The sequence below is a fragment of the Burkholderia sp. Ap-955 genome (assembly GCF_011753045.1).
Classification (GTDB): Bacteria; Pseudomonadota; Gammaproteobacteria; order Burkholderiales; family Burkholderiaceae; genus Burkholderia; species Burkholderia lata_D.
In genome coordinates, this window is the sequence record NZ_VWWH01000003.1 from 168,967 (window position 1) to 226,637 (window position 57,671).

At 66.9% G+C, this 57,671-nt stretch carries 42 protein-coding genes and 3 pseudogenes (2 of these 45 only partly in view); 12 read left to right on the forward strand and 33 right to left on the reverse strand.

Annotated features, from left to right (window positions below; translation table 11 throughout):
• The 6 genes from F3J15_RS03005 to F3J15_RS03030 form a co-directional block, all read right to left on the reverse strand.
• Nucleotides 1-2,727, reverse strand: the 5' portion of a protein-coding gene (locus F3J15_RS03005; RefSeq protein WP_166887573.1) for a molybdopterin-dependent oxidoreductase. It extends 252 nt beyond the left edge of the window; only the first 2,727 of its 2,979 coding nucleotides appear in the window; its start codon is at nt 2,725-2,727; its stop codon lies off the left edge, out of view.
• A 54-nt stretch (nt 2,728-2,781) separates the two neighbouring features.
• Nucleotides 2,782-3,519 carry an OmpW family outer membrane protein gene (locus F3J15_RS03010; RefSeq protein WP_166887576.1) on the reverse strand — a complete coding sequence of 246 codons (738 nt, stop codon included), beginning with the start codon at nt 3,517-3,519 and terminating at the stop codon, nt 2,782-2,784.
• A gap of 138 nt (nt 3,520-3,657) precedes the next feature.
• The gene (locus F3J15_RS03015; RefSeq protein ID WP_166887579.1) at nt 3,658-5,628 is read right to left on the reverse strand and encodes an acyl-CoA synthetase; all 1,971 of its coding nucleotides are present in this window, start codon (nt 5,626-5,628) and stop codon (nt 3,658-3,660) included.
• Nucleotides 5,625-6,581, reverse strand: a complete 957-nt coding sequence (locus F3J15_RS03020; protein WP_069251596.1) for a fumarylacetoacetate hydrolase family protein — start codon at nt 6,579-6,581, stop codon at nt 5,625-5,627. Before F3J15_RS03020 ends, F3J15_RS03015 begins: the two co-directional genes overlap by 4 nt.
• Before the next feature lie 37 nt (nt 6,582-6,618).
• A complete protein-coding gene (locus F3J15_RS03025) occupies nt 6,619-7,689 on the reverse strand; it encodes a VOC family protein (RefSeq protein WP_166887581.1) in 1,071 nt (356 codons plus the stop codon).
• A 12-nt stretch (nt 7,690-7,701) separates the two neighbouring features.
• Nucleotides 7,702-8,022 (reverse strand): hypothetical protein, encoded by a 321-nt coding sequence (locus tag F3J15_RS03030; RefSeq protein WP_345891474.1) that lies wholly within the window; start codon nt 8,020-8,022, stop codon nt 7,702-7,704.
• Nucleotides 8,023-8,159: 137 nt separating this feature from the next.
• Between F3J15_RS03030 and F3J15_RS03035 the strand changes: the two genes are divergently transcribed.
• On the forward strand, nt 8,160-8,918 hold the full coding sequence (locus tag F3J15_RS03035) for a TetR/AcrR family transcriptional regulator (protein ID WP_166887584.1): 759 nt from the start codon (nt 8,160-8,162) through the stop codon (nt 8,916-8,918).
• A 336-nt stretch (nt 8,919-9,254) separates the two neighbouring features.
• Here the strand turns inward: F3J15_RS03035 and F3J15_RS03040 are convergent, their stop codons facing one another.
• The 7 genes from F3J15_RS03040 to F3J15_RS03070 all read right to left on the reverse strand — a co-directional run bounded on the left by F3J15_RS03040 (nt 9,255) and on the right by F3J15_RS03070 (nt 19,233).
• The gene (locus tag F3J15_RS03040; protein WP_166887587.1) at nt 9,255-9,761 is read right to left on the reverse strand and encodes a TetR/AcrR family transcriptional regulator; all 507 of its coding nucleotides are present in this window, start codon (nt 9,759-9,761) and stop codon (nt 9,255-9,257) included.
• Nucleotides 9,758-10,417 (reverse strand): PqiC family protein, encoded by a 660-nt coding sequence (locus F3J15_RS03045; RefSeq protein ID WP_166887590.1) that lies wholly within the window; start codon nt 10,415-10,417, stop codon nt 9,758-9,760. The genes F3J15_RS03040 and F3J15_RS03045 overlap by 4 nt, the downstream gene beginning before the upstream one ends.
• Entirely contained in the window at nt 10,414-12,009 is a 1,596-nt protein-coding gene (locus tag F3J15_RS03050) for an MlaD family protein (protein WP_166887594.1), read from the reverse strand. Before F3J15_RS03050 ends, F3J15_RS03045 begins: the two co-directional genes overlap by 4 nt.
• A 41-nt stretch (nt 12,010-12,050) precedes the next feature.
• Complete coding sequence (locus F3J15_RS03055) at nt 12,051-13,379, reverse strand: paraquat-inducible protein A (RefSeq protein WP_166887597.1); 1,329 nt, start codon at nt 13,377-13,379, stop codon at nt 12,051-12,053.
• Between the two features lie 135 nt (nt 13,380-13,514).
• The gene (locus F3J15_RS03060; protein WP_166887600.1) at nt 13,515-14,981 is read right to left on the reverse strand and encodes an efflux transporter outer membrane subunit; all 1,467 of its coding nucleotides are present in this window, start codon (nt 14,979-14,981) and stop codon (nt 13,515-13,517) included.
• A complete protein-coding gene (locus tag F3J15_RS03065) occupies nt 14,981-18,151 on the reverse strand; it encodes an efflux RND transporter permease subunit (RefSeq protein ID WP_166887603.1) in 3,171 nt (1,056 codons plus the stop codon). The genes F3J15_RS03060 and F3J15_RS03065 overlap by 1 nt, the downstream gene beginning before the upstream one ends.
• A complete protein-coding gene (locus F3J15_RS03070) occupies nt 18,148-19,233 on the reverse strand; it encodes an efflux RND transporter periplasmic adaptor subunit (protein WP_345891476.1) in 1,086 nt (361 codons plus the stop codon). Before F3J15_RS03070 ends, F3J15_RS03065 begins: the two co-directional genes overlap by 4 nt.
• 523 nt (nt 19,234-19,756) lie before the next feature.
• Here F3J15_RS03070 and F3J15_RS03075 point away from each other — a divergent pair.
• Nucleotides 19,757-20,482, forward strand: a complete 726-nt coding sequence (locus F3J15_RS03075) for a TetR/AcrR family transcriptional regulator (RefSeq protein WP_166887733.1) — start codon at nt 19,757-19,759, stop codon at nt 20,480-20,482.
• A gap of 135 nt (nt 20,483-20,617) precedes the next feature.
• On the opposite strand, the gene F3J15_RS03080 is transcribed toward F3J15_RS03075, so the two are convergent.
• From F3J15_RS03080 to F3J15_RS03095, 4 genes are all read right to left on the reverse strand, one after another.
• Nucleotides 20,618-21,424, reverse strand: coding sequence for an oxidoreductase (locus F3J15_RS03080; protein ID WP_166887606.1), 807 nt, complete (start codon nt 21,422-21,424; stop codon nt 20,618-20,620).
• A 37-nt stretch (nt 21,425-21,461) separates the two neighbouring features.
• On the reverse strand, nt 21,462-24,602 hold the full coding sequence (locus F3J15_RS03085; RefSeq protein WP_166887609.1) for an efflux RND transporter permease subunit: 3,141 nt from the start codon (nt 24,600-24,602) through the stop codon (nt 21,462-21,464).
• On the reverse strand, nt 24,599-25,717 hold the full coding sequence (locus F3J15_RS03090; protein WP_166887612.1) for an efflux RND transporter periplasmic adaptor subunit: 1,119 nt from the start codon (nt 25,715-25,717) through the stop codon (nt 24,599-24,601). The genes F3J15_RS03085 and F3J15_RS03090 overlap by 4 nt, the downstream gene beginning before the upstream one ends.
• An 82-nt stretch (nt 25,718-25,799) precedes the next feature.
• Nucleotides 25,800-26,417 (reverse strand): TetR/AcrR family transcriptional regulator, encoded by a 618-nt coding sequence (locus F3J15_RS03095; protein ID WP_069251585.1) that lies wholly within the window; start codon nt 26,415-26,417, stop codon nt 25,800-25,802.
• Nucleotides 26,418-26,494: 77 nt separating this feature from the next.
• On the opposite strand from F3J15_RS03095, the gene F3J15_RS03100 reads away from it, so the two are divergent.
• Nucleotides 26,495-27,955: an efflux transporter outer membrane subunit gene (locus F3J15_RS03100; protein WP_166887615.1), complete on the forward strand. Its 1,461-nt coding sequence runs from the start codon at nt 26,495-26,497 to the stop codon at nt 27,953-27,955.
• A 469-nt stretch (nt 27,956-28,424) separates the two neighbouring features.
• On the opposite strand, the gene F3J15_RS03105 is transcribed toward F3J15_RS03100, so the two are convergent.
• From F3J15_RS03105 to F3J15_RS03120, 4 genes are all read right to left on the reverse strand, one after another.
• Nucleotides 28,425-29,177, reverse strand: coding sequence for a hypothetical protein (locus F3J15_RS03105; protein WP_089447654.1), 753 nt, complete (start codon nt 29,175-29,177; stop codon nt 28,425-28,427).
• A gap of 54 nt (nt 29,178-29,231) precedes the next feature.
• Nucleotides 29,232-30,113: a DUF2491 family protein gene (locus tag F3J15_RS03110; protein WP_345891960.1), complete on the reverse strand. Its 882-nt coding sequence runs from the start codon at nt 30,111-30,113 to the stop codon at nt 29,232-29,234.
• The gene (locus tag F3J15_RS03115; RefSeq protein ID WP_166887617.1) at nt 30,062-30,667 is read right to left on the reverse strand and encodes a hypothetical protein; all 606 of its coding nucleotides are present in this window, start codon (nt 30,665-30,667) and stop codon (nt 30,062-30,064) included. Before F3J15_RS03115 ends, F3J15_RS03110 begins: the two co-directional genes overlap by 52 nt.
• A gap of 598 nt (nt 30,668-31,265) precedes the next feature.
• The gene (locus F3J15_RS03120; protein ID WP_144020692.1) at nt 31,266-31,466 is read right to left on the reverse strand and encodes a hypothetical protein; all 201 of its coding nucleotides are present in this window, start codon (nt 31,464-31,466) and stop codon (nt 31,266-31,268) included.
• 29 nt (nt 31,467-31,495) lie between these two features.
• Between F3J15_RS03120 and F3J15_RS03125 the strand changes: the two are divergent.
• A pseudogene (locus tag F3J15_RS03125) lies at nt 31,496-31,804 on the forward strand (type VI secretion system-associated FHA domain protein); the annotation flags it as partial.
• A 54-nt stretch (nt 31,805-31,858) separates the two neighbouring features.
• Here F3J15_RS03125 and F3J15_RS03130 read toward each other — a convergent pair.
• From F3J15_RS03130 to F3J15_RS03165, 8 genes are all read right to left on the reverse strand, one after another.
• On the reverse strand, nt 31,859-33,337 hold the full coding sequence (locus tag F3J15_RS03130; protein WP_166887739.1) for a diguanylate cyclase: 1,479 nt from the start codon (nt 33,335-33,337) through the stop codon (nt 31,859-31,861).
• A gap of 373 nt (nt 33,338-33,710) precedes the next feature.
• The gene (locus tag F3J15_RS03135) at nt 33,711-35,156 is read right to left on the reverse strand and encodes an NAD-dependent succinate-semialdehyde dehydrogenase (RefSeq protein ID WP_089427485.1); all 1,446 of its coding nucleotides are present in this window, start codon (nt 35,154-35,156) and stop codon (nt 33,711-33,713) included.
• A gap of 152 nt (nt 35,157-35,308) precedes the next feature.
• Entirely contained in the window at nt 35,309-36,607 is a 1,299-nt protein-coding gene (locus F3J15_RS03140) for a cytochrome c (protein WP_205190659.1), read from the reverse strand.
• 15 nt (nt 36,608-36,622) lie between these two features.
• A complete protein-coding gene (locus F3J15_RS03145) occupies nt 36,623-38,845 on the reverse strand; it encodes a xanthine dehydrogenase family protein molybdopterin-binding subunit (RefSeq protein WP_166887623.1) in 2,223 nt (740 codons plus the stop codon).
• 1 nt (nt 38,846) lies between these two features.
• Nucleotides 38,847-39,302, reverse strand: coding sequence for a (2Fe-2S)-binding protein (locus F3J15_RS03150; protein ID WP_043183740.1), 456 nt, complete (start codon nt 39,300-39,302; stop codon nt 38,847-38,849).
• 135 nt (nt 39,303-39,437) lie between these two features.
• On the reverse strand, nt 39,438-39,737 hold the full coding sequence (locus F3J15_RS03155; protein ID WP_069251575.1) for a putative quinol monooxygenase: 300 nt from the start codon (nt 39,735-39,737) through the stop codon (nt 39,438-39,440).
• Nucleotides 39,738-39,836: 99 nt separating this feature from the next.
• Nucleotides 39,837-40,895, reverse strand: coding sequence for an NADP-dependent oxidoreductase (locus F3J15_RS03160; RefSeq protein WP_166887626.1), 1,059 nt, complete (start codon nt 40,893-40,895; stop codon nt 39,837-39,839).
• Nucleotides 40,896-41,129: 234 nt separating this feature from the next.
• Entirely contained in the window at nt 41,130-41,750 is a 621-nt protein-coding gene (locus F3J15_RS03165; protein ID WP_166887629.1) for a TetR/AcrR family transcriptional regulator, read from the reverse strand.
• A gap of 307 nt (nt 41,751-42,057) precedes the next feature.
• On the opposite strand from F3J15_RS03165, the gene F3J15_RS03170 reads away from it, so the two are divergent.
• Complete coding sequence (locus tag F3J15_RS03170) at nt 42,058-43,629, forward strand: hypothetical protein (protein ID WP_166887634.1); 1,572 nt, start codon at nt 42,058-42,060, stop codon at nt 43,627-43,629.
• Nucleotides 43,630-43,744: 115 nt separating this feature from the next.
• Here F3J15_RS03170 and F3J15_RS03175 read toward each other — a convergent pair whose 3' ends face one another.
• Nucleotides 43,745-44,767 (reverse strand): DNA-binding protein, encoded by a 1,023-nt coding sequence (locus F3J15_RS03175; RefSeq protein WP_166887636.1) that lies wholly within the window; start codon nt 44,765-44,767, stop codon nt 43,745-43,747.
• 523 nt (nt 44,768-45,290) lie between these two features.
• Between F3J15_RS03175 and F3J15_RS03180 the strand changes: the two genes are divergently transcribed.
• Entirely contained in the window at nt 45,291-46,475 is a 1,185-nt protein-coding gene (locus F3J15_RS03180) for a thiolase family protein (protein ID WP_166887639.1), read from the forward strand.
• Nucleotides 46,476-46,688: 213 nt separating this feature from the next.
• On the opposite strand, the gene F3J15_RS03185 is transcribed toward F3J15_RS03180, so the two are convergent.
• Nucleotides 46,689-47,879, reverse strand: a complete 1,191-nt coding sequence (locus F3J15_RS03185) for a LuxR family transcriptional regulator (RefSeq protein ID WP_069251570.1) — start codon at nt 47,877-47,879, stop codon at nt 46,689-46,691.
• 281 nt (nt 47,880-48,160) lie between these two features.
• Between F3J15_RS03185 and F3J15_RS03190 the strand changes: the two genes are divergently transcribed.
• The 3 genes and pseudogenes from F3J15_RS03190 to F3J15_RS37680 form a co-directional block, all read left to right on the forward strand.
• Complete coding sequence (locus tag F3J15_RS03190) at nt 48,161-49,099, forward strand: alpha/beta hydrolase (protein WP_166887642.1); 939 nt, start codon at nt 48,161-48,163, stop codon at nt 49,097-49,099.
• A complete protein-coding gene (gene ribBA / locus F3J15_RS03195) occupies nt 49,096-50,220 on the forward strand; it encodes a bifunctional 3,4-dihydroxy-2-butanone-4-phosphate synthase/GTP cyclohydrolase II (protein ID WP_166887644.1) in 1,125 nt (374 codons plus the stop codon). Before F3J15_RS03190 ends, ribBA begins: the two co-directional genes overlap by 4 nt.
• A gap of 198 nt (nt 50,221-50,418) precedes the next feature.
• Nucleotides 50,419-50,628 (forward strand): annotated as a pseudogene (locus F3J15_RS37680) (type II toxin-antitoxin system HipA family toxin); the annotation flags it as partial.
• 26 nt (nt 50,629-50,654) lie between these two features.
• Here the strand turns inward: F3J15_RS37680 and F3J15_RS03205 are convergent.
• Nucleotides 50,655-51,872: pseudogene (locus tag F3J15_RS03205) on the reverse strand (DUF2252 family protein).
• 218 nt (nt 51,873-52,090) lie between these two features.
• Here F3J15_RS03205 and F3J15_RS03210 point away from each other — a divergent pair.
• Complete coding sequence (locus tag F3J15_RS03210) at nt 52,091-53,326, forward strand: NADH:flavin oxidoreductase (protein WP_166887647.1); 1,236 nt, start codon at nt 52,091-52,093, stop codon at nt 53,324-53,326.
• Between the two features lie 61 nt (nt 53,327-53,387).
• Here the strand turns inward: F3J15_RS03210 and F3J15_RS03215 are convergent, their stop codons facing one another.
• Nucleotides 53,388-54,515 (reverse strand): VOC family protein, encoded by a 1,128-nt coding sequence (locus F3J15_RS03215; RefSeq protein ID WP_089485815.1) that lies wholly within the window; start codon nt 54,513-54,515, stop codon nt 53,388-53,390.
• A gap of 357 nt (nt 54,516-54,872) precedes the next feature.
• On the opposite strand from F3J15_RS03215, the gene shiA reads away from it, so the two are divergent.
• Both shiA and F3J15_RS03225 read left to right on the forward strand, forming a co-directional pair.
• Nucleotides 54,873-56,180 carry a shikimate transporter gene (shiA, locus tag F3J15_RS03220; RefSeq protein ID WP_089485816.1) on the forward strand — a complete coding sequence of 436 codons (1,308 nt, stop codon included), beginning with the start codon at nt 54,873-54,875 and terminating at the stop codon, nt 56,178-56,180.
• A gap of 212 nt (nt 56,181-56,392) precedes the next feature.
• Nucleotides 56,393-57,671, forward strand: partial view of a UDP-N-acetylglucosamine 1-carboxyvinyltransferase gene (locus tag F3J15_RS03225; protein ID WP_166887650.1) — the 5' portion only. The gene runs 23 nt beyond the window's last position; 1,279 of the gene's 1,302 nt are visible here — the first part of the coding sequence; its start codon is at nt 56,393-56,395; its stop codon lies off the right edge, out of view.

Sequence of the window (57,671 nt, forward strand, 5' to 3'; positions counted from 1 at the left end):
GCGGTCGTTGTGCACCTTGACGAGATCGCGATGGGCGATGCGTCGCATGGCGGCGTCAGCCGGATTGAGCCTCAGCAGCCAGAATCGATGCCCTCCGATCAGGGCGCGATGATCGTCGACGCTGTTCACCGCGGAATTCTTGCCGTCACAATGGGTATGAAAGCTGTAGCGGCTGTGGGTGGCGATCAATTGCAGCGGGTAGCGCCGAGCCAGGTCAGAGCGCAGCCCCTCCCAGGAGGGGAGATATCGATTGAGCGCTGGCCGCTCGGGATTGTCCGCAGTGTGCCGCTTCAACAACTCGGGCACGAACTCCAGCTTGCCGCTTGGCGTCTGCAGGCCCTTGCCGAACGTTTCCGAGAACTGTGACGGCAGTGGGTGTGGCTCCGGCAGGTCTTTCCGCCTGCCTTCCGCATACCAACGCATGTCCACGGGATGACGCAGCTCGGGCTTTTCGGGCGGCACGACGAAGTAGCCCTTGCGGCAGAATTCGCGCCACGAAATGTGATCGGGCAGATCCGACGAGTCGAAGACGCGCTTGACCCAGTCGAGATCGCCACAGCCTTCGGTGAATACGCCACCGAGACCCAGTCGAGTCAGGATGGCGGTGAAGATGTCGTAGTCGGAGCGGGACTCGCCCAAAGGCTCGATGCACTTGTGCTGCAGTGTCAGCATGCGATGGTTGACCGTGCCATACCCTTGGTGGGCGTAGCCGCCCGAATTTGCCCATTCTCCAATGTCCCAACGCTCCAGCGACGTGCACGCGGGCAGGATGATGTCGGCGAACTGGGCTTCGCCTTCCATCCAGATCGACTGATTGACGACGAACTCGATGCTCGAGTGCCGATAGGCTTCCGTCCACCGTCCGGAATTCGTCACGGTACTGAACGCGGATCCGCCATAGCGATAGATCATGTGGATCGGCGAATAGCCGGGCATCGGGTAGGTGAACGGTGCGAACTGGGCTTCCTGAGACATGCCGTCCCAGAGATAACCGGTGGCGTGGCCGTTGAGAATCGCATCGGGCATCTGCTGTCGCGGCACCATTTGCTTGACGGGATTCATGGTCAGGATGTGCGGCATGCGCTGATAGTTGTCCACCGCATTGGCCGTCCACGCCAGGTCGCCCGAGATGCCGCCGTCCGCGTAGCCCGGAAAATAGAACTGCAGATCGTGCGGGACGCCGATTTCGAGGCAGCCGAAATTCACGCCCGGCTTGCCCCAGCCCTGCATGGCCATCATCATGATCATGCAGCGCGCCCATTGAGCCCCGGTCGCCCCGCGGCCCGCGCCGCCGAATCCCGCGCCGGTCATCCCGACGGCGAGATGAACCTTTTTGTTTCCCCACAGGCGCGCCAGTGCGCGGGCGTCCTTGGCCGGCACGCCGGTCTCGCTCTCCTGCCACTCGGGCGTCTTGGGCGTACCGTCGGTTTCGCCCAGGAGGTAGGCTTTCCAATCGTCGAAACCGGTCGTGCGCGTCGCCACATAGTCCTTGTCGTACAGGCCTTCCACGGCCCAGACATACATGATGGCAGTCGCCAGCGCGGCATCGGTCTGCGGCCGGATCGGGATCCAGCGGCCACCCAGCAGCTGTGCGGTCGGATTGCAGTGCGGGTCGATGTGAACGAACTCGATGCCGAGCTCCTTGGCCCACAGACGGCGCGGCGTTCCCTCGAATCCTGCGTAGGCCCCGTTGGTACTTTCGGGGTCGCAGGACCAGAAGACGATCATTTCGGCTTCCTTGAGACCGTCCTCGAGGCCGCCATAGCCGGAGGGCACGCCGACGCGCATCGAGTTGCCGAAATGATGCATGGCGCCCCAGTACCATCCTTCCCAACTATCCGGATTCGCGGCGACCCGCGTGAAGCCGATCAGGTTGGCGAAGCGCGTCAGCGCGCTGAGGTAGTAGCCCACGTTGCCCCACTGGTGGTGGGACGACATCGGGAACGTGATGGAACCGGGACCGTGAACGCGCTTTTGCCGGTTGATCTCCTTGGCGACGATGTCCAGGGCTTCGTCCCAGCTGATACGTACGTAGCCGGACTTGCCCCGGTTCTGGGGATTGCGCTCGCCGTCGGGGTCGAAGTCGACCCGTTTCATCGGGTGAAGGATGCGCTTGTCGGAGTAGACCAGCGACTTGAGCGTCAACGCGTGGGGCGCGACCAGGCTGCGTCGTGGCGGGCTGAAGCGACGTCCGCGCGCCTCGATCACCCAGCTTGGCGCATCGGTGTCGTCCAGCTCGATCGGGGTCACGCGGACGATGCGACCATCCTTGACGTAAACGAACAGGGGCCCGCCATTGGTGCAGGTCGCATAGCGTCGGGTGCCGTCGTGCATGGGCGTGCCCATCGGCAGGCCGACGGTGCGCATCATGCTCAGGGTTTGCATGAGCCAGACCAACAGTTCGTCCTCGCCCTCGGTGACCACCTTGAAGTTCTTGGCGGCGTGGATGATTTCGCCCTGGTCCGGGCTGGGGGAAAGGAACTTCAGCGCGGTGGCGACATCCTTGAAGGCCATGCGCACGTCGGGGCGCGGATGCTTGCCGGCGCGCGACCGAATGCGGCCATTCCTGAACTCGATGGCGCGACCGATGCTTTGATCCATGAGCCCGATCCACGCGACGAGATTGCGCTCCTTGAGGCGATCACGATAGGCGGGGAAGCGGCGTGCCGTCAGGTCCAGAACCTTGGGCAATGCGAAAAGAATGGTCTTGAGAGCCTGTCGTTTCATCGTTCGATCCAATGGGTTGTCTTGATGCGGGGCGCCGGCATTCGGACGTACCCGTCAGAACGTATAGGCAACGTTCAAGAAAACGCTAAGGGGATTGAGCCGGAGCGTCGATTTGGAAACGATCTGCGTCCCCGTCGCGGTCTGTCCGTATAACGTGAGGTGGGTCTTCACCGGCATGTAGCCGACGGAGGTTCCGACAGACCAGTGTCTGGTCACCGCGTAATTCGCCCCGATCTCGAACACGGGGTTCCACGAAGCGCTGAGCGTCGCGCGCGCTGAGCCGCCCGGCCCGAAGCTGTCGGAGACGAACTGGCTGTTGGTGGCTCGAACCTGGGTGAACCACGTATAGTTCGCGCCGATGCCCAGGTATGGCCGGAATGTCGCTGCGGCTGAAAAGAAGTGGTATCGAAGTTCGATGGCGGGCGGCATCGGCCTTGTCGTGCCGAGCGTGCCATACTTCTGCAACGTCCCGTCGCCAATCAGATTGACTTTCAGCGGCATGCCCAAAAGCATGGCGACACCGAGATTGTCCGTGACGTAATACTCGGTGGTAATGCCCAGCGTATCCGTCGAACTGGCATGTGCGCCGGTGCCGGCCAGCTGCCGATTCACCGTCACGCCGCCGACGCTTTGCACGATGAGGGGTGTGGCGTCTCCCTGTGGCGCGATGTGTAGCCATCCTACCGATGTTGTAATGCTTCCTGCCGACTGCGCATCGGCATTGTCGGCAAGCGAAGCCGAGCAGATGCAAACCGCCACGCCCGAGAAACGCATCGTCCGCTTGAAATTCATCTCGTGTCTCCTCTGTCTCGATCCATTTCACGTATAAGAACTAATTTGGATGCCTTATTGATCAGGGCGATCTGCTTTCGGCGTTGATGCTTTCCGGCTAGCCGCGCACCTCCATCGCCGCAGATCCGTCGCTGTCCGTCAGGATGGCGGTATCGGCTGCGCGGCGACCGAGATCGAGAACGCAAACGGAAAACGTCCCAGCACGAAGCGCGCCGCAGCTTCGAACCCGGGGTCGCTCAACTCGACCGAGACCGACATTGCGCCCGAATCGTCGGTCGTGACGTCGATTGATGCACCGGGGGCGCCGCCCTGGGTCAATGCCGTATGGAGCGCGTCACGCGTCTCGCGGCGCTTGAGTTCCGGTTTGAAGATCTTGCCGACGCCGGTGAGCGGGATGGCTTCCACGATTCGGACGTGCTTGGGCAGCGCGGCGCGTTCGGCGATCTCCTGTTGCATGAACGCTGCCAGATCGTGCTCGGTCGCGCTCATACCCGGCTTGAGCTGAACATACGCGACCGGTAGCTCGCCGGCATGCGCATCCGGACGCCCGATTGCCGCGGCGATCTGGACCGCCGGATGGCGATGAAGGGGTTCCTCGATTGCCGCCGGGTCGATGTTGTGCCCGCCCCGAATGATCAATTCCTTCTTGCGACCGGTCAGCCAGAAGTAACCGTCGACGTCGCAGCGGCCGAGGTCGCCCGTGTTGAGCCAGCGCGTGCCGTCGCCGAGATCGAGCCACAGCGACCTGTTTTGATCGGGGCGCAGGTAGCCGGCGAATACGTTCGGCCCGGAGATGACAAGCAGTCCATCCTCGTTTACCGCGCAGTCACGCAGATAACGCCCCGCGTCGTCCACGACGACAGCTTTCATCGCCTGGAAGGGGATGCGAAGCCCGATTGATCCCAGCCGGCGCTCGCCCGTGGTCGGGTTGACGCTGCTCACGCAGGTTCCTTCAGTCAGCCCGTAACCTTCGAGAATCCGGACGCCCGTTTTTTCCTGGAAGGCCCTGAAGACGCCGACCGGCATCGGCGCGGCACCGCACAGGCCGTATTCGAGCGAGTCGATAACATGATCGTCGAGCGGAACGTCGAGCAGCGACGCATACAGTGTCGGGACGGCGCTGAAGAAATTGACGTGATGATGTTCGACGATTTCCCAGAAACGTTTGACGACGCCGTCGCCTCGGTAACCCTGCGGCGTGCCGAGCACGACATGGGCGCCGCGCGAGAAAGGCAGGAGGCCGGTCACCATCGCGGCATTGACGTGAAAGAGCGGCAAGCCGCAAAACGTCGTTTTTCCGGGGCCGATACTGTCGCCGAAGAACCGCGCGGCGCTCCATGCATTCGCCACTTCGTTGCCGTGGCGACGCATCGCGATTTTCGGCAACCCGGTGGTGCCACCGGTACAGAAGTAAGAGGACATGTCGCCAGGTCGAATGCGGCGCGCATTATCGAGCGCCGTGCCGGATTCCTGTGCGATTGCCGTACCGAAGTCGTGGATCCGGATGTGCGCAGGCACAGCGCTGCGCAAACCACCATCGCCGTACAGCTTCGCACACGCGTCGTGATGGAGTGCCCGGGCCGCAGACTGGGCCGTGCCGCGCACGCGATCGGCCGGATTGACCAGCACGAGATGCCGAAGCGACTCGGCCTGGGAGAGGATATTCGCGACTTTTTGCCAGAGATCGGCCCCGGGAAAGGGGGCGAGCGTCACGAGCACGCTGGCGCCGGCCGCATTGAGCAATTTGCCTATCGCGTCGCCTTCGAGCAGCGGATTGATCGCGCATACGATGCCAGCCGCCTGCCCACCCCAGATCACGAAATGCGTTTCGGGAAGATTGGGCAGCACATAAGCGATCACCGAATTCGGGCTCACACCGAGGCGCGTGAACATGTTGGCCGTACGCGTGATGTCGCGAACCAGCTCGCGATAGGTCCAGCGCTCGGCGTCGCGGTGCGCGTCGGCGGTCAAGAAGAAGGAGAGGGCGGGCGCGGACGGATCGATGGCCGCACCGGCGCAGATCATCTCGTACGTGCTGGCCGGAAGGTTCGGTGGAACGCCCTGCGCTTCAATCGCCAGCACGTCGTTCTGGGTCGCGATGCCGTTCATGCCGCCTCGTCCACGATCTCGTTACGTTGCACACCCAGATCGATCGTTCCATCGCGGCTCGCGATCCGGGCTTCGACGATATCTCCGGCCTTCAGATACTGCGCGCGTCCTGCCTGCACCTTCATGAACATCTTCCACTTGAAGGATTCGGGAAAAAGCGCGACGGCTCGCTGCTTGAGCGGCGACGGGATGCTGAGTGCGCAGCCGGCCGGCGTACCGGTCGCGAGCAGGTCGCCGGCGCGAAGGTCGTGCACACCCGACAACTCGGTCAACGTTTCCGCCGGACCATAGACGAGGTTCGATGTCGAGTCCTGCTGACGCACCGCGCCGTTGACGGTCAACGTCAGGTCGAGCGCATTCAGCTTCGGGAAGTCGCGCCGTTCGAGCAGGCACAGATACGGGCCGACCGGGCCGAACGTCCGGAAACTCTTGCCCTTGTAGAACTGCATCTGCGGGATCTGGACATCGCGCGCGGAATAATCGTTGACGATCACGGTACCGGCGACATAGTCGTGCAGGTTCGCGTCCGTGATCTGCTGGTGAGACGTGATGTCGCGTTTGAGAATGAGGCCGAGCTCGATTTCGTAGTCGAGAAACCGGACGTGCCGCGGTTTCACGACCGGTGAGTCGGCCGCGACGATGCAACTCGTCGCCTTCGTGAAGATCATGTTGAACTTCTTCGCGTCCGGATCCATGCCCGATTCGATCATGTGCTGACGATAATTCGCGCCCTGGCAAACGAATTGCTGGTTGGCCGTCACCGGGGAAAGCCACTCCACCTCTTTCTCCGGAATCTTCGATCCGTCGAGCGCGGCGAGTCGTTCAACCGGATTCGCCGCGAGAAAGCTCGCGGTCGTGTCGAAGTCGCCGGGAATCGGCGTGACGGCGCCGTGGGCGGCCACCCCCCATTGGGCGCGGCCGTTATGCCGGAAGTGCAGGACAAGCAGTGACATGGATGGATCTCTCGTGAGTCGAATGGGCGGTCAGGGGTCAGGCGAACAGCTTCGCCAACGTCAGCAGCTTGCTCAGCGTCAGATCGGGACTGCGGCGCAGGTTGCGAAACAGCGCCGCGAGGCTCGATGGCGTGAACCGGGGCTTCGTGAAGCTGCGCGGCATCGTCGGGCCCCACTGCGCCATCGCTTCGCGGCTGACCGCGTGCACCCCCGTCGGCTCGTCGGCCGTGAACAGGTCGCCGTCGCAATAGTGTTCGTGCTTGTCGCCCCACGGGTCCTGCCAGTAGTCGAAGATCTGGCTGCCGAGAATGTGTCGGCCGATGCCCCACGCATGCGTCCATCCGCTGTCCCGGAGCAGGCGCTGGCCCATGCCGACGGCATCGGCGTCGACCAGTTCGTACGCGCTGTGGCTATAAGCCGGCACGAACCCTTGGGCGAGTGCGAGCGTATGGTGATCGGCCGGCCTGTCACCCAGATCGAGCCGCATGAATGCAACCGCAGGGGAGCCGTCCGGCAGCACCTGGACATCGCTGGGGATGAACCCGAAATGCTGCGTGTACCACGCGCAGGTTTCCTGGTAGTCGGCGAGCTCGAGCACGACGTGCCCGAGCCGAATGACTTCGGGGGTGCTCGCCGGCGGCCGCTGCGTCTCGTTGATTCGCACGGGCGTGTCGACCGAGTTGAACGGGAGCGGAGCGCGATGCGGCAGCGTATCGGCCCGTGTCTGGCCCGCAATCGCGTCGACCCGAAAGCCTGACGGATCGGTGAGCCGCACCCGGTGGCCGCCACCGGGCCAATCCGACGCCTCGACCTTCGATGCGCCGGGGACGCTGGCGAGCGCGTCCAGATCGGCCCGACTGTCGACCCGCAAGCCGAAGCCGACGAAGCGAGCCTTCGGCGCCTGGCGAACGACATAACAGAAGTGTGCCGTGCCCGTTCCGCGCAGCAGCACCTGCGTGTCATCCCGCCGCACCGTTCGAAGACCGAAGTCGTTGAGAAAGTGCTCGGCCTCGCCGAGGTCCGGACGATCGAAGATCAGATAGGCGAGCGCCGATGCCTTCGTTGTCGGGTGAGGGTGTCGAGCCGGCTGGGTGGTAGTCAGTTTCATGGCGGATGACAGTCAGGCAGATCGAATGGCAATTGCGAAGGCTGGAGCCGTCGCATCGAGGGGCTTTCCGCGCAACGGCAGGCATGCCACCGAACCGTTGCACGAGGTGTCGGGCCGGCCCATGAAAGTCGCGAGATGGATCGTCGATTTCGGATGGGGGCGATGCGCGTCGTCGCGGGTACCGCGACTGGCCGGCACATGGGTCGCCGCGGCGCCGACCGGTCCGAATCCTTCGACCAGTCCATCGAGCGTCGCAGGCAACCCGCCCGCCGCAGTGGAGCGCGAATTGAAGAGGATGGACGCGCTGGCGCCCGTATGCAGATGTGTCTCCACCGTTTCTCCATTCGTTGGTCGATCGGTTCTCGAGGCGTTGTTTAGCCGCCGTTTGTGACATTAAAATCATGAATGATAGTTTTGTCAATGTAGACATTTGAATCTATACTTCGGTACAAACAAGGATCGGAAACGTCATGCCGAATTCACCGAATCGCCGTACACCCAAGCGCTCCTCTCCGGAAGCACCCCATCCCGCGGTCACGGTCACCGAAGAGCGCGAGCCGCGCGGCGCGCGCCGCAAGCGGGAAACCCGTGCCCGCCTGCTGGATGCCGCGCTCAGGCTGATGGCGCAGAAGGGGATGGAAGGCGTCGCCATCAACGAGATTACCGAGGCGGCCGACGTCGGTTTCGGCTCGTTCTACAACCACTTCGAATCGAAGGAGGCGATCTACGCCACCCTGGTGGAATCGGTATTCGAGGAATTCGCGGATTCCCTCGATCGCCTGGCGAGCGGCTTGTCCGACCCGGCGGAAATCATTTCGGTCTCGGTACGCCATACGCTGATGCGCGCGCGGCGCGAGCCGGTGTGGGGGCACTTCCTGATACGGGAGGGTTTTTCAGCGCGGGTCCTGACGCACGGTCTTGGGCAGCGCCTGTTGCGAGACATCGAGCGCGGCATCGCCGAGAAACGCTTCGTGGTCGCCGACCCGTTCATCGGCTTCCTTTCGCTTGGCGGTACGGTGCTGACCGCCATTGCCGCCGAACTCAACTTCGTCGCTCCCGGCGCGCCGGCGGTGAATGTGCTGAAGGAGCTCGGCTTCAGCGGCGAGCATTTTCCCGAACGCACCGCGGCAACGCTGCTGCATATGCTGGGGCTCAAGCGCGCGGAAGCCGAGAAGATCGCTAGCCGGCCGCTGCCGGTCGTGGAAGCGGTCGAGCCGGCACAGTCGTGAACGAGGTGAGGCAGGCGCCGGCCGGGTCACCCCGTGCGCGTGCGGTACCTGCCGCGCGGTGGAATGCCGCCGAAGGACGCGAACCCACGCGCATGCGTGTCGAACAGCGTCTCGTGGCTTGGGGCGGGGGAAGTGATCAGCCGGAAGGCTTGGCTGGCGTTCGGCTTCACCTGTGCGGCTGCGCGTCCTCGGTCAAGGCGGCCGATGAAGACGTACTTCTGAACGGGATAGCGCGGCGTGCGCCCATTTGACAGTCAGCCCCTGTGGAACGGTTGGCGTCCGTCATCGCGCGGACACACGTGGCGACCGCTCGGCCAGCGTGAGCATCGCTGCGTCCTACGTCGGCACGTTGCGCCGTGGGCACCGTGCGCCAGCACGCAACAGCGCGACACCGAGCACGGTCGCCCATTCGGTCATGCGGTCCGAGGTACCCGCCGCGTCCGGTGGTGCGGCCAGTTCGGCGTGCATGTGGTCGATGATCTGCCGGAATCCGGCATCGCGCAGTGCGTACAGGTGCACCTCGACCCACAGCGGGAAACATTCCCAGCCGGCGGCGATGTCCGCGTAGTCGGTGGCGGTGCCGTCACCGCCGCCCTCCGGCGCCGCCAGCCGAATCATCGAGATCATTCGATCACGGTCTCGGCGCAGGATCTCGATCAACGGTTCGCGCTTGTGTTCGAAGTGCGCATAGAACGCGCCGCGCGTGTAGCCGGCGCCCTCGGCGATATGTTCGACGCTCGTATCGGCAAAGCCTTTCGCGATGAATAGCGCGCGAGCGGTGGCGATGAGCCGCTCGCGCGTGTCGAGCCTGCGTTGCTCGCGTGTGAGGCGGGTGGGTTTCATCCTGTGTTGTTGTCGAGTGTTCCCGCACGGCATCCGGCGCGCGGCGCCACGTGTGTCGCTTCCGCACGAATGACCGCGGCGATGTCGAGCGCGAGCAACTCGAGCGCATGGCGATGGGCATCGACGAGCGCGTCGTAGCCCGCCGACGCGCCGGCCCGGACGACGCTGCGGCACGCCAGCGCCGGCTGTCCGGCCCCGGAACTCACACTCCACGTCGCATCGAGCAGCACGTGCGATGCAGGCCACGACTCGATACGCTGGACGTTGACCGTGACCCTGTAGACGGGGGCGTCGGCAGCATGAGCGACGCGGTGAACATCGATCGTGCCGAGCCGGGACGCGACGCGCGTCGACAGCCCGTCGCGCATCTCGTCGCCGAGCGGCGCGGCCCAGCGCTCCTGCTCGAGGATATCGACCCGGCCGGGGCCGCTTTGCACGACGAACCGGTTGCCGTCCGCCGGCGCCGTGACGTGCACGGCCTGGATGTCGATCAGCCATGCGGGAGGTGACGCAACAGCGTCGCTGCCGGCACTATCCGTCATCGCGAGGGTATGGAAGTGCACGGGCGGCGACGTGCAGGCGCTCAGCACGGCCAGTGCGACGCACGTCGTGATGCGCAACGGCATGCGAAGCAGGTGAAACGATCGCGCTTTCATTGCTGTTCTCCCTTCTTGCCGAACAGCAGCGATTCGGGATGACGCTGCAGATAGTCGGCCAGCGCGTTCAACGACTGGAGCGTATGCGTGAGCGATTGCATCGCGTCATGTACGTCCGACTGCATCGGCGAATCCTGCCGTAACGTCGACTCCGCCGCGTTGAACGTGCGTTGCGCGGCGGCCAGCGTGTCACGTGCTTGCGGTACCACCTGCTCGTCGAGGTGGCCGAACAACTGGTTCGCATGCGCCAGTGCGCCGTTCAGGTTGTTGCCGATCCGGTCGAACGGAACCTGGTCGAGCTTGTGCGCGATGTCGGCAATCTGCACCTGGAGTTCGTCGAGCGTGTTGGGCACGGTCGGAAGCTCCACCGGCGTATGGCGCACGTCCACGCTGGCGCGCGGCGCCTTCGGGAACATGTCGAGCGCCACGTAGAGCTGGCCGGTCAGCAGGCTGCCGGTACGCAGTTGCCCGCGCAGCCCCTGCACGACCAGGTGTTCGAGCAGTTCGTGGCCACCTGCCGTATCGGGCGCGGGCAGCGCCGTATCGCTGCGCCGGCTCAGTCGCGACGGATACAGCGCCATCGTGACCTTCATGCTGAAGTTGCGCGCGTGCTCGTTGTACTCGATGCCGATGTTCGTGACCTGGCCGAGCGCAATGCCGCGCAGATCGACCGGCGCGCCGACCGCCAGCCCGCGCAGCGACTGGTCGAAGCGCATGACGACCATCAGCGGCGTGCCGTCGGGGTCGCGCATCGCGTCGGCTTCGTCGGATGCGAGCCGGAACGGCGCGTTGTCGGCTGCCTGCGGCGCGTCCGGCTGTCCGGGCGGCGACTGGAATGCGAGGCCGCCGACGATCACCGTCGCCAGCGACTGCGTATTGAGTTTCAGCCCGCTCGAATCGAGCCGCAGATCCACGCCGCTCGCATGCCACCAGCGCGTGTTGGTGCCGACGTACTTGTCGTAGGGCGCCTTCACGAACGCCTGCACGTCGACGCCGGTCCCGTCCTTGTCGAGCGAGAAGCCGACGACCTGGCCGACCTGCAGATGCCGATAGAACACCGGCGAGCCGATGTCGACCGAGCCGAGCGAGTCGCCATGCAGCAGATAGCGGCGGCCCTGCTGGTCAGCGGTGACGGCGGGCGGCGTCTCGAGACCGGTGAAGTCGGTCTGCTTCTGCGGGGAGCGGCCGAGATCCGCGCCGATGTATGCACCGGAGAGCAGTGTGCCGAGCCCGGAAATCCCCGTGGCGCCGACGCGCGGTCGAACGACCCAGAAGCGCGTGTCGCGGTTCGCGAACCGGGCCGCATCGCGCGTCAGCTGAATGCTCGCGATCACGCGCTTGAAGTCGGGGGTGAGCGTGATGGTCCGGACCGAGCCGATATCGACGTCCTTGTAGCGGACCTTGGTCTTGCCGGCTTCGAGGCCATCGGCGTTGGCGAACGTGACCGTGATCGTCGGGCCGGTCGCGGCGACGGTCCGGATCACGAGCGACAGCCCGATCAGTGCGCATACGAGCGGCACGATCCAGACGAGGGACGGGATCCAGCGGCTGTACGGCCGGATCTCGGGCGGAGGAATATCGAAAGGAGACATCGTTCTGAAATACGAAAGGAGTCGGCGGGCTGGCGCCCGTTTCAAGGTTGGTGGCGGCCGGTAGCCGGGCGTGGCGCTCCGTCCCAGATGAGCCGCGGATCGAACTGCATCGACGCATACATCGTCAGCACGACCACGGCGCCGAACGCGAGCGCGCCGGGGCCGGGCGTGATGTCGGCGAACGAGCCGAAATGCACGAGCGCGATCGTGAGCGCGACGACGAACACGTCGAGCATCGACCAGCGGCCCACGCGCTCGACGAGGCGGTGCAGCCGGGCGCGTTCGAGCGGCCGCCAATGCACGCCGCGGTGGGCGGCGATTGCCTGAAACGCGAGGATCGCGAGCTTGAGCATCGGCACGAGCACGCTTGCAATGAACACGATGACGGCGAGCGCCCAGTCGCCGGACGTCCAGAAGTACGCGACGCCACCGAGGATCGTGTCGTCCTCGGCCCGGCCGAGCGACGTCGCGTGCATGACGGGCAACAGGTTCGCCGGGACGTAGAGCAGTGCAGCGGCGGCGGCGAGCGCGCCCGTGCGGGCCGCACTGTGCGGGCGGCGCGCGTGCAGCCGTGAACCGCAGCGCGTGCAGCGCGGGTCGGAAGCATGTGCCGGCTGCACACGCGCGCAGTGGTGACAGGTGATCAATCCCGCGGCGCGAGCCGTCATGTGTGTCGGTCCTTCGGCTAACCGGGACGCGGCGTGATGCGTCATGTCGGGGCAGGGCGGTGTCGTGCGCGCGGCGCCGTCCGGCTGCAGTGCGACGAGTTGGTCGCGCGCTTCCCACAGGCGGACCGGGTCGATCGACGACAGCATGCCGAGCATCACGGTAAGCGCGCCGAACGCGAACAGCGCGGGCTCGGCGAGCACGTGCGCGAGACTCGTCATCTTGACGATCGTGATCAGTACGCCGAGCATCAGCACTTCCACCATGCTCCACGGCTGCAACAGCCGAGTGCCGAGCAGGACCGCCGCGAAGCGCCTCGGTACGCGGCCTGCGCGCAATGGCACGAGCAGGTACAGCCACGCGGCAAGCTCCAGCAGCGGGAACAGCATCGTCGTGCAGAACACCAGCATGGCCACCACCGGCTGGCCGTTCGACCATAGCGCGAGCACCGCGTCGCCGAGCGTCGCGCGGGTCGCCATGCCGGCCGCATCGAGCGCGACGATCGGGAAGGCTTGCGCGATGCAACAGGTCAGCAGCGCGGCAAGCGTCAATGCGCACAGCCGGTCGAGTGAGCGGCGGCCGTGCGCGGCGCCGCTCACGCGGGCGCGGCACCTCGGGCAGCGCGCCGTCAGCGCGCGCAGGCGCGGCGGACGCTGAAGCAGCAGGTCGCATTCGTGACAGGCGACCAGGTTATCGGGTTTCATCGGGAATCGATCGTGCGGGTAACGGAGGCCCGACGCCGCGGGACGTGCAATACGCCGGGCATCGGGCATCGGGCTTCGAAGTTCGGCCCGGTGCGGCCCGCAGGCACGCGACCGGTCCGTCGACGCAAACGACGGCTATTGCCGGGCCGCGACCGTCGTGCCGGTCTCGGGCGGCAGTTCGCCCATCGCCTGCAGGAGCGCCGCCGTATCGGTCATTCGGCGGCTCGCGGCACGCACCGCCTCGAGATCCGCGTTCAGATAGCGCTGCTCGCTCGCCAGTTGCGCGGTCATCGGAACGGCACCCAGCGTGCGGCGCTGCACCGTTTCACGGAAGGCCTCGCCGGCCGCGCGCGCCGCGAGTTCGTTCGCGGCCAGCGCTTGCGCGTCGTTGTCCAGCGCGGCGAGCGAATCCGCGGCATCGCCGAACGCGGACAGCACCGTCGCCTTGTACTGCAGCACCGCCGCGTCGTACGCATCGCGCGACGCTCGTCGGTGAGCCAGCAGGGCGCCACCGTGGAAAATCGGCTGCGACAGCCCGGCGCCGACCGCCCACAGCCCGCCGGCGCCCGACAACAGCGCTGGCCAGCTGAAGCCGCCGCGCCCCATCGTTGCGGTGAGCGATAGACTGGGGAACAACTGCGCGGTGGCTTCGCCGACGTCGGCCGATGCGGCCTTCACGGCTGCCGCGGCCGCGCGAATGTCGGGGCGCGCCTTCAGCAGCTCGGACGGCACGGCGACGGGCACGTGCTCCGGCAGTGACAGCCCGGTGAAAGCGGGGATCGGCGGCGGCGCGTCGGGCGTGCGGCCGAGCAGGATCGCAAGCGCGTGAACGGCGCGCGCGCGTTGTTGGCGCAGCGGCGGCAGCGTCGCGGTCAGCGACGCCGCATCTTGGGTCGACGCCAGCGCCTGCACGCGGGACACCGCGCCGAGCGCCTGGCGCTGCTGGTCTTCGAGCGCGGTCGCTTGGGCGACGGCGACCAGGCGTTCGGTCAGCATGATCTGGCGGTCGAGCGCCGCGGCGCCGATGGCCGTGCCGACGATGTTGGCCGCCAGCGCGCGCCGCGCCGCTTCGAGCTCGCAACCGCGCACGTCGACGCGTGCGGCGCTTGCCGCATTCGCATACCGCGTGGCGCCGAACAGGTCGAAGGTGTAATGCGCCTGCAGTTGCCCGACGAAGACGTTGTAGCGCAGGTTTTGCGCACCTGCGCCGGAAATGTCCGGCGTGCGCGTGCGGGCGACCTGCGCGTTCGCGTCGATCGACGGCAGCGTCGACGCGCCGATCTGCGCGCGCAGTTCCTCCTGCGCAGCGGCGAGCGTCTTTTCCGTCGCGGCCAGCGTCGGGTTCGCGCGCAGGCCTTCGTCGACCAGCGCGTCGAGCGCGCTGGAGCGATACAGGCGCCACCATTGCGGGACGGGGGCGGCGCCGACGTCGAATTGCTGCGTGACACCTGCCGCTTCGACGGTGCGCGGCGCCTGAGGTATCGCGCCGTAGTGTGCCGGCGACGGCATCGCGGGCGGCGTGCTGCTCGGCGCCATGGCACAGCCGCTCAGGCCAAGCGCCGCGCTCGCGGCGAGCACCGATGTGATACGAGGGATTGTCATCAGCATGTCTCCGAGGATGCGACGGTCATTGCGCACGACTCGCGTTCGTCGCTGCGCACCTTGAAGCAGGTCGCATAGAGGGCCGGCAGGAAAAAGATGGTCAGCACCGTCGCGATCGTGATGCCACCCATCAGCGCCGTGGCCATCGGGCCGAAGAAGCCCGAGCGCAGCAGCGGAATCAGCGCGAGCACGGCTGCGGCGGCGGTCAGCATGATCGGCCGGAAGCGGCGCACGGTTGCGCCCACGATCGCTGCGAAGCGTGGATGCCCGGCCGCGATGTCCTGGTCGATCTGGTCGACCAGGATCACGGAGTTGCGCATGATGATCCCGAACATCGCGATCACGCCGAGCAACGCGACGAAGCCGAACGGCTTGCCGAACAGCAGCAGCGCGGCGACCACGCCGATCAGGCCGAGCGGCGCTGTCAGCACGACGATGAAGGTGCGCGAGAAGCGCTTGAGCTGGATCATCAGCAGCGTCAGCACCGTGATGATCATGATCGGCATCTGCGCATTGATCGAGGTCTGGCCCTTCATGCTTTCCTCGGCCGCGCCGCCGACCTCGATCCGGTAGCCGGCCGGCAGCGACGCGCGCACCGTGGCCAGCGCGGCGTCGATGTCGCGCGTCACGCCGATGCTCGGCGCTTCGCCGCGCACGTCGGCCTGTACGGTGACGGTCGGCTGACGATCGCGTTCCCAGATCACGCCGTATTCGAGCGTGTCGCGCACGTGGCCGATCGCGCCGAGCGGCACCGGGCCGTGCGTCGTCGGGATCGCCAGGCCCGAGAGCCTGGACGGATCGATGCGTTCGCTCTTCGGCGCGCGCAGGTCGACGTCGATGAGCTTGTCGCGCTCGCGATACTGCGTGACGGTGTAGCCGGACAGGGTCATCGCGAGAAAGCCCGACACGTCTTCCGACGTTACGCCGAGCTGGCGCGCCTTGAGCTGGTCGATCTCGAACGAGACCGACCGCTCGGCCGGCTCGTCCCAGTCGAACTGCACGTTGCGCGTGCGGGCGTCGGCGCGCACCTTGTCCGCCACTTTTTCGGCGATGCCGCGGACGGCGGCGATGTCGTCGCCGCTGACCCGGAACTTGATCGGGAAGCCGACGGGCGGCCCGTTCTCGAGCCGCGCGACGCGGGTGCGCACGGTCGGGAAGCGGCTGGCGAGCGTCGATTCGAGCCAGTGCGACAGCCGGTCGCGCGTCTCGACGTCCTTGGCCGTGATCACGAACTGCGCGAAGTTCGGCTGCTGAAGCTGCTGGTCGAGGGGCAGATAGAAACGCGGCGCGCCGGTGCCGACGAAATCGACCACGTGGTCGATTTCGGGGCGACCGTCGAGCGCCTTTTCGAGCCGTTTCGCCTCGCGCAGGGTCGCCTCGAACGAGGCGCCTTCCGGCAAGCGCATGTCGACGAGCAGTTCAGGCCGCTCCGAATTCGGGAAAAACTGCTGCGGCACGCGCGTGAATGCAACCATCGCGATCGCGAACAGCACGGCGGTGAGGCCGAGCACCACCCAGCGGCGCTCGATGCAAGCCGAGATCCACCCGGACAGCCGGCGGTAGAAGCCCGTGTCGTACACCTCGTCTCCGTGCGCGTGACCGTCGCGATGCGCCTGCTCGGGCAGCATGTGGTAGCCGAGCAGCGGCACCAGCACGACGGCCGCGAACCACGATACGATCAGCGCGATCGCCGATACCTCGAAAATCGATCGCGTGTATTCGCCGGTGCTCGATTTGGCGAGCGCGATCGGCAGGAAGCCGGATACCGTGACGAGCGTGCCCGTCAGCATCGGGAATGCCGTGCTCGTGTAGGCGAAGGCCGCCGCGCGTGCGCGGCTCCAGCCCTGTTCGAGCTTCACCGCCATCATCTCGACGGCGATGATCGCATCGTCCACCAGCAGCCCGAGCGCGAGCACCAACGTGCCGAGCGACACCTTGTCCAGACCGATGCCGAACACGTGCATGCACAGTGCCGTCACGGCGAGCACGATCGGAATCGTGATGACGACGACCATCCCGGTACGCAGGCCGAGCGACACGAGGCTGACCACGAGCACGATCGCGACGGCTTCGCCGACCGCTTCGACGAAGTCGTCCACCGAGTGCTTGACGGCATGCGGCATGCTCGACACCGAGGTCAGCTTCAGGCCGGCCGGCAGTCCGGCCTGGAGCTCGGCTGCCTTCGCATCGAGCGCCTTGCCGAGGTCGATCACGTCGCCGCCTTTTTGCATCGTGACGCCGATGCCGAGCACGGCGTGGCCGTTCGTACGCATCTGCGTGACGGGCGGGTCGTCGTAGCCGCGCGTGATCTTCGCGACGTCGCCGAGCCGAAACGTCCGGTCGTTCACGGTGATCAGCATGTCGGCAAGCGCCTGCGTGTCCTTGAACGCACCGCTCGGCCTCACGAATACGCGATCGTCCGCTGTCGTGATGGTGCCGACCGGCGCGACGGCGTTTTGTGCATCGATGGCCTGCGCGAGCTGCTGCGGCGTGATGGCGAGCCGCGTCAGTTGCGCGTTCGAGATCTCGACGAACACGTGCTGGGCCGGGTCGCCGAAGTAGTCGACCTTCGCGACGCCCGGCACGCGCAACAGCACCGCGCGCAGCCTGTCCGCGTAATCGTGCAACTGCGCCGGCGAGTACCCGTCGCCTTCGAGCGCATAGACGTTGGTATAGACGTCGCCGAATTCGTCGTTGAAGAACGGTCCGACCGTTCCCTTCGGCAGGGTCGAGCGGATATCGCCGACCTTCTTGCGCACCTGATACCAGGTTTCGGGCACCTGGTCGACCGGCGCCGAATCCTTCATCGCGAAGAAAATCATCGATTCGCCGGGGCGCGAGTAGCTCTTGATGTTGTCGACGTACGGCGCGGCCTGGAGCTGGCGGCCGATGCGGTCGGTGATCTGTTCCTGCACTTCGCGCGCCGAGGCGCCCGGCCAGTAGGTCTGGATCACCATGGTGCGGAACGTGAACGGCGGGTCCTCGGATTGCGCGAGCCGCGTATAGCCGATCACGCCGAAGATCGTTGCGAGGCCGATCAGAAAAATCACCAGTTGCTGATGCTTGAGCGCCCACGAGGACAGATTGAAGCGACGGTCGTCGCCCGAGCCGGCATCGGTTCGCGCATCGTGCGGGCCGTCCGACGGATGTTGACGTTCGGGGGCGTTCATGACGGGAACTCCTCGGGATGCAGCGGCGGCACGGCGCGTACGCGCTCGCCGGCGCTGACCGTATGGACGCCTTGCATCACGACGCGCTCGCCGCTCTCGAGCCCCGACGTAATGGACACCGTGCGCTCGTCGTAGCGTCCGATCGAAACCGGGCGCAGTTCCAGCGTGTCGCTGCCCTTGCGGACGACCCAGACTGCCGGCGTTTCGCCGCGGTGAAAGAGTGCGGTGGCCGGCAGCGTGATCGCGTGGTCGGCGGCGGCGTTGGCGGTACCGTCGAACGTGACGTTGGCGGTCATGCCCGAGCGGACGTCCGGCCCCGGCGCGTTCAGCGTCAGCTTCACGCGCCACGTGCGGCTCTGCGGATCGGCCGCTGCCGCGATTTCACGCACGCGTGCGTCGAGGATCCTTCCCGGCAGTGCCGTCAGGCCGACGTGAGCGACCCGGCCGACGGCGAGATCGCGCAGGTCACGCTCCGAGACGTCGCACACGATGTCGAGATCGCCGCTCCAGTCGAGGTGAAACACCGCCTGGCCGGACTCGACGTTCTGTCCGGTATTGGCGTCTTCCGACGTGATGACCCCGTCGTGATCCGCGATCAGCGTGGCATAGCGCAGATGATCGTCGGCGAGCGCCATTTGAGCGAGGGCGGAATCGCGTTGCGCGACCGCCGATGCATACGCGTCCTGCGTCGTCTCGAGCTGTGCCGGCGCAATCAGGTTGGCCTGGGCTTGCGCGCGGTCGCGCTCCAGCTGCTGCTTCGCATAGACGGCGCGATGCTCGGCGGCATCGAGCTGCGCACGGGCATTCAGCAGCGTGTTGCGCAGGTCGGCCGGATCGAGCATCGCGAGTGCCTGGCCTGCCTTGACGATATCGCCGATTCGCACGCGCCGCTCGACGATCTTGCCGCCGACCCGGAACGACAGCGGCGTCGAATATCGTGCCTGGACCTGCGCGGGCAGCACGCGCTGCACTGCGTCGTTGTCCGCATGAACCGCCAGCGCAACGACCGGTTGCAATTCGGGCGCGGGCGCTTCGTGCGAGTGGCAGGCCGTCAGCAGAATCGCACAGCAGGCGAAAGCGATCGGCGCCCGCCGAACCGGCGGCGCGAGGCGTGTCAGAAACGGGCGCGTTACATTCCGCGCGTCAAGACTGGGTGATTTCACGATGTTTCCAAGACAAGTGAGAGGTCAACTGAAAAAATTCGACGACGATCCTGCTGATAAATCAGTACTCCGATATTTGTGATGCAAATCGTCCGCGTTTCCGAGCTACCGATGCCCATGCACTGCGACGGCCGCCGATCTACCGACGGATCGGTCGCTTCGGCGGCGCGGCCGGCCGACAGAACCGGGCGACGCCTCACATCGCCGTCGCCTGGTGTCCGGACCTGGCGCACGACGGGATAACGAACCGGCGACGACGGCTTGCGCAGACCGCGGACGCGCTGGCGTTGGCCGCTACCGCGCGTCGGACTCCGTGTTGGCACAGGAACCCTGTGCTGCGATTTTCGAGATTAGACTCATAACTGATAATGTTGTCAAGTATGAGTGGGTAATCTAAAATTGCGGCATGCAGAAAATTCTTACGAACAGGGAAGGCGCGCTCATGGACCGAACGGTCGGGCCCCGTCGTCCGAACGCCTCCGTCGGGGAGGCGGCCCATCGCCAGCCGCGCGGCGCGCGCCGCAAGCAGGCGACGCGCATGCGTTTGCTGCAGGCGGCGTTCAGGCTGATGGCGGAAAAGGGGAGGGACAATGTGGCGATCAGCGAGATCACCGAGGCCGCGGATGTGGGGTTCGGCTCGTTCTACTACCACTTCGAATCGAAGGACGGCGTCTTCGCCGCGCTGACGGAGTGGGTGTTCGACGATTTCGCGGACGGGCTCGAGCGTCTCGCGGGCGGCTTGTCGGATCCCGCCGAGGTCGTGTCCGTATGCGTGCGCCACACGCTCATGCGAGCACGCCGGGAGCGCCTATGGGGCCGCTTTCTGATGCGGGAGGGCTTCTCGGCGCGAGCGCTCGATCAAGGGCTGGGCAAGCGTCTGAGGCGGGACAGCGAGCGCGGGATCGCGGCACGCCGTTTTGTCGTCAACGATCCGTTCGTGAGCTTGCTCGCGATGACGGGGACGATTCTCGCGGTCCTCACGGCGGAGGTGTATGCGGCCGACAAGGTCGCGAGCGGAAGCAGGGTGCAGGCGAGCGAGGAGGGTGGTTTTCCGGAGCGTGCCGCTGCGGTGGTATTGCAAACGCTCGGCCTGACGCGCGTCGACGCGCAGGACGTCGCGAATCGCCCGCTACCGCCGGGCGATTTTGCCGCGACGGGCGGCGATTGAGCGGCGGTAGCCGCCGTCGCACGTCGGGACGCCCGGGTGGGGTAACGAGGGCGGCAACGCCACCCTGTCCAGTAGCGAGCATGCCGCCGGACTCCACTCAGCGTGCGGTCTACGATCCCATCGTTGCCGACTGCGTCACGCGAGCCGGAATTTTTTCCGCAGGCTCGAATCGACGGGGCCGGCCGGCATGAAGCGCCGCAACTTGCGCAACAGCGACGCCTCACCGGCCGGCGTGCGTCGCATCCGCCATGCGCCGAGCGCTGCGTCGACGATGGTGGCGGCCACCCCGTCGGGGTGCGGCGCGGCCTTCACGCTCTCGACGACGGCGCGCGACGCAAGCGTGCGCTCGCGGTCGTACTCGGCGATCGGCGCGCCAGCCTGCGGCGCATTGACGTCCAGGCTGGTTCGCGTAAACGACGGTTCGACCAGCGTCGCGCGAATGCCGAACTGGCGCAGTTCGTGATCCAGCGTTTCGGTCAAACCCTCCACCGCATGTTTGGATGCCGAATAGAGTCCCATGTAGGGCGCCGGCAGGAAGCCGAGCACCGAGCTGACATTGACGATCCGGCCGCGCCGTCGTGCCCGCATGTGCGGAAGCACCGCATGGGTCGTACGCAGGATGCTGAATACGTTGGTGTCGAACAACGCCGCGGCTTCGGCCACGGAGGTCTCCTCCACCGCGCCGATCAGGCTCATGCCCGCGTTGTTCACGAGCACGTCGATACGCGCCGCGCGCTCGATGATCGCTTGGATACCCGATTGAACGGACGCGTCGTCACGAACGTCCATTTCGATCAACTCGACGCCGGCGACGGGCGCCGTTCGCGCAATGCTGCGCACGGTGCCGAACACGCGGCACCCGCGTTTGGCAAATCGTTCCGCGACAACGCGCCCGATGCCCGACGACACGCCGGTCACGACGACAACGGTGGAATTCGACATGGCTGCTTCCTTCGATACGGTGAATGGGCTGGCGTAATCAATCGTGCGCGTCCAGCGCGGGCTGAAGTGCGGGCTCGCCCGGCGATGCCGGTTCATGGCCGCCGTGGCGGGCGGCGGTGGAATGACCGGGCCGGATCCTGAACCAGATCGCATACATTGCCGGCAGGAACATCAGCGTGAGGATCGTCCCGGCGAACGTGCCGCCGATCAGCGTGTACGCGAGGGTTCCCCAGAACACCGAATGCGTGAGCGGAATGAACGCGAGCACGGCCGCCATGGCGGTCAGGATCACCGGGCGCGCCCGCTGCACGGTCGCTTCGACGACCGCGTGGAACGGATCCAGTCCCGCCTGTTCGTTCTGGTGAATCTGGCCGATCAGGATCAGCGTGTTGCGCATCAGGATCCCCGACAGCGCGATGAGGCCGACCAGCGCATTGATGCCGAACGGCTGCCGGAACAGGATCAGCGTCGGCACCACGCCGATCAGGCCGAGCGGGCTCGTCATGAACACCATCACCATCGCGGAGATCGAGCGCACCTGGAAGATGATGATGACGAGCGTGACCGCCAGCATGATCGGGAAGAGCGGCAGCATCGCCTTCGTGGCCTTGCCGGATTCCTCGATGGAGCCGGCTTCCTCGATTCGATAGCCGCTCGGCAGCGCGGCGATGATCGGCTGAAGCTGCTGCGTGATCGCAGCCGACACGTCCGGCGGCTGCAGGCCATCGGCGATGTCGCCGCGCACCGTGAGCGTCGGCACGCGATCGCGCCAGCGCATGATCGGCTCCTCCATCCGCACGTCGACCTTGCCGACCTGCGACAGCGGGATGCGCTGCCCGTTCGCGCCGGCGAGCGTGAAGTCGTCGAGCCGCGCCGGGTCGAGCCGCGCATCGCCGCCCGACCGCGCGATCACCTGTACGGTCCGGATATCCTCGCGCACCGCGGTGACGGGCACCCCGGTCAGCAGGAACTGCAACTGCTGCGCGACCGCACTGGACGTCAACCCGACTGCCTGCAGGCGGTCCTGCTGCAACGTAAAGTGCAGCGTCGGCGCGCGCGTGCCCCAGTCGGCATTGACCGTGCGCATCATCGGGCTGCCGTTCATCACGCGCTCGACATCGGCCGCGATACCGCGCAGCTTGTCCGGATCGGGGCCCGTGATCCGGTAGGCCACCGGGAACGGCGAATACGGACCGAACACGAGCTGCGTCACGCGCACGCGCGCTTCGGGCGCGAGGCCGTCGGCGATGGCCCGCCGCAGGCGCGCCTTCAACGCGTCGCGCTCGTCCTGGCTGTCGGTGCGCACCACGATCTTCGCGAACGATGGATCGGGCAGTTCCGGCCCCATCGCCAGATAAAAGCGCGGCGCGCCCTGGCCGACGTACGCGGTGACGATCCGCGCTTCCTTCTGCTTCGCGAGCCACGCTTCGACCTTCGACGTGGCGGCGCTCGTTTGCGAAATCGACGTGCCGTACGGCATCTGCACCTCGATCAGCACCTCGGGACGATCGGAGATCGGGAAAAACTGCTTCTTGACGACCGCCATGCCGAGCATCGCGAGCACGAAGAGGGCGACGACCGAACCGGCGACGAGCCATTTGCGGGCGATCACGCGCGTCAGCAATTGACGGAAGCGGTTGTAGCGGGGCGTGTCGTAGATCGCGTCGTGACCGCCTTCGAACTTCTTGAAGTTCGGCAGCATCTTCACGCCGAGGTACGGCGTGAAGGCCACGGCAACGACCCACGATGCGATCAGCGCGATCCCGACGATCCAGAACATGTTGCTGGTGTATTCGCCCGCGGTGGAGCGCGCGAACCCGTTCGGCATGAAGCCGACCGCGGTGACCAGCGTGCCGGCCAGCATCGGCGCCGCCGTATGGCTCCACGCATACGCCGACGCGGCCACGCGGTCGTAGCCTTCCTCCATCTTCACGACCATCATTTCGATCGCGATGATCGCGTCGTCGACCAGCAGCCCGAGCGCGAGGATCAGCGAGCCGAGCGTGATGCGGTCGAAGTTCTTGCCGGTGGCGGCCATCACGACGAACACCACGGCCAGCGTCAGCGGCACGGCCGCGGCGACGACGAGGCCCACGCGCCAGCCCATGCTGACGAAGCTCACCAGCATCACGACGAGCAGCGCGGCGAAGAACTTGACCATGAACTCGTCGACGGCGGAGCTGATGTTCACGGACTGGTCGGTGACCTTGGTCAGGCTCATGCCGAGCGGCAGCGCCGCGTTGATCGCGCCGACTTCCCGGTCCAGCGCACGGCCGAGGTCGAGCCCGTTCCAGCCGTCGCGCATCACGACCCCGAGCAGCAGCGCGGGTTCGCCGTTGTTGCGGATCATGAACGTCGACGGGTCTTCGTAGCCGCGCTCGACGGTGGCGATGTCCGACAGTTTCAGCGTGCGGCCCTGCGCGACGATCGGCGTGTCGCGAATCTTCTGCAGCTTGTCGAACGCGCCGTCCACGCGAATGAAGATCTCCGGCCCGCGCGTCTCGACGGAGCCGGCCGGCGTCAGCGCGTTTTGTCCGTTGAGCGCCGCGAATACGTCCTGCGGGCTCACGCCGAGCGTCGCGAGCCGGTCGTGCGACAGCTGCACGTAGATGCGCTCCGCCTGTTCGCCGATGATGTCGACCTTCTTCACGCCCGGCACATGCAGCAGCCGCTGGCGCTGCGCCTCCGCATCGCGCACCAGCAGGCGCTGCGGTTCGCCCCTGGCCTTCAGCGCGAACAGCGCGAACGTGACGTCCGCATATTCGTCGTTGACCAGCGGGCCGATCACGCCGGCCGGCAGATCGTTCGCCACGTCGCCGATCTTCTTGCGCGCCTGATAGAACTGCTCCTGCACCTCGGACGGCGGCGTGCTGTCGAGCAACGTCAGCGTCGTGAACGCGAGGCCGGGGCGCGTGTAGGTTTCGCTGCGGTCGTACCAGCGCAGCTCCTGCATGCGCTTTTCGATCTTTTCGGCCACCTGGTCGTGCATTTCCTGCGCGGTCGCGCCTGGCCATGCAGTGACGATGGTCATCACCTTGACGGTGAATGCCGGGTCTTCCGCGCGGCCCAGCTTGAAGAACGACACGAGCCCCGCGAGCGAAATCAGGCAGATCAGGAACAGCGTGATCGCGCGCTCGCGCACCGCGAGCGCCGACAGGTTGAAGCGGCGCTCGCTCACGGCCGTACTCCTTCGCGTGCGAGCGTGGCGGCCTGCGCGGCCACACGGACTGCGTCGCCGTCATGCAGCAACTGCGCGCCGAGCGCGACGACCCGGTCGCCTTGCTTGAGTGCGCCGGACACGCGCGCGCTGTCGTCATCCACATGCTCGACCGCGACCGGCCGCCATCCCACCTTGGCAGGCTCGCCTGCGACGACCCACACGCCGGGCCCTTTGCCCCCGTCCAGCAGCGCGCCGATCGGCACCTGCAGGCCGGCTTGCGGCGTCGCGCGTGTGTCGTCCGGTATGCGGATCGTGACGGTCGCGCCCAGCGGCGCGGCGGCCAGCGTGCCTTGCAGCACGTAGCGCGCTTCGAACGTGCGCGTTCGCGCATCCGCGGTATCGGAGAGCTGGCGCAGCGTCGCGGGGACACTCGAGCCCGGCTTGCCGAACAGCTCGGCTTGCGCCACGGAGCCGACCGCGGGGCGCAGCGTTTCCGGCAACTGGATCACGGCTTCCCGGCTGCCGGCGTGCGCGAGCCGCACGACCGGCTGGCCGGCGCTCACGACCTGGCCGGGCTCCGCGAGCGTGTCCATCACGACGCCGTCGCCGTCCGCGACGAGTTCCGCATAGCCGGTCGCATTGCGCGCGACGCCGGCGTCGGCCTCGGCGGCGCTCAGCTGGGCTTTCGCGGCATCGGCCGCTGCCTTGACCTGGTCATAGGCCGATGCCGATATCGCGCCGGTGCCGCGCAGGTCGCGGTAGCGCACTTCGTCCTCGGCGGTCTGCCGCGCACGTGCCCGTGCCGCGGCCACTGCTTCGTCGCGGGCGCGCGCCGCGAGCTTCAGGTCGACGGGATCGATCCGCATCAGCGGCTGGCCGCGCCGGACGGTTTGTCCGGTATCGACGAGTCGCTCCAGCACCTTGCCGGACACCCGGAACCCGAGGTCGCTCTGCACGCGTGCGGCGACGGTTCCGGTAAACGAGCGTGACGCGGGCGCGGCCGCCTGCACGATGGCGGTACGCACGAGCGGCGCCTCCGTGCGCGGATCGGAAGGCGCTTTTCCGCTGCAGGCGGCTAGCGCGAGGGGCAGTGCGGAAGCGACTGCAAGGAGAGCGGGGCGACGCCGAACCATGAAAGACCCACTGACGAAGTGATCGGGGCTTTCATTGTGTATCTAGTGACCAAAAGAGTCAATGGTCACAATGAGTGTCGATTCACGGGGCGAGACTGCGGAGCACCAGGTTCGACAACTGCGCGGGCGCGGCGTCGGTCGTGTCGAGGTTGTACTGCAGCAGCAGCGGATTCAGGTATGGCCGCATCACGAGGTAGATCGCCGTCGCGGTTTCGTCCAGCGGCGTCTTGCGCTCGAACTCGCCGCTTTGCCGGCCCGCCTGCAGCACCTCCTGCAGCAGTTGCTGCACGCGCGCCTCATAGGCCTGCACCGACTGCCAGTTGCCGGTGGCGGCCGACGCGGCGATGTCGTACAGCTTGCGGTCGCGGAAGAACAGCCGCAGGCTCGCTTCCGTAAAGACCTTGAACATGCGCCGCAGCTTTTCGGTGGGCCGTTCCGCCTCGGCGACGGCGACGCGCACGTCGGTTTCGATTTCGTGCAGGCAGTTCGCGCAGATCATCTCGCCGATCGCCTGTTTCGACTCGAAGAACTTGTAGATATAGGCCTTCGAGAAACCGATGGCCTTCGCGAGATCGGACACGGTCGTCTTTTCGTAGCCGTACCGGCTGAAGTGCTCGGTGGCGGCGGCCACGATCTGGTCCCGCACGTCGTGATCGGCCGGGCCGCGTGCGGGAGCGGGGGAAGCGGTGTTTTCTTTCATGGGTTGCGGCTGGCAGGGATGGACAACGAGTGACTATTTGGTATTATAGTCACCATCTGATCTTGGCTAAAACCGTCATGCTACCGAAACCCATCGTTGCCGCGGTGCTTGCCGCACTCCTGTCGGCGGGATGCGCCGTCGGTCCCGACTATGTGCGGCCGGACATCGCCATGCCGCAGCGTTTCCAGGGCCAGAGCGCCGTGGAGCAGCGGCACGCGGCAGCCGAAGCGGAGCTCGCGACGTGGTGGACGGGCTTCGGCGATCCGCAGTTGACCCGGTTCGTCACGCTCGCGCTCGCGCAGAACCTCGATCTCGCGCAGGCCGCGGCACGCGTCACGCAAGCGCGTGCCGGGCTCGGTGCGGCCAATGCGGCGCTGTTGCCTTCGGGCACTGTGACCGGTCAAGCCGCTCGCGTTTACCAGTCGGTCGAAACGCCGTTGGGGCGCGTGCTGAATTCGACGCCCGGTTTCGACCGTCACGGCAACGACTACGAGGCCGATTTCAACGCGAGCTGGGAACTGGATGTGTTCGGCGGGTTGCGCCGCGGGCGGGAGGCGGCGCTCGCCGACTATCAGGCCTCCGAGGCGGCGGCGGTCGCCACGCGCCTTGCCGTGGCCGCGCAGACGGCGGACATCTACATCACGATTCGCGGGTTGCAGGGCCGGCTGAAGGTTGCGCGGCATCAGGTGCAGACCGAACAGGATCTGTTGTCGACCATCAATCTCCTATATGGAAAGGGGCTCGCGGCGGAGCTTCAGGTCAGGCAGGCCGAAGGCGCGCTCGCTCAGGTTCGCGCAACTGTGCCGGTACTCGAAGCCGCGCTGGACACGGCGATGAATGCGCTCGACGTGATGCTCGGCTCGCAACCCGGTACGTATCGCGCGGAATTGCTCGACGGCGGCGACGTGCCGGTTGCACCGCGGATCGCGGCGACGAGAACGCCAGGCGAACTCCTCAGGCGGCGGCCCGACCTGATCGTCGCCGAGCGGCGCCTTGCGGCGTCGAACGCGCGCATCGGCGCGGCCATTGCCGAGTATTACCCGAAGTTCTCGCTGAGCGGATTGATCGGCAGCGCGACGACGATGGGCGCGGGCAACCTGTTTGCAGGCGGCGCGAACCAGGCTGCCGGCGTGCTCGGCCTGCGCTGGCGCTTGTTCGACTTCGGCCGTATCAATGCGCAGATCGCGCAGGCCAAAGGGCAGGATGCAGAGATGCTTGCTGCGTATCGGCTCGCGGCGCTGCACGCCACCGAGGACGTCGAGAACGCGTTCTCGGCACTCGTCAGGCGCGACGAGCAGGCGGCGGTTCTCACCGACGGCGTGGATTCGCTCGGCCGCGCGAGGGCTGCGTCGTTCGCTGCGTACCAGAAGGGCGTCGTCAGCCTGATCGAGGTGTTGCAGGCGGACGAGAGCCTGCTGCGTGCATCGGACGAGCGCGTGCAGGCGAAAACCGAAGCGGCTCGGGCGTCGGTGGCCGCGTTCAAGGCGCTCGGTGGAGGATGGCAAGGGGCGGCGTCCGAAGCCGTCGCCAGTCGATAACGGTCGTCTGTACCGATGCCTTGGCGGGAAGTGACGGACAGTGCCCGGTCCGCAATTGCCGCGTCCAGCCAGTTTTTGCTGGGCTTCGCCATACCGTCCCGGCACGAGACCTTCAGGCCCGTGTTCCCGCAATCGGGCGACCAACGGGCGAACCCGGCGCGTCGTTAATTCCAGCCGTTCCGCTGGACGCCATGGCTTGAGCTTGCCGCCCGCCATGTCCTGAATGACCTTGAATCGGTCCAGCTCGCGCTGCATCGTCGGCTCCCGTGCTTGCTCAACAAGCCGTCCAGCACGCCAGCAGTCAAGAACACGACATTTTTATTTAGCGGAAACGCGACATCTGAACTTGGGACCTACACCAAAACTGTCGATAATTCACGTTATGTCAAGTAACGAATAAGCCACATCGATCGGCTCGATTCGCCTCTGTCTGCCGCGCGCCGTCGTCCCCGGCACGCGGCCTACCCGATTACGACTGCGAGATCCGGCGCAAGCGATCAATCACCGATTCCGAGCCAGCGGCCGCTCCACCCGCAGCGATGCGACGCGCTTCTTCGACCGCAGCCTGTTGATCGAGCGGCTTTTGCCCAATAGAAGCCACAGTCTGCGCGGCGTCGGCCGTAACACGCGCCTGCGCGGCAGCTGCCTGCAACGCGCCGAGTCCGGTTGAAGCGGAGCCGGTGCTCGCGCGCAAGCGGTTAAGTTCGTCCTGCTGCTGTTGCATCAATTGAGCACGCTCGCGATCGGCCTGCGCCTGCGCGAGGTCCGCCATTGCGGCGCGCGCTTTCGCATCGAATTCGTTCAACTGGGTTTCGACGGTCCTCAGGATTTCCTGCAGCGTCTCGACGAGTTGCCGAGCGCTATCGGCTTCGGCCTCACGCTGCGGAAGATCCCGCTTGCGGCGCTCGAGATCGTCGGTGAATTGCGTCAGCGTTGCTTCGTTGATTTCCTGCTTTTCGAACTTGTCGATCAGCACGACCGACGCTTTCACGTCCCCGTCGATGCTTGCCTTCAGTTCTGCCGCCGCGGTTTGCGCCTTGTTGCTTTTCTGCTTGGCCTCGGCAAGCTTTACCGCCACTTCATGCAGTTTCGCCTGCAGGTTGTCGCGGTCGACTTGCGTAGCCGTTTCGGGATCGAATGCGGCGATCTGTTGCGCCAGACGATCGCCGACGGTTCCCACGTGTTTCGCAAGCAGTGACGAAACGAGTTTCCAGCCAGACATGGTGTTCTCCTTGGTGAACCTTGTATTGCGGATGGATCGAGGCGGTGTCGCGCCTCAGAAAATCTTGACGTGCAGCGGATCAAGGGCAAGGCCGGCGAAATAGTCGACCCAGACGGCCGGCGCCGGGTGTCCGTCCATCGTCTCGACGTGCTCGAAATCGATCCACAGGCGCTCGATCGGACCGCTTTCCTGCGCCGGGCCGGCCGGCAAGCGCCGCACGTACTGCATGAACGAATGCGTCTTCTCGACGCCCTTCTCGCCGACGCTATCGTCCAGGCGACGTTCCCGAGCAGTCCACGGCCTGATGTAGTCGCCACCGGGCGCGTCACGCTCGAACCCGATCGCATCGTTGCCGCCGAGCACCGCATCGACGCGCGCCGGATTCCTGGCGAGATGGGCGATCTGGTCAAGCTCGTCGCGATCCATGTCGTAACGGTCCTGCCCGAGCCCGTAGCCGTTGCCGAGGAATGCATCCTGCTCCTCGGCCGTCACCGGATATTCGCGGTACAGGAACTGGTAGTAGGCGACTTCCCGAATATCCTGGGGATCATCCCTGCCCGTCATGACCTGCAGGAACGCGCCCTGCCCGTTCCTGTCAGGGCCCGTGTTCGTGTACATCCGGAAAATCGACAGATCCGCGTCGGCGTCGATATGCAGGCGGCTGACCGCAACGATCGGCATCTGTGCGTCCGGCGGCACGACGAGGAGCGCGCCCTCCAGTAGTGCGAAGTCGGCCAGCACAAGCTTGATCATGCCGCCGATGCATGCGCCGAGCGGTAGTCCGGTGTCGACCCGGTCCGGTTGATCGGTGCGCGCTCGCGCAAGATCGTCGAGGCGCTTTTCACCGATGCGGCGAACGAGTTCAAGGATTCCCATGGTCGTTCTCAGAGGCGATAGTTGGTGTGGGATGCATAGCGCGCCTTTCTGAGTAGCCACGCGCGGCGCGCACGCTGGAACAGCCCAATGACGAGACAAATGGAGAGAAAGAGCATTCCGCCCAACAGGAACGCATTCATGATCGGATGCTTGCTTTCCCCCGTCGGCTGTTTTTCCGTCGTTGCCGGCGACTGAGCGAGTGTCTCCGCCTGGGCGTCAGATGCGGCGTCCGGCACGGCATCGTCGTCGGGTGCACGTCGATATCTTGGTGCCGAGGTCGAGTCGACCGAACGCGTCATCGGTTGCTGGACCACGACGGTTTCGCGCGGCGAACTGCTGCGTCCGAGCAAGTAGCCCAGCAGGAACCTGTCATTGCTACTGGATTGCTGTCCCGCCACCGGTGGCGCTGCGCCATGCGCGGGGGCACTGTACGACGGAGAGGTGGATGCGTCGCTGTACGACGAGGTATCGCTGGACGCACTGTGGTGGGGCGAGCTGCCGCCACTGGCGTTATCGCTGCCATGCGACGACTGGTTCGAATTCAGCGTCGCAGCCGCGTCGCGGCTCGACTGAGCCGCATACAGTGCGCCGCCGAGCGCAGTCGCGGCGATCACTTTCCTGGAGCCGGAGCTGCTGAACCCCGATTTCGGGGGCGGGCTGGATGGACTCGCCGACGAAGGCGTCGATGAGTCGTAGGAAGTGCTTTTCGAACTTGACGATCCGTATGAGCGGCCGTAACTGGAACCGGATGGGCTCGTTGACGAGCGAGCCGACGAGTCGTAAGACGAGCCTTTCGAATTCGACGAACTGTATGAGCGGCCGAAACCCGAGCTGGATGGACTCGTCGACGGGCGAGCCGACGAGTCGTAAGACGAGCCTTTCGAATTCGACGAACTGTATGAGCGGCCGAAACCCGAGCTGGATGGACTCGTCGACGAACGAGCCGATGAGTCGTAGGCGGAGTTTTTCGAGCTCGACGAACCGGAGGAGCGGCCAAAACCCGAACTGGATGACGAACTGCTGGAACTCGAGCTGGATGAGTAGCGACTCGAGCTTGAGCCGGACGACGAGCCGCTGGAACTCGAACTGGACGACGAGCGGCTCGAACTGAAGCCGGAACTCTTTGCAAAGGCGACCGGCGCCGCGGAACCGGTGGCTAGCGCGAAGGCGACCAAGGTCGCAGTGACCTTGTGGCGTATGGTCCTCATGTTGTTAACGTCCTTGTTGTTCAAATAATGTCTGCCCGGGCCGGCCGGTCTCTCGGTTACCGTTCCAGTCCAGCTTCGTGCGCTGATTCTCGCGCCGTCTCTGCGTGGATCGCGCGCTGCTGTCGTGCAGTGCGCGATCCGAATAACCTGCCCCTTTCGACGCGCGCATGATCGTAGCAAGTTTAAAGAAGGCTTGCTTGATCATTTCAGTTTCATTTTCCGAAAAACGAACTCGCGGTGAGCGACGCGTTCCAGGACCTGCATGCGCACCAGATCGGCATGGTCGCCGGCATGCGCGCCGCGTTGATGGACCTGCTGACGCGCTTTTCGCCGCAACGCCTGCGCGAGCGCGACGACGCGATGCGCTGGTACGAGAAGCACGCGCCCGTGCTGTACAAGGCGAGGATGTGGGATCGCTACGCGGCGACCCATCGCGACACGGTGTTCGCGATCGAGGACGATTTCGCGTCGGTGTTCGGCAAGGCGTTTCTGGCGGCGTACGACGCGGAAGTGGAAAGCTATCGCGGCAGCGGCCGGCATTGAGCGTCGAACGGCACACCCGCCGCCAGTAGCGCGCGGTGCGTGCCGGCGGCGACGTCAGGTGCCCGTTTCATGCGAGGCAACCTTGTTTCGCCCCGTTTCCTTCGCGTGGTACAACGCCTCGTCGGCCGCCTTGATCACCGACTCGACCTCCCCTTCCTGCCCGGGGGCCCAGCTTGCCACGCCGATGCTCGCGGTGACGCGCCCGAATTCGCTTTCCGCATGTTCGATCGCGAGCCCGTCGATCGCCGCGCGAATCCGTTCGGCGATCTCGGTCGCGCCCGTGGCCGGCGTATCGGGCAGGATCACGACGAATTCCTCGCCGCCATAGCGTGCGGCGGTGTCCGCGGGACGCCGGATGTTGTCGCCGATGCACCGTGCAACCGCCGCCAGCGCGTCGTCGCCGGCCTGGTGTCCATACGTGTCGTTGAAGGCCTTGAAGCGGTCGACGTCGACGAACAGCAGCGAAAACACCGAGCGGGCACGGCGTGCGCGGCGCCATTCGAGTTCCAGCACTTCCCCGAACGAGCGGCGATTGTTGAGCCCGGTGAGGCCGTCGGTGCGCGCGAGCATCACCAGCTCGGATTCGGCCCGCATCCTGCGCCGCAGCTGGGTGCCGAGCAAAAAGGACAGCACGATGAACGCCGCGCCGAAGGTCGCCACCAGCGCGCCGATCGTGATCGCGCGCCGCCGCCACGCCGCGTAGATGTCCTGCTCCGCCTCGGCGACCATGATGATCAGCGGCAGGTGCGGCAGTGTCTTGAAGTAGTACAGGCGGCGCACGTGATCGATCGTCGAGGTCTCGATGAACGAGCCTTCCGGCGCCGTCATGAAGTGGCGAAACGTCGCCGCCTTGCTGATGTCGCGGCCGATGGTGCGCACGTCGTACGGCTGGCGCATGAACATGACGCCGTCCCGGCCGACCAGCGAGATCGCGCCGTGCGAGCCGAGCGCGAGGCCGGCGAACAGCGTGTGGAAATACTCGAGATTGACCGCGATCAGCACGATGCCGCCGAACGAGCCGTCCGGATTCGACACGCGGCGCGAAAGCGCCACGCTGAGCGAGCCGCCGCGCAGGCGGGACGCAAACGGATCGCTGATGTAAAGCCCGGCGTTCGGATTGTCCCGGTGAACCGTAAAGTATTTGCGGTCGCCGAAATTGCCTTGTCGCGGCACGTCGTTCGCCGAATCGAGGATGATGTTGCCGGCCGCATCCAGCACGAGCATCGAGCCGAGAAATTGCGCGGTCATCGCATGATCGAACAGGACGGCGCGCCGCAGGGCCGGCGTGGCCGCCATGACGTCCTGCCGCTGGAGGCCCTGGATCACCGCCTCCAGCGACAGGCCGTACAACTCGATATTGCGCTCGATGTCGCGCTCGGCGACGAGCGCCAGATTTCGCGACGTCTCGCGTGCGCGGTCGAGCGCATCGTGACGGCTCTGAAACAACTGCAACACGCAGAGGCCCATCAGCGCGCACGCTATCAAGGTCCCCGCCAGCACAACGTAGTACGGCGCTGCCGACCGCGGATGCATCCGTTTCCTCTCAGGTTGGGCCGACGCTGACGCACCGGTTGTTATGGTTTCTTCTGAAGAAGCTATACCAAAAAGTGCAACATTCGGGTACGAGGTGCAGTCCGGACTTGCCAGCTTGCCGGTCATGTGAGCTGAACAGTATCGGGCGGAAGGGGCCGGCGTCCATTCACCGGGGGGATGCGGCGCGCGTCGTTACCGGTGACGGAATTGAAACAATCCGCCCGCAGTGACACGTATATTGAAATGCCGAGGGGTTGCCGTTCGAATGCACGGCTGGAGCGAGACGCTGGCAAGCGACCGGGCGCGCTGCCCGGCCCACGCCGATCGCGTGCGCGACGCCGACAGCGCCGCGCATGCGATCGATCGACGACCGTCAGACGGCCATCACCGTCACCGACTTCGTGACGAGGTACGGCTCGAGCGCTTCCGGCCCGCCTTCCGACCCGTAGCCCGAGTCCTTCACGCCGCCGAACGGCATTTCCGGCCAGGGCGTCGCCGGCTGGTTGATCCACAGCATCCCGACTTCGAGGCGCTGCGTGAGCAGGTGCACGTTCGCGAACGAACGCGTGAACGCGTAGCCGGCAAGACCGAACGGCAGGCGGTTCGCTTCCGCGATCGCGTCCTCGAGCTTGTCGAAACCGCGAATCGCGGCGACCGGGCCGAACGGCTCGTTGTTGAACACGTCCGCTTCGAGCGGCACGTTCGCGATCACGGTCGGCGCGAAGAAGTTGCCTTCCGAGCCGATCCGCTCGCCGCCGGTTTCGATGCTCGCGCCGACCTTGCGCGCGTTGTCGATGACCGACGCCATCGCGGTCAGCCGGCGCGGGTTCGCGAGCGCGCCGAGCGTCGTGCCTTCCTCGAGGCCATTGCCGACCTTCAGCCCTTCGGCATGCTTGACCAGCGCGCGCGTGAATTCGTCGCGGATGCTGTTGTGCACGAGGAAGCGTGTCGGCGAGATGCAGACCTGCCCCGCGTTGCGGAACTTCGCGCCGCCGGCCGCCTTCACCGCGAGCGCGACGTCGGCGTCCTCGGCGACGATCACCGGCGCGTGCCCGCCCAGCTCCATCGTCGCGCGCTTCATGTGCAGGCCCGCCATCGCGGCGAGCTGCTTGCCGACCGGCGTCGAACCCGTGAACGTGACCTTGCGGATCACCGGGTGCGGGATCAGGTACGACGAGATTTCGGCCGGATCGCCGTACACGAGGCCGATCACGCCGGCCGGCACGCCCGCGTCGACGAAGGCGCGCAGCAGCGCGGCCGGCGAGGCGGGGGTTTCTTCCGGCGCTTTCACGAGGAACGAGCAGCCGGTGGCCAGTGCGGCGCTCAGCTTGCGCACGACCTGGTTGACCGGGAAATTCCACGGCGTGAAGGCGGCGACCGGGCCGACCGGCTCCTTCACGACCGTCTGCTGCGCGCCGAGGTTGCGCGGCGGCACGATCCGGCCGTACACGCGGCGGCCTTCGTCCGCGAACCATTCGATGATGTCCGCCGCCGACAGCACTTCGACGCGCGCTTCGGTGAGCGGCTTGCCCTGCTCCTGCGTCATCAGCTGCGCAATCGCGTCGGCGCGTTCGCGCACCAGCGCGGCCGCCTTGCGCATCGTCGCCGCGCGCTCGTGCGCGGGCACCTTGCGCCAGGCCTCGAAGCCGCGTTGCGCGGCGGCGAGCGCACGGTCGAGATCGGCGATACCCGCGTGGGCCACCTTGCCGATCGGCTTGCCGGTCGCCGGGTTCACGACGTCGATCGTCTTGCCGCTCGCGGCGTCGACCCACTCGCCGTCGATCAGCAGTTGCGTATCCGTATAAGTCACGTTAGCCATCCAGACACCCCTACATTGCGTCGAAAAACGCGCGCTGCCGCGAACGGCCGCGCGCCGGTTGACAGAAAATGCCACGCCGCCGGGGCAGGCACGCACCCGGCGGCAGTGACGGCGGGCACGCCGGCCCGCCCTCGTTCCGCATGGGGCCGCGCTCAGCGCGCGGCCGCCGTCGCCTTGCGGAGTTTCGCGACGTCCGCCGCCTGCACGGCCGGCGCACCGTTGTTCCAGCCGGCACGCATGAACGTCAGCACGTCGGCGATCTGCCGGTCGTTCAACTGGTTCGAGAATGCCGGCATCGGATACGCGGACGGCACGCCATCGATCACGAGCGTCTCGCTGCCGTTCAGCGTCACGTTGATCAGCGACGCGGCATCGGCTTCGAGCACGTTCGGATTGCCGGCGAGCGGCGCGAGCAGCGGCGCGTAACCGCGCCCGTCCGCGCCGTGGCAATGCAGGCAGTAAGCGTTATACACCTTCGCGCCCGGATCGGCCGCCGGCCGGCCCAGCACGACCTGTGTCGGCTTCGGATCATAGCTGTACGGCGGCGCGCCCGTGCCGCCCGCCGCCGGCAGCGATTTCAGGTAACGCGAAATCGCCGTCAGATCGTCGTCGGAGAGCGCCTGCGTGCTGTGGTTGATCACGCTGACCATCGAGCCGAACGCGGTCGCATGGCGGTTCGCGCCGGTCTTCAGGAACTGCGCGACCTCGGCCTCGTACCAGCGACCGAGCCCCGTGTTGGGCTCGCCGGTCAGGTTCGACGCGAACCAGTTGTCGATCGGCGCGCCCGACAGGAACGCCGCCCCGCTTTCGTCGAGCGCCTTCTCCTGGAAGCCGACGCCGCGCGGCGTGTGGCACGACCCGCAGTGCCCGAGCCCCTGCACGAGATACGCGCCGCGGTTCCACATCGCGTCCTTGGCCGGCTTGTCGGCGTAAGGCGTCGTGTCGAGGAACACCTTGTTCCACAACGCGAGCGGCCAGCGCATGTTGAGCGGCCACGGGATGTCGGACGGCCGGTTCGCCTGCTTCACCGGTTCGACGCCGTGCATGAAATACGCGTACAGCGCCTTCACTTCGTCGTCCTTCAGCTTCGCGTACGACGGATACGGCATCGCCGGATACAGGTTGTGACCGTCCTTCGCGACGCCCTTGCGCAACGCGCCGGCGAAGTCGGCTTCGGTATAGCCGCCGATTCCCGTCTCCGGATCGGGCGTGATGTTGGTCGTGTAGATCGCGCCCATCGGCGTGACCATCTTCAGGCCGCCGGCGAACGGCGTGCCGCGCGGCGCGGTGTGGCACGCGACGCAGTCGCCCGCTTTCGCGAGATACGCGCCGCGCGCGACGAGCGCGCTATCGGCCGGCGCCGCCTGCGCGGCATGCGCGGCCGTGCCGGCCAGCAGTGCGGACACGGCGAGCAACGACGAGCCGAGCATCTTCAGGGTGAGGTTTTTCATGGTCATCGCCTCCCCTCAAGCCGTCTTCAGCTGGTCGCCGACCGGCAGCTTGCGCAGCCGCTTGCCGGTTGCCGCGAAGATCGCGTTCGACACCGCCGCGGCTGTCGCGGCCGTACCCGGCTCGCCGATCCCGCCCGGCGCCTCGCCGCTTTTCACCAGATGGACCTCGATCGGCGGTGTCTCATTGATCCGCAGCATCCGGTAGTCGGTGAAGTTGCTCTGCACGACGCGGCCCTCCTCGATCGTGATCTCGCCGTACAGCGCGCCGGTGATCCCGAAAATGATGCCGCCCTGCACCTGCGCCTCGATCGTGTTCGGGTTGACAACCATGCCGCAATCGACCGCGCACACGACACGCTTCACCTGTACCTCGCCGTTATCCACCGCGACATCGACGACGATCGAGAAGAAGCTGCCGAACGCATGCATCACCGAGACGCCGCGCCCTTGCCCCGTCGGCAGCGCCGGGCCGCCCCAGCCGGCCGCCTTCGTCGCGACGTCGAGCACGTTGAGCGCGCGCGGCGTCTTGCCGAGCAGCGCGCGACGGTATTGCACCGGGTCGGTCTTGGTCTGCGCGGCCAGTTCGTCGATGAAGCTCTCGACCACGAACGTGCCGCGCGTCGGGCCGACGCCGCGCCAGAACGCGGTCGGCACGTGGCGCGGCTCCTGGCGCACGTAGTCGACCAGCTGGTTCGGCAGGTCGTACGGCAGCTCGGCCGCGACTTCGACCGCGTCGGGATCGACGCCGTCCTTGACCGCGGGCGGCGCGAAGCGCGCGAGGATCGACGAGCCGACGATCCGGTGCTGCCACGCGACCGGCTTGCCGTTCGCGTCGAGGCCGGCCGAGATCCTGTCGTAGTAGCACGGCCGGTACATGTCGTGCTGCACGTCTTCCTCGCGCGTCCAGACCACCTTCACCGGCGCGTTGACCTGTTTGCCGACCTTCACGGCCTGGCCGATCATGTCCGTCTCGAGCCGCCGGCCGAAGCCGCCGCCGAGCAGGTGGTTGTGCACGACGATCCGGTCGGGCGCGAGGCCCGTGAGCTGCTGCACGGTGTCGCGCGCCCGCGTCGGCACCTGCGTGCCGACCCAGATCTCGCAGCCGTCGCCGCGCACGTGCACCGTGCAGTTCACCGGTTCCATCGTCGCGTGGGCGAGCAACGGCTGTTCGTAGACGGCGTCGACGCGCGTCTTCGCATTCGCGAATGCCTTGTCGACGTCGCCGTCCTTGCGTGCGACCGCGCCCTTGCCGTTCGCCGCCGCCTGCGCGAGATCCGCGAACAGATCCTTCGTCGAGACCTTCGCGCCCGCGCCCTCGTTCCACTTCACGACCAGCGCCGACGCGCCGCGCTTCGCGGCCCACGTGTGATCGCCGACCACCGCCACCGCGTTGTCGACGCGCACGACCTGGCGCACGCCGGGGATCTTCTTCGTGGCCGTGTCGTCGACGCTCGCGACCGTGCCGCCGAACACCGGGCTGTTCACGATCACCGCGACCAGCATGCCGGGCAGGCGCACGTCGAGCCCGAACTGGGCCGTGCCGTCGACCTTCTCCGGCGAATCGAGCCGCTTCGCGGGCGTGCCGATCAGCTTGAAATCCGCCGGCTTCTTCAGCGCGACGTCCTTCGGCACCGGCAGCTTCGCCGCCGCGTCGGCGAGCTGGCCGTACGACGCGCGCCGGCCGCTCGGCGGATGCTGCACTTCACCGTTCGCGGCGCGGCAGGTTGCCGGCTCGACGTTCCATTGCTTCGCGGCGGCCGCGACCAGCAGCGTGCGTGCGGTCGCACCGGCACGACGCAGCGGTTCCCACGCGTAGCGCACCGACGTCGAGCCGCCGGTGAGCTGGCCGCCGAGCAGCGGATCGAGGAACAGCTTCTCGTTCGGCGGCGCATGGTCGAGCGTCACGCTCGACAGCGGCACTTCGAGTTCTTCCGCGATCAGCATCGGCAGCGCCGTATAGACGCCTTGCCCCATTTCGACCTTCGGCATCACCAGCGTGACCTTGCCGGCGCGGTCGATCTGCACGAACGCGTTCGGTGCGAAGACGCCCGGTTGAGCCGGTTCGGCGGCGTCGCCACCGATCACCGAACGACGCGCATCGTCACCCGCGGCCGGCATGCTGAAGCCGAGCAGCAATCCGCCGCCGGCCGCCGCGCCCAGCGACATGCCGAGCCTGAGGAACGAACGGCGCGACACGCCCGCGCCGGCCCGACCGGCTTCGATCAGTCCTCGTGACATGTCAGGCCTCCTTGGCGGCTTGCTTCACGGCCGCGCGAATCCGGTTGTACGTGCCGCAGCGGCAGATGTTGCCGGCCATCGCCGCGTCGATGTCGGCGTCGCTCGGGTTCGGGTTCGACGCGATCAGCGCGGTGGCGGCCATTACCTGCCCTGACTGGCAATAGCCGCACTGGACGACGTCGAGTTCGCGCCATGCCTGCTGGACCTTGTGGCCGGCCGGCGTCGCGCCGACGGCTTCGATCGTCGTGATCTTGCGGCCCGCGACGGCCGCGACCGGCAGCACGCACGAACGCGCGGCGACGCCGTCGAGATGCACCGTGCAAGCGCCGCACTGCGCGATCCCGCAGCCGAACTTCGTGCCGGTCAGACCGACGACGTCGCGCAGCACCCAGAGCAAGGGCATGTCGTCGGGGGCGTCGACCGAGCGGGTTTCGCCGTTGATATTGAGGGTGATCATTCAGCCTCCGGGGCCGGTGTATGGGGGAAGCGACGCGAACGATGCGCCACGTGGTGTTGTCATCGCCGCCGCACGCTGGGCGGCGGGTGCCGTGCGGCCCGGGTGGGAGCGGGCCGCGACGGGGATGCTGCCTGGTTATTCGGCGACGTCGATGCCCGACAGCACCTTGATGACCGGGGGCGCGGTGAACCAATCGGCCGACTTCGTGCGGAATTCGCCGAAATACGGGCTCGCGAGGTGCGCGTCGAAGGCGGCCTGGTCGTCGTAGATCTCGTACAGGTGCAGGTTCGGCGAGCCGTCCTGCTCGCGGAACAGGTCGTAGCGCCGGTTGCCCGGCTCGTTGCGCGTCTTCGCGACCATGCTGCGCAGTTCAGCCTCGGCGGCCGCCGCGTGTTCGGGTTTCAGGAACAGGGAAGCAATCACGTGAAGCGCCATCTTGTCATTCTCCTATCGTCGATAGCGGAATCGAGCATGCCACAAGCCGGCGTCGCGTGACGCCAGCGTGCAGCCGTTGTGTGTCGCCGTGCCGAGGCGTCAGGCCAGTTCGTCCGGGCCCACGCGCACGACGACCTTGCCGAAGTTCTTGCCGGCCAGCAGGCCGATCAGCGCTTCCGGCGCATCGGCGAGATCGGGGACGACGTCCTCGCGCGTCTTCACCTTGCCCTGCGCGACCCATTCGCTCATTTCCTTCATGAACGTCGCATAGCCGGTTGCATAGTGATCCAGGATGATGAAACCCTGCATCCGGATGCGCTTGCGCAGGATCGTGCCCATCAGTGCCGGCACGCGGTCGCGGCCGGTCGACACGGCCTTGTCGTCGTAGGCCGCGTCGTTGTAGTGCGCGATGATCCCGCACACGGGCACGCGCGCATGGTCGTTGAGCAGCGGCCACACCGCGTCGAACACGGCGCCGCCGACGTTCTCGAAATAGATGTCGATGCCGTTCGGGCACGCTTCCTTCAGCTTCGCGGCGAACGCCGGATCGCGGTGGTCGACGCACACGTCGAAACCGAGCGTATCGGTCACGTACGCGCACTTGTCGGCGCCGCCCGCGACGCCGACCACGCGGCAGCCCTTCAGCTTGGCGATCTGGCCGACCACCGCGCCGACCGCACCGCTCGCCGCCGCGACGACCACGGTTTCGCCGGCCTTCGGCTCGCCGATCTTCAGCAGTCCGGTATAGGCGGTGAAGCCCGGCATGCCGAGTACGCCGAGCGCGTACGACGGATGGGCGAAGTCGCGGCCGAGCGGAATCAGGTCGCGGCCGTCGGACAACGCATAGTCCTGCCAGCCGGCGCCTGCCACCACCAGGTCGCCTTCGCGGAACGCGGGCAGGTTCGACGAGACGACCTGGCTGACGGTGCCGCCGACCATCGGCTGGCCGAGTTCGGCCGGCGGCGCATAGGACGGTGCGTCGCTCATCCGGCCGCGCATGTACGGGTCGAGCGACAACCAGACTGTGCGCAGCAGCACCTGGCCGGCGCCGGGTGTCGGGACGTCACCGGATTCGGTGCGGAAGTTGCCCGGCGTCGGTGCGCCGACCGGGCGCGAATTCAGGATGATCTGGCGATTAGCGGTCTTGCTTTGCGGCATGTGAGCCTCCGTCAACAGGAATGGACGTGCTTCGTGGGCACGATCGGATCAGGGATGGACCAGCGGGAGACGCACGCGGGCGGCTGCATCGGCGCTGAGGCCGTCGCGGCTGCGTGCATGCGGTTGAATCAATCGGGACAGCGTAACGCGGTGTGACACGTTCGTCATGCGTGGTTGAGTAGACCAGTCGTCTAGAATCAGGGTAAAAACAAGGCGCGCCGATGCGCGCCCGGGTTACGACTGCGCGCCGCTCGGCTCGAGCGGCGGCAGGTTCAGCATGCGCCGCGTTTCGATCATCGCCCTTTCGAGCGGCTTGCGATTGCGGTGAATCTTTTCCAGCAGCGTCGCGCCCAGCCACAGCTCGTACAGGATGGCGGCCGTATGCGCCGGATCGGCGACCCCGCTCAGCGAACCGTCGGCCAGCCCGGCCTCGATGCCGCCCGCGAGCCGCTCGATGATCTGGCTCGTGCCGTTCCGCAGCACCGCGCGCATCGCTTCCGACAGGTCCGACACTTCCGCGCCGAGCTTCACCGCGAGGCACTTGCCTTCCGGATCGTCCGCGCATTGCGTGTGCAGCCAGTTGCGCCAGTATGTCATCAGGCGCTCGGCGCCCGTGCCGGCCTGATGCTTGAACAGGTTGTCGAGGTGCGCGAGATAGCCGTCGAAATACGATTCGAGCAGCGCTTCGCCGAATGCCTCTTTCGAGCCGAAGTAATGGTAGAACGAGCCCTTCGGGATGCCCGCCGCAGCGAGAATCTCGTTCAGGCCGACCGCCGAAAACCCCTTGTGGAGCATGATCGGCTTGGCGATATTCAGGATGTGCTGGCGGACTTCCGCGCCCGAAGATGCATTCATGATGGCGTATGTTAGCAACGATTAGACCGGTCGTCTAGTAACGTCGAGCCGGCATGTTGAGCGGCACTTTACCCGATCCCCGCCGGGCGCCCAAACGTCGCGGCGGCATGCCTCGCTCCCGCCCCGCCCTCCCGCACGCGTGGCGTCACACGCACGACTCGGTTTCGTCGCAGGCGTTTCATCGATCTCCCGCATAAATACGCGCGGCGCATGTGCCGGCAATCGAGCCGCTTCGATCGGCATTGCACACGTGTGCAATGCGCCGGATCGTCGTTGTCGCCTCCCGAAACCGTGACCAGGAACGTCCATGACCGCTTCGAAACCCGAACGCCCGTCCGCGCCGAACCGCCGGCGCTTCATCCAGCGCGGCGCCGCGCTGACCCTGTCGCCGCTCGTCGGCACACTGGCTGCCTGCGGCGGCGACGGCAACCCGACGTCCGCGTCGTCGTTCGCCGCCGCGGGCGCCGCGGACGCATCCGCGCACAGCTACGGCATCGCCGACCGCTCGATCACGATCAACGTCGTCAATGCGATCCCGTCGACGACGCTCGCGTACGGCAACGCGGCAAGCCAGAGCGGCTCGTTGCCGCAGGCGTCGCAAACGCAGGTCGCGACCGGCCAATCGACCGCCGTCAGTGCGTCGAACAGCTGGGGCGACTGCACGGGATCGTTCGGCCTTGCCGGCGGCGACGCATCGTTTGCCATTTCGTACACGCATCCGTTCGGGTCGCAACCGACCACCGTCAGCGTCACGCCGTCGGCCGGCTACGTGTCGGGCGCCGACGCCGCCACGTTTCCCGGTCACGACTCGGTCGCGAATCTCACGCTGTATCGCGGCGTCGCGACTGCAAACGGCGCGTGGGTCGTCCCGCTCGCGCAGCTCGCGACGCCGCCAGCCAACAACTGCCAGGATTTCGCGAACAACATGTTCGGCAGCAACGTGCGCACGGCCGCGGCCATCCAGTCCGCCTATCAAAGCACCGGCCCGCTCGGCTACGTGCCGCCCGCCGACTTCACCGGCGGCCAGCTCGCGGGCTTCGTCGCGCAATGGGTGCAGCGCTGGCAGAGCGGCGCCGCCTATGGCGTGCTGCCCGCTGCCGATGCGCAACTCATCGACGCGCTGAAGCAGTACGTGTCCGGCGCGTCGAACGCCGGCCCGCTGACGATGTGGGTGCCGCAGATCGCGTGGCAGGCCGGCTCCGATCCGGCGGTGTTCGCGCTGACGGGCTATCGCGCGTTTCCGTTCGTCGATGCACAGGGCAACTGGAATACGAGCACGCTGTCCGCGTTCCTGACGCTGCTGGCGGCCGGCTCGCATATCGTCGCGATCAGCGCGACGAGCGACCTCCCGGCGGGCGTCACGATGCAGGCGTTCGACAGCTTCATGGGCGGGAGCGGGCTGACGACGTCGACGGATATCGGCAACTCGCACTACGCATCGGTGTTGAACACGACGGGCCGCTATTACCTGAGCGTCGGTAGCGATTTCGCGCCGGCGAACTGCGGGCTGATCCTGTCGTTCCTGTACGGGCGCACGGTGAACAACCTGCTCGCAGGCGCCGGCACATACAACACGTTCATCCAGCTCGAAGGCTGGCAGGCTGGCGGTTCGCGGCACAACGCCGACTATGCGACGTATCAGCAGACGCTGTGGAACATCTCGACGTACGGAGCGTCCGCGTATAGCGAGAAGCGCGCGACGTCGATCTTTCTCGCGCCGGCCGGGTGGACGCCGCAGGTCTATCAGACGACGCGGATGATGCCGTACGTCGGCGCCTATGCGCAGTCGAACGGGTCGCCGCAGGGTTGGCTCAACACGTCGCTCGTCACGATTCCGGCGGATGCGCCGGCGTTGCCGTCGCGGTATGTGTCGAGTTGATCGGTGCCGGCGGATGCGCGGGCGATCGGGGTGTAAGGGGCTCGGTCGCTTGCCTGCCCGCTTCTGGCTTCTGGCGTGCGTCGCCTTCGGCTGACGCACGCTTGCGGTTTCTCCTTCAGCGCGGCGGCGCTTCGTCCGCGCGCTTTCGCGTGCGTGCCCTCCGCTCGTCCCGTCGTGCCGCTGGCGCTGCCTTGGCGCCACGCAGCGCCGACCGGCGCGAGAGCGCTGTCATTTCGTGCCGCAGCGCATCGAGTTCCTTGGCCCGTGCCGCATCGGCTGCCTGCGCGCCGTCGAGCTGCCCTTGAAGCACGCCGCATCGATGCAGCGCGTCGCCGAGCTGCGCCTGCAGCGTGGCCACCTCCTTCCGCTGCTGCGCATCGCGCTGCTCCGTGCGCAACGCCGCCGCCTCGAGTTCCTTCTGCATCCGCGCGGCCGCGAGCCGCTCGCGATCGATCTCCTGAAGCGCACGCTTCTCCGACGCGCGCAAGCGCTCCTCGGCCCGGCCGGCATCGTCGCGCAGCCGGTCGAGCTGGGTGGTGAAATCCGCCCGTGCCTGCGCAAGCGCGCGGTCGCCTTCCGCGTTGTCGGCCGTGAGGCGTTCGATATCCGCTTGCAGCGCTTGCCGCGATGCGTCGTCCGCCGCCCTCGCCTGTTCCAGTTCCTGAATGCGCACCTGCGCGGCCAGCAGCGCGGCCGTGCGCTGCTCCAGCGCGGTTTCCGTGCGGGCCAGTTCGGCCTGCAGTGCCGCGACTTCCGCCTTCGCCGCCGCCCGCTCGGCCTCGACTTCCGCGCGCAATGCGTCGAGCGCGCCGGCCGCGTCGGCGCTCGACCGATTCCATAGCGCCGCCACCAGTTCACCGGCGGCCGCCTGCAGATCGGCCGGCAGATCGGGATGCTCGATGCGCACGCGACTCTTTTCCCGCAGCTCGGCCCAGAACTCGCCGAGGACAGCCGTCGGCGTGCTCATGCTGCCCTTGCGGACGAGCTGGTACAGGCGGTTCGCGGTGGGCGTGATGCCGAAACGGAAGAACAGCAGCGCGCAGGCTTCGCGATACAGCTCGCGGGTTTTCGGGAAGTCGGCCTTGAGGCGCTCGATTTCGGCGGTCAGGCGGGATTCGTCGGCAGCGAGATCGGACATGGCGGGGTTGGGCTGGTGATTTCGTAAATAATATAACGTAAACCGTTAAATATCCAATTCGTCGCAGTGATTAATTTGACATTATTTCTATAATGTCGAGATTCCCGAACTCCGCATCGGGTACAAGCTTGCCGAGCACAACACGTCATCCCGATTCCCTCCCAGCCCGCCCCGCACACCCAAACGCCTCTGCAATCGGCGCAAAAAACCGTCAACACTGCGCGATTGAAAGCCGATCGCCGGCCGCGACGTGCGCGTCGTCATGCGCGCCCCTCTCCCCGGTGGCATGCCCTGCCCCCTCAATCTCATACGCAATGCCCCCGTTGACAGTATGCATATGCATAGATACCGTTCCGTCAAGGAGCGCCGCGTAATCCGGTCATCGGAGGCGGCCGCCTTGCACCGCGCCGGCGGGTCCTGCCGGCGTCACGGTGCAATCGAACCGGCGACGCGAATGGCGCGGCGCGCACCCGTTCGCAACCGACTCGTCCGCGCAGCTTGCAACGCGATCCAGGAACGCAACATGAGTACACGCGAAGTCGTCATCTGCCACCCCGTCCGGACACCGATCGGTACGTTCAACGGGTCCCTGAAGGACACCCCGGCCACCGAGCTCGGGGCGATCGCCATCCGCGAAACCTTGCGGCGCAGCGGCCTCGACGGCGCGGCGATCGACACGGTCGTGCTGGGCAACGTGATCCAGGCCGGCAACAAGATGAATCCGGCCCGGCAGGCCGCCATCGGCGCGGGCCTGCCGGTCAAGGTGCCGGCGCTCACGGTCAACCGTGTCTGCGGCTCCGGCGCGCAGGCGGTCGTCAACGCCGCGCAGGAGATCCTGTTGGGCTACGCGAATGCGGCGATCGCCGGCGGCATGGAAAGCATGGAGCGCGCCCCGTACCTGCTCGACGGCGCACGCTCGGGTTACCGGATGGGCGACGCGCCGATCCGCGACAGCATGCTGCGCGACGGCCTCGTCGATGCGTTTTCCGACCAGCATTCGGGTTGGCATACCGAGGATCTCGCGAGCCAGCTCGACATCTCGCGCGATCGCCAGGATCGCTGGGCGCTCCGCTCGCAGCAGCGCTTTTCCACCGCGCTGGCGGACGGCAAGTTCGACGCCGAACTCGTGCCGGTCGACGTCCTGCAGCGCAAGACGCGCGTCGCGTTTGCGCGCGACGAGACGCCGCGCCCCGACACGACGCTCGAAGCGCTCGCGAAGCTGAAGCCGGCGTTCCGCCCGGACGGCACGATTACCGCGGGCAATGCGCCGGGCCTGAACAGCGGCGCGGCGGCGATGCTGGTCGCGGATCGCGCATTCGCCGACGCGCACGGGATTGCGCCGAGTGCGCGGCTGGTTGCATTCGGCGTCGCAGCCGTCGAACCCGGCATGTTCGGGCTCGGCCCCGTGCCGGCCGTCCGGATCGCGCTGGAGCGGGCGGGCTGGACGCTGGCCGACGTCGAGCGTTTCGAGATCAACGAAGCGTTTGCGGTCGTGCCGATCGCGGTGGCGGCCCAGCTCGGCATCGCCGAGGAGATCGTCAACGTCGAAGGCGGTGCGATTGCGCACGGTCATGCGATCGGGGCGACGGGCGCGGTGCTGACGACCCGCCTGATCCATTCGATGCGGCGCGACGGCATCAAGCGCGGCGTCGTCACCCTGTGCATCGGCGGCGGCCAGGGCATCGCGCTGGCGATCGAGACGCTTTGAGTCGAAGCTGACGCGGTCGCATCGACGATTCGGAGGAAAGGAAAACGCCGCGGGCGATGCGGCCCGCGGTGGGGGCTGCCCGAGTCACGGTGCAGCCAGCGACCTTCTCGGCGGCACGTCGCCACGTCGGCGGGCGGCCCGCAGGTTTCCGACCGCATCGCGCACGGATTCGGCGATTCCGCCCGTGTCACCGATCTGGGCTCTGGCTCTCGCTTACCCGAGCGGCACGACGCTCCCGAGCAGAATCCGCACGAGCGTCGCCTGGCGCGTGACGCCCGTCTTCGAGAAGATCGCGCGCAGATGGGTGCGCGCCGTGTTCTTGCTGATCCCCGATTCCTCCGCTGCCTCCTCGAGCGTCAGCCCGTTCGTCAGCAGCAGCGCGAGCGACGTCTCGGCGGGCGTCAGGTCGAACAGCTTGCGGATGATTTCCTGCGCGCCCTGCGGCTTGCGGTCGGGATCGCGCAGGAACAGCGTGACGGCCGGCCGCCGCTTGTTGTCTTCCGACCAGTCGGACAGCAGCACCGTGCGCACCAGCAGCCCGAGGCGCGGCTTGTCGAAGCTGCGCGTGATCGGCATCGCCTCGACGGTCGCCGCGGCCGTGCCGTGGTGCCCCATCACCGCATGGCGGATCAGCCGTTTCAGCGTGCGGTTCTCCTGCGCATCGGTTGCCTCGATCGTGCCGCGCGCAATCGTCAGACCGTTGTTCTGCTTGAGGATCTCGTCGGCCACGCTGTTCAGGTCGATGATCGTGCCGTTCTCGTCGAGCGTAATCGTGCCGATCTGCATCCGGTTGATCGCATTCGCATAGATCGAGCGTTCGACCTCGGCCGTGTCGAGCCGCGAATGCAGTTCCACCGCGCGTTTCAGGTGCGGCAGCAGCAGCGCGCAGATCGCCTTGTCGCGCGCGGAGAACTGCTTCGACGCATGGTTGCGGCACACGCGGAAGCGGCACTCGACGCCCGACGCCGTGCGCAGGTCGGCGCCGAGGATATAGCGCACGTCCTGCGGCTTCAGGAACTGCTTGTACAGCTCGCTCGACAGCCAGCCCGTGTCGCCGAACACGTCGTCGACCGTGACCACGCGATCGGCTGGCAGGCCGACGAACGGGTCGAGCGAATAGTAGTAGTTGTTGTACGACGCCTCGCCGTCGCCCGGCACCACCGGGCCGAATTCCGACGCGTGCACGGACAGCGGCGCGCGGCGGTCGCTCGCGGCCGCGCGCAGGATCAGCGTCACGTAGTTCGCCTGCAGCCAGCGGCGGACCAGTTCGAGCGCGCCGGCCCACGGCGGCGTCTCCAGCGGCCCCTGGTAGATGCGCGCCATCAGTTCGCTGAAATCCGCGACGCCGATGTCGGCCTCGTCACTGGTTGCCTGGCTCTCTTGCGGAGCCCATCTCGTCTCCATCAGCACGCTCCATCCTCCATACGACATGTTTCCGGCGCGACCCACCCGCGCCGCCATGATTAAGACGCGTCTAAATTCCGGCGTCATCGGGAGATTCACTGAATGGTGAGAATTGGCCATCCGGGCGAACGAACCATCGTCCGATCGGATGATGTGGCGCCCTGCCCGCTGCGCTGGAATGCCCGTCAGGCCGTGCCGGCAAGCGTCCGGCGCGGACTCAGGGAAAACCGCGACACGGGTTTACCTGATTCAAAACGCATCCGATCCAGACAGGAGTCCCCATGCCGCTCGACCCACAGGCGCAGGCGCTGCTCGCCGCGTTCGCCCAGGCACCCGCGATCGATTTCGCGCAGCTCACCGTCCCCGCGTATCGCGCGAGTCTTGCCGCCGGCGGCGCGTTTGCCCCGGGCGATGCCGTCGCCGCCGAAGAGGACTGGCGGATTCCCCTGTCGGGCCGTCAGTTGTCCGCACGGCTGTATCGGCCCGCCGCCGACGGGCCGTTGCCGCTGACCGTGTTCTTCCACGGCGGCGGCTTCGTGTCGTGCGGAATCGATACGCACGCGAACCTGTGCCGCAGCCTCGCAACCCGGGCGCGCACGCTCGTGCTGTCGGTCGACTACCGGCTTGCGCCCGAGGCGCGCTTCCCGGCGGCCGCGCACGACGCATGCGACGCGGTGCGCTGGGCCGCCGCCAGCGCGCGCGATCTCGGCGCGCGCACCGGGGCGATCGCCGTGGCCGGCGACAGCGCCGGCGGCAATCTCGCGGCCGTCGCTGCGCTGCAGTTGCGCGGCTCGGGCATCGCGATCGCGCACCAGTTGCTGCTGTATCCGGTTGTCGATTGCGCGACCGAGCATCCGTCGTACGAAACGCTCGGCAACGGCTATTTCCTGACGGCGGATGCGATGCGCTGGTTCAAGCAGCACTATTTCGACGACGGCGCCGATCGCGCGTCGCCGCTCGCGAGCCCGCTTGCCGCGCCGGACGTCGCAGGCGTGGCGCCGGCGACGATCATCAGCGCCGAATTCGATCCGCTGCGCGACGAGGCCGAAGCGTATGCGCTGCGTCTCGCGCAGGCCGGCACCCCGGTGACGCTCGTGCGCTGGCCGGGCCAGCTTCATGGTTTCGCGAGCATGCTCGGCGCGATCGATGCAGCCGACCGCGTGCTGACCTTCGGCGCCGACGCGCTGCGCCGCGCGTTCGATGTGACGGAGGCCTCATGACGCTCGCCGGCACGCTGGAGATCGTCGACGAACTGCGGGCGGGCCGAATGGTCCTGCTCGTCGACGAAGAGGATCGCGAGAACGAAGGCGATCTCGTGATCGCGGCCGATCACGTGACGCCCGACGCGATCAATTTCATGGCGCGCTTCGGGCGCGGGCTGATCTGCCTCACGCTGACCGCCGAGCGCTGCGAGCAGCTGAAGCTGCCGCCGATGGCCGATCACAACGGCGCGCCGTTCGGCACCGCGTTCACCGTCAGCATCGAGGCGGCCGAAGGCGTGACGACCGGCATTTCGGCGGCCGATCGCGCACACACGATCCGTGCGGCGGTGCGGGCCAGCGCCCGCCCGGACGACCTCGTGCAGCCCGGCCACGTGTTCCCGATCGCCGCGCGCCCGGGCGGCGTGCTCGTGCGTGCGGGGCACACCGAGGCCGGCTGCGATCTCGCGGCGCTCGCGGGGCTCACGCCGGCCTCGGTGATCTGCGAGGTGATGAACGACGACGGCACGATGGCGCGGCTGCCCGACCTGAAGGCGTTCGCCGCGCATCACGGGCTGAAGATCGGCACGATCGCCGACCTGATCCATTACCGGCGCGAACACGAATCGCTCGTCGAACGCGTCGGCGAGCGGCCGCTGCATACGCCCTGGGGGCGTTTCCGCGCGATCGAGTATCGCGACACCGTGCACGGCGCGCCGCATCTCGCACTCGTGCGCGGCGAGCCCGATCCGTCGACGCCGGTGCTGACGCGCGTGCACGAATGCCATTCGCTGCTCGACCTGCTCGATGCGGAGCCGTCCGCGCATTCGTGGCCGCTGCACGCCGCGCTGCAACGAATCGACGCGGCCGGCTGCGGCGTGGCGGTGCTGCTCGACTGCGACATGCGTGGCGACGCGATGCGGGTGCCGACCGGGCATGCGCGCCGCGACGGACGCGTGACGGGGATCGGCTCGCAGATCCTGCGCGAGCTCGGCGTGCGGCGGCTGAACGTGCTGTCGAGCCCGTTCCGGCTGCCGGCGCTGTCGGGGCACGACCTGGAAATCATGGCGTTCATTCCGCTCGGCGACGACGATCCGGAAAGCGCGCGGAGTGCGCACGCGAGCCCGCTGCGGGCGGCGTGAGGCTTGACGCGGGATGGCGGGTCGGATTTACGCCTGACAGGCTATCGCTTGTTTTTGGCGGATACGGTCTTTGGTTTGTATTTTGACAACGCATCCCGCTCGTCCGGCGTCACGCAGCAATCCTGCTCCCCCGTCGGAGCCAACATCGAGCGGCTCTTCAAGGTGCCGAGCACGGCTCGGCGCGCATAGGGCGACGCGATCCAGCCGCGCCACTGGATCGCGCAGGGCCGGCGTGCCGGCCGGACCGAAGACGACGTGCATGCCGCGATGGCGGGCGTCGTGGCTCGCACGGAACCGGCGATTGTCGAAGCGGCCGCGCAGATCCCGGCGGATTTTCCGGCGGGCGCGGCGAACGCGATCTTCGACGGCATGCGTCGGCAGAGCCTCACGCCAGGCGCGACCGGGTAGTCCCGGTCGTCGCTCGCGGCGACACTCTACTCACCGGCGGCGAAGCGCCGGCAATGCTCCAGATACCCCGCTTCGTGGCTGCTCACGAGCTGGACGATGCTGTTCCACAGCCACATGGGTGCATCGATCGTCTTCGCACGGTTGCGGCCGAGTTCGGTGCGCCACGCCGTGCGTGTCGGCTTGTCCATCTGGCGCGCGTGGGCGGCGCCGACCACCGCACCGAGATAGCGCGCGACGTCACGCGCATCGTCCTCGGCGAGCAGATCGATGTCGAGCTTCAGGTCCTGTGGCAACAGTTCCCGGATCACGACCGCGCGATCGAGCAGGCGCGCGGCCCGCATCCGCTCACCGAGGGCAGGCGACAGATGCCGCGCGCCTTCCACGACGCGCTCGGCGTTGTCGCGCGGCATCGCGGCCGTTTCGTCGCGCGGTGCCGCGGCCGTCACGCCCTCCTTGATGTCCATCAGACACAGGTCGTCGCCGTCGGTCACGTCGCCGTCGATGTCGAGCAGCACCGCGTAGCGCAGCCGTCCCAGCGAACTGCAGCCTTTCACCCAGTACGCCGCGTCGAGCACGTCGACCTTGCCCCCGTCGTTGCGGCCCTTGAGGCTCGTGGCGAGCATCGCGATCGCATCGTCGCCGAACAGCTTGCCGATCGCACGGGATTCCTTCGCACTCAGCGGCCAGAAGCGGCGCCCAAGCGGAATCGTCGGCGCGAGCCCTTCGATCCGTTCGACAGCAAGTTGCCGCCACGAGCGGCGCATGGCCTGCTTCATCACGAGGTGCACCGGTTCGGGACGTTCGGGCAGCTTCGCGTGTCGGCTGCCGAATGCCGACGCATAACCGGCCGTCATCGCCTCCATCATGTGCACGATCGTCAGGCCCGCCAGTGCGGACCCGCGCGCGGCCGTCGCAAGCGAAAGCCCGAGGCGGATCAGGTCGTGAACGGGATTGCCGACGACCGTCTGGTCGAGATCCCGGATTTGCACATCGACCTTCCCATCGCTGTTCGCGACCGGGCCGAGGTTGCCGGTATGGCAGTCGCCGCAGATCCAGATCGACGGCCCGTGCGGCAGTGCGCTGCCGTTGGTTTCGACGAGCTATTCGTAGAACCGTGCCGTATTGCCGCGCACGTACGCGTGAGGTGAACGTGCCATCTTCCGGCGGCGCTGCTCGGTCAGGATCGCCTGGCGCCCGGCGGGTTTCGGCATGCGCTTCTGCTTCGGCTGTGACTGGCTGGTCATGCGGTTCTCCGGATGGTCCTGACGTGTGCGGCATGCCGCTTCGTCACGATGCCATTGATCGATGCATTTCCGCAAACCGGCAGCCTCGCCGATACCCGAACGTCACGGGCGGCCGTCTCATGCTTCATTCGGCCGGATCGGGCCATCCACCCGGACGATGCGCGCCGGTGCGGGGTGCGCACAATGATCGTCGAGCCCCTTCCCGACGTCCGACCGACATGGAACCCACCGAACTGTCACCCGCGTTCAGCCCGCTGCAGATCGGCCCGCTGACGCTGCGCAACCGCCTGATCAAGTCCGCCACCAACGAGGGCATGACGCCGAACGGCGTGCCGTCGCGTGCGCTCGTGCGTTTTCACGAACGCATCGCCGAAGGCGGCGCCGCGCTGACGACCGTCGCGTACTGCGCGATCAGCGACGACGGCCGCACGTTCGTCGACCAGGCGCGGCTCGACGTGCCGACGGTCCGCCAGTTCCGCGCGCTGACCGACGCCGTCCATCGCCACGGCGCCGCCGCATCCGCGCAGATCACGCACGGCGGCTGCTTCACGTTCCTGCCGTCGCTGTCGACCAAACGGCCATTGAGTGCGTCGGGCGGCTTCAACAAGGTCGGCGTGATGAGCGGCCGCTTTCTGAAACAGGCAATGACGCGCGACCAGATGTCGGCGGTCGCCGACGAATTCGCGCAGGCCGCACGCCATGCGCGCGACGCAGGCTTCGATGCCGTCGAGATCCACATGGGACACGGCTATCTGCTCAGCCAGTTCCTGTCGCCGCTGTACAACCGCCGCCGCGATGCGTATGGCGGCGACGCGGCGCGGCGTGCCGCGTTCCCGGCCGAGGTGCTGCGCCGCGTGCTCGATGCGGTGGGCCGCGACCTCGCCGTCGTCTGCAAGATCGGCGTGACCGAAGGCGTGCGCGGCGGCGGAACGGCCGACGATGCCTGCGAAATCGCACGGCGGCTCGAAACCGAAGGCGCGCATCTGCTCGTGCTCAGCGGTGGGATGAACGTCGAATCGGTGTGGCAGCTGTTCGGCAGCCCGTTGCCCGGCGACGCGCGCGCGAATGCAGACAACGCGATCGTGCGCACCGCGATGGCGCTGCAGAAGCTTACCGAGCCGAAGATGGGCGCGTTTCGCGAGATGTATTTCCTCGAGCACTCGAAGAAGGTGCGCGCGGCCGTTAGGATGCCGCTCGCTTATCTTGGCGGCGTACGTTCACGCGGGAACGTCGAGCAGGCGATGCGCGAAGGGTTCGACGCGGTGGCGCTCGCGCGTGCGCTCGTGTTCGAGCCGGATTTCGTCAACGGGCTGCGCGACGGCCGGCTCGCGCAGTCGGGCTGTACGTCATGCAACCGCTGTGTCGTGTCGATGTACACGCCGGGCGGGACCGCATGCGTGCTGCACGAGCCGAACGACCCCGCGCCGAACCGCATGCCGGCCGCCGGCGCGTGACGCTTGACGTGTAACGGCGTGACGCCCGAGGTCCGAGGTCTGATGCGGGCGCCGCGGCCGCTCAGCCGGCGTCGCGTGCGCGGGCGAGCGCCGCGAGATTCCCTTCCCCGAACCCGTGGTGCCCCTTGCGCTGCACGATTTCGAAGAAGATCTCGCCGGGCCGGCGCTTGACGAAGGTCTGGAAGAACAGGCGCGGCGCGCCGTCGCGGCCGATCTCGCCGTCGACCAGCACCGCGCGGCGGCGCAGCGCATCGAGATCGACGCCGTGCCCCGGCAGCCGTGCATCGACGTCGTCGTAATAGCGGGCCGGCGGCTCGACGAATTCGACGCCGTTCGCACGCAGCGCATCGACACAGGACAGGATGTCGTCGGTGGCCAGCGCGACGTGCTGCACGCCCTCACCGGGGTGGTCGGGCAGGTACGCATGCATCAGCTCGGTGCGCCGCGTACCTTCCTCGTAGACCGGAATCCGCACCGCGCCGCACGGCGACACCATCACGCGCGATTCCTCCGACACATGCCAGTGCGCGTCGATTTCGTGGATCTCGCGAAAATGCAGCAGGTCGTGGTAGAAATCCAGCCACTCCTGCATGCGCCCCGCGCCGACGGTCTGCGTGAAATGATCGACCTGCTGCAGCCCGACGCCCACGCAGTCGAGGTCGGTATGCGCGGTCGCGATGTCGATCGGCCGGAAATCGATGTCGAAGATCGAAATATCGCCGACGCCGCCACGCTGGCCGTCACGCCCGCGCCAGCGGTCGACGAAATAGAGGTGCGAATCGCCGATGCCCTGGATCGCCGGAATCTTCAGCTCGCCGACGCCGACCTTCTCGCCCTCGAACGCCCATGCGCCGAGCTCGATCGCCCGCTCGAACGCGCGCCGGGCGCTGGCCACGCGCAGCCCGATCGCGCAGACGCCCATTCCATATTCCTCCGCGTAGCGCGCGGCGAACGAATCGGGCTCGGCGTTGATCAGGAAGTGCATCTGCCCTTGCCGGTAGAGCGTGACGTTCTTGCTGACGTGCCGCGCGATCGCCTTGAACCCGAGCTGCTCGAAGCGCTGCGCGAGCGCTTCCGGCACGGGCGCCGCGAATTCGACGAACTCGAGGCCGGCCATCCCGAGCGGATTGGCAGCCGGATCGGCAACGGGCGGCGTATCGCTGGACAGGGGGTGGGAATTGCCGGGCATTCCAGTCTCCGGGGGCATGCGGTCGATGGGGATGGCGCTCGTTGCGTGCGGCATGCGCGGCCGGGGTGGCGACCGCGCATCCGCCCCGAACGGGCGGGTTTTCAATGCTGCCAATTTTAACCAGTTCGTTCACGGCGGCACACCCTGGCCAAACGGGATATCGTCACGCCGCCTAGTGCAAACCCGGAAAGCGTTCGATAATCGCACGGATTTGAACGATAATCGCGCACTCTGCCCGATTGGCCAATTGCCGCCATGCGGCGCGCGCCCTATTCTCCGTTCACTCATCGACTTCAATGCAGCATCGGACGCGGCGCCGCCACGATTCCACGATGCGCCGTGCCAGGAGACATCGCAATGACCCCAACCTTCGACACCCTCGACGCCGCCGCCAGCGCCCGCATGCGCAACCAGGCGCGCAAGGCTGCGATCGGCAGCTTCGTCGGCGCCGTCGTCGACTGGTACGACTTCCTGCTGTACGGGATCGTCGCCGCGCTGGTATTCAATTCCGAGTTCTTTCCGAAAGTCAGCCCGACGATGGGCACGCTCGCGGCGTTCGCGACCTTCGGCGTCGGCTTCCTGTTCCGGCCGCTCGGCGGCGTCGTGTTCGGCCACTACGGCGACCGGCTCGGCCGCAAGCGGATGCTGGTGCTGACCGTGATGCTGATGGGGCTGTCGACGGTCGCGATCGGCCTGCTGCCGACATTCTCGACGATCGGCTGGTGGGCGCCCGTGCTGCTGGTGCTGATGCGCGCGATCCAGGGGTTCGCGGTCGGCGGCGAATGGGGCGGCGCGGCGCTGATGGCCGTCGAAAGCGCGCCGAAGCAGAAGAAGGCGTTCTACAGCAGCGGTGTGCAGGTCGGCTACGGCGTCGGCCTCGTGCTGGCCACGGGCATCGTGTCGATCCTGAGCCACACGCTCGGCGAGGCCGCATTCAAGTCGTGGGGCTGGCGCCTGCCGTTCGTGTTCAGCATCGTGCTCGTGCTGATCGGGCTGTGGGTCCGCAAGAACATGGACGAATCGCAGGAGTTCGTCGAGAAGGTCGAACACGGCAACCGCAAGCTGCGCCTGCCGGTGCTTGAAGCGCTCACGCGCCATCCGAAGGCGTTCCTGCTGATCATCGCGCTGCGCCTCGCCGAACTGTTCACGATGTATATCGTCACCGCGTTCGCGCTCAGCTATTCGACGACGAACCTCGGCATGTCGCGCGACCTGTTCCTGAACATCGGCCTGCTGGTGGGCGCGGTGAGCTGCGTGACGATCCCGTGTTTCGCGTGGCTGGCCGACCGCTACGGCCTGCGCCGCATCTACCTGATCGGCGCGCTGATCGGCCTGGCGTCGGCGATCCCGTTCTTCGTCGCGCTGGAAGCGCGGTCGATCGCATGGATCGTGATCTTCTCGATCCTGCTCGCGAACGCCGCGCACGACATGGTCGTGAGCGTCCAGCAGCCGCTGTTCACCGAGCTGTTCGGCGCCGAATACCGCTATAGCGGCGCGGGCGTCGGCTACCAGTTCGCGAGCGTGGTCGGCGGCGGGTTCACGCCGTTCATTGCGGTCGGCCTCGTCAGCGTGGCCGGCGGCTCGTGGCACCTCGTCGCCGGTTATCTCGCGGTCGGCTGCCTGATCTCGCTGGTGGTCGCCGCGCGGATGCGGGCGGCGCAGTAACACCCTGGCCCGATGGCCGGCCGCGACCTGTGGCCGGCCATCACGCATGGCTCGGCGCCAGCCGGCAACGACCCCGCTGCTTCGCGTGCACCACGTCAAACACTGTCAGTTACACGCGTCGATTCCCCCTTTTCCCCGCTGAACATGCCACGCCGCCCGCCGACCAATGGCATCATATGGGCCTACGTCAGTCACCGATACGCCCCCATATCATGTCGAATCTCATCGTCCACGGCGGCACTCCGCTGCGCGGGGACATCAAGCCGTCCGCGAACAAGAACGCCGTCCTGCCGATCCTGTGCGCCACCCTGTTGACCGATCAGCCGCTGCGCCTCATCGGCGTGCCGGACATCACCGACGTGCGCAAGATCCTCGACATCTTCCGCACGCTCGGCAGCGACGTGTCGGTCGACTTCACGACGGGCCTGCTCGAACTCCACCATCGCAACACGAAATTCGATCCGGCCGTCCATCGGCTGCCGGAAGCGATGCGCTCGTCGATCATGCTGATCCCGCCGCTGCTCGCGCGCTTCGGCGTCGCGCGCCTCGAGAACGACGTGAAGGGCTGTACGCTCGGCGTGCGTGAGATCGATCCGCACGTCGAGGTGTTCGAGCGCTTCGGCGCGCACATCGAGCGCACGCCCGATTCGCTGATCGTCCGCACCGACGGCCCGCTGACGGCCAACGACCACTGGCTCGACTACGCGTCGGTGACAACCACCGAGAACTTCGCGCTGTGCGCGACGGCCGCGAACGGCACGTCGACGCTGATGAATGCGGCGTCCGAGCCGCACGTGCAGGAGTTCTGCCAGTTCCTCGCGATGATCGGCGTCGCGATCGAGGGCCTCGGCACGTCGCGGCTGTGCGTGACGGGCGGCCGCAAGCTCGGCGGCGGCGAGTTCCGCTTCGCCGAGGATTTCCATGAAATCGCGACGTTCCTCGCGCTCGGTGCGATCACCGGCGGCGACATCACGGTGCGCAACTCGTCGCCCGAGCATTTCCCGCTGATCGACCGCACATTCGCGAAGTTCGGCGTCAACGTCACGCACCGCGACGGCTGGTCGCGCGCGGAACGCGACGGCCCGCTGCGCGTGCGCCGGCCGTTCACGCAGAACATCCTCACCAAGGTCGAAGCCGCGCCGTGGCCGTACCTGCCGGTCGACCTGCTGCCGATCTTCATCGCACTCGGCGTGCGTGCGGAAGGCAGCGCGATGTTCTGGAACAAGGTGTACGACGGCGCGCTCGGCTGGTCCGGCGAGCTGTCGAAGTTCGGCGCGCACGTGCTGCTGTCCGATCCGCACCGGCTGATCACGTTCGGCGGGCTGCAACTGACGCCGGCGCGCGTCGAGAGCCCGTACATCATCCGCGTCGCGATCGCGCTGCTGATGGTGGCCGCGAGCATCGAAGGCCGCTCGGAAATCATGAACGCGCTGCCGATCCGCCGCGCGCACCCGCACTTCGTCGAGAACCTGCGCTCGGTCGGCGCGAACG

Coding starts and splice junctions, on each gene's coding strand:
- F3J15_RS03010 (WP_166887576.1), bottom strand. CDS start 3,519: ATGAATTTCAAGCGGACGATGCGTTTCTCGGGCGTGGCGGTTTGCATC.
- F3J15_RS03015 (WP_166887579.1), bottom strand. CDS start 5,628: ATGAACGGCATCGCGACCCAGAACGACGTGCTGGCGATTGAAGCGCAG.
- F3J15_RS03020 (WP_069251596.1), bottom strand. CDS start 6,581: ATGTCACTGCTTGTCCTGCACTTCCGGCATAACGGCCGCGCCCAATGG.
- F3J15_RS03025 (WP_166887581.1), bottom strand. CDS start 7,689: ATGAAACTGACTACCACCCAGCCGGCTCGACACCCTCACCCGACAACG.
- F3J15_RS03035 (WP_166887584.1), top strand. CDS start 8,160: ATGCCGAATTCACCGAATCGCCGTACACCCAAGCGCTCCTCTCCGGAA.
- F3J15_RS03040 (WP_166887587.1), bottom strand. CDS start 9,761: ATGAAACCCACCCGCCTCACACGCGAGCAACGCAGGCTCGACACGCGC.
- F3J15_RS03045 (WP_166887590.1), bottom strand. CDS start 10,417: ATGAAAGCGCGATCGTTTCACCTGCTTCGCATGCCGTTGCGCATCACG.
- F3J15_RS03050 (WP_166887594.1), bottom strand. CDS start 12,009: ATGTCTCCTTTCGATATTCCTCCGCCCGAGATCCGGCCGTACAGCCGC.
- F3J15_RS03055 (WP_166887597.1), bottom strand. CDS start 13,379: ATGAAACCCGATAACCTGGTCGCCTGTCACGAATGCGACCTGCTGCTT.
- F3J15_RS03060 (WP_166887600.1), bottom strand. CDS start 14,981: ATGACAATCCCTCGTATCACATCGGTGCTCGCCGCGAGCGCGGCGCTT.
- F3J15_RS03065 (WP_166887603.1), bottom strand. CDS start 18,151: ATGAACGCCCCCGAACGTCAACATCCGTCGGACGGCCCGCACGATGCG.
- F3J15_RS03075 (WP_166887733.1), top strand. CDS start 19,757: ATGGACCGAACGGTCGGGCCCCGTCGTCCGAACGCCTCCGTCGGGGAG.
- F3J15_RS03080 (WP_166887606.1), bottom strand. CDS start 21,424: ATGTCGAATTCCACCGTTGTCGTCGTGACCGGCGTGTCGTCGGGCATC.
- F3J15_RS03090 (WP_166887612.1), bottom strand. CDS start 25,717: ATGGTTCGGCGTCGCCCCGCTCTCCTTGCAGTCGCTTCCGCACTGCCC.
- F3J15_RS03095 (WP_069251585.1), bottom strand. CDS start 26,417: ATGAAAGAAAACACCGCTTCCCCCGCTCCCGCACGCGGCCCGGCCGAT.
- F3J15_RS03100 (WP_166887615.1), top strand. CDS start 26,495: ATGCTACCGAAACCCATCGTTGCCGCGGTGCTTGCCGCACTCCTGTCG.
- F3J15_RS03105 (WP_089447654.1), bottom strand. CDS start 29,177: ATGTCTGGCTGGAAACTCGTTTCGTCACTGCTTGCGAAACACGTGGGA.
- F3J15_RS03120 (WP_144020692.1), bottom strand. CDS start 31,466: ATGATCAAGCAAGCCTTCTTTAAACTTGCTACGATCATGCGCGCGTCG.
- F3J15_RS03130 (WP_166887739.1), bottom strand. CDS start 33,337: ATGCATCCGCGGTCGGCAGCGCCGTACTACGTTGTGCTGGCGGGGACC.
- F3J15_RS03135 (WP_089427485.1), bottom strand. CDS start 35,156: ATGGCTAACGTGACTTATACGGATACGCAACTGCTGATCGACGGCGAG.
- F3J15_RS03140 (WP_205190659.1), bottom strand. CDS start 36,607: ATGAAAAACCTCACCCTGAAGATGCTCGGCTCGTCGTTGCTCGCCGTG.
- F3J15_RS03145 (WP_166887623.1), bottom strand. CDS start 38,845: ATGTCACGAGGACTGATCGAAGCCGGTCGGGCCGGCGCGGGCGTGTCG.
- F3J15_RS03150 (WP_043183740.1), bottom strand. CDS start 39,302: ATGATCACCCTCAATATCAACGGCGAAACCCGCTCGGTCGACGCCCCC.
- F3J15_RS03155 (WP_069251575.1), bottom strand. CDS start 39,737: ATGGCGCTTCACGTGATTGCTTCCCTGTTCCTGAAACCCGAACACGCG.
- F3J15_RS03160 (WP_166887626.1), bottom strand. CDS start 40,895: ATGCCGCAAAGCAAGACCGCTAATCGCCAGATCATCCTGAATTCGCGC.
- F3J15_RS03165 (WP_166887629.1), bottom strand. CDS start 41,750: ATGAATGCATCTTCGGGCGCGGAAGTCCGCCAGCACATCCTGAATATC.
- F3J15_RS03170 (WP_166887634.1), top strand. CDS start 42,058: ATGACCGCTTCGAAACCCGAACGCCCGTCCGCGCCGAACCGCCGGCGC.
- F3J15_RS03175 (WP_166887636.1), bottom strand. CDS start 44,767: ATGTCCGATCTCGCTGCCGACGAATCCCGCCTGACCGCCGAAATCGAG.
- F3J15_RS03180 (WP_166887639.1), top strand. CDS start 45,291: ATGAGTACACGCGAAGTCGTCATCTGCCACCCCGTCCGGACACCGATC.
- F3J15_RS03185 (WP_069251570.1), bottom strand. CDS start 47,879: ATGGAGACGAGATGGGCTCCGCAAGAGAGCCAGGCAACCAGTGACGAG.
- F3J15_RS03190 (WP_166887642.1), top strand. CDS start 48,161: ATGCCGCTCGACCCACAGGCGCAGGCGCTGCTCGCCGCGTTCGCCCAG.
- ribBA (WP_166887644.1), top strand. CDS start 49,096: ATGACGCTCGCCGGCACGCTGGAGATCGTCGACGAACTGCGGGCGGGC.
- F3J15_RS03210 (WP_166887647.1), top strand. CDS start 52,091: ATGGAACCCACCGAACTGTCACCCGCGTTCAGCCCGCTGCAGATCGGC.
- F3J15_RS03215 (WP_089485815.1), bottom strand. CDS start 54,515: ATGCCCGGCAATTCCCACCCCCTGTCCAGCGATACGCCGCCCGTTGCC.
- shiA (WP_089485816.1), top strand. CDS start 54,873: ATGACCCCAACCTTCGACACCCTCGACGCCGCCGCCAGCGCCCGCATG.